This is a genomic window from Natronococcus sp. A-GB7 (assembly GCF_029688865.1).
Taxonomy (GTDB): domain Archaea; phylum Halobacteriota; class Halobacteria; order Halobacteriales; family Natrialbaceae; genus Natronococcus.
Map to the genome: position 1 here is coordinate 1 of NZ_JARUKV010000034.1, position 44,137 is coordinate 44,137.

Annotated in this window: 24 protein-coding genes and 1 pseudogene; 16 read left to right on the forward strand and 9 right to left on the reverse strand. The window is 55.9% G+C overall.

Annotated elements, in window-relative coordinates:
• From QA609_RS21795 to QA609_RS21815, 5 genes are all read left to right on the forward strand, one after another.
• On the forward strand, nt 1-986 hold a 986-nt coding region (locus QA609_RS21795; RefSeq protein WP_278304731.1), incomplete at its 5' end, for a hypothetical protein.
• A 53-nt stretch (nt 987-1,039) separates the two neighbouring features.
• Nucleotides 1,040-1,255: a hypothetical protein gene (locus QA609_RS21800; RefSeq protein ID WP_278304732.1), complete on the forward strand. Its 216-nt coding sequence runs from the start codon at nt 1,040-1,042 to the stop codon at nt 1,253-1,255.
• A 55-nt stretch (nt 1,256-1,310) separates the two neighbouring features.
• On the forward strand, nt 1,311-2,681 hold the full coding sequence (locus tag QA609_RS21805) for an Eco57I restriction-modification methylase domain-containing protein (RefSeq protein WP_278304733.1): 1,371 nt from the start codon (nt 1,311-1,313) through the stop codon (nt 2,679-2,681).
• Nucleotides 2,682-2,909: 228 nt separating this feature from the next.
• Nucleotides 2,910-3,068 (forward strand): hypothetical protein, encoded by a 159-nt coding sequence (locus QA609_RS21810; RefSeq protein WP_278304734.1) that lies wholly within the window; start codon nt 2,910-2,912, stop codon nt 3,066-3,068.
• 95 nt (nt 3,069-3,163) lie between these two features.
• A complete protein-coding gene (locus QA609_RS21815; RefSeq protein WP_278304735.1) occupies nt 3,164-3,328 on the forward strand; it encodes a hypothetical protein in 165 nt (54 codons plus the stop codon).
• Nucleotides 3,329-3,912: 584 nt separating this feature from the next.
• On the opposite strand, the gene QA609_RS21820 is transcribed toward QA609_RS21815, so the two are convergent.
• The 4 genes from QA609_RS21820 to QA609_RS21835 form a co-directional block, all read right to left on the reverse strand.
• Nucleotides 3,913-9,213 (reverse strand): DEAD/DEAH box helicase, encoded by a 5,301-nt coding sequence (locus QA609_RS21820; protein WP_278304736.1) that lies wholly within the window; start codon nt 9,211-9,213, stop codon nt 3,913-3,915.
• Between the two features lie 774 nt (nt 9,214-9,987).
• Nucleotides 9,988-13,974, reverse strand: a complete 3,987-nt coding sequence (locus QA609_RS21825; RefSeq protein ID WP_278304737.1) for an N-6 DNA methylase — start codon at nt 13,972-13,974, stop codon at nt 9,988-9,990.
• Nucleotides 13,971-17,990: an N-6 DNA methylase gene (locus tag QA609_RS21830; protein WP_278304738.1), complete on the reverse strand. Its 4,020-nt coding sequence runs from the start codon at nt 17,988-17,990 to the stop codon at nt 13,971-13,973. The genes QA609_RS21825 and QA609_RS21830 overlap by 4 nt, the downstream gene beginning before the upstream one ends.
• Nucleotides 17,990-20,839 carry a helicase-related protein gene (locus QA609_RS21835; protein ID WP_278304739.1) on the reverse strand — a complete coding sequence of 950 codons (2,850 nt, stop codon included), beginning with the start codon at nt 20,837-20,839 and terminating at the stop codon, nt 17,990-17,992. The genes QA609_RS21830 and QA609_RS21835 overlap by 1 nt, the downstream gene beginning before the upstream one ends.
• Before the next feature lie 254 nt (nt 20,840-21,093).
• On the opposite strand from QA609_RS21835, the gene QA609_RS21840 reads away from it, so the two are divergent.
• Both QA609_RS21840 and QA609_RS21845 read left to right on the forward strand, forming a co-directional pair.
• Nucleotides 21,094-23,619, forward strand: coding sequence for an AAA family ATPase (locus QA609_RS21840; RefSeq protein ID WP_278304740.1), 2,526 nt, complete (start codon nt 21,094-21,096; stop codon nt 23,617-23,619).
• A complete protein-coding gene (locus tag QA609_RS21845) occupies nt 23,619-24,884 on the forward strand; it encodes a hypothetical protein (RefSeq protein ID WP_278304741.1) in 1,266 nt (421 codons plus the stop codon). The genes QA609_RS21840 and QA609_RS21845 overlap by 1 nt, the downstream gene beginning before the upstream one ends.
• Nucleotides 24,885-25,108: 224 nt before the next feature.
• Here QA609_RS21845 and QA609_RS21850 read toward each other — a convergent pair.
• From QA609_RS21850 to QA609_RS21860, 3 genes and pseudogenes are all read right to left on the reverse strand, one after another.
• Nucleotides 25,109-25,288, reverse strand: a pseudogene (locus tag QA609_RS21850) (IS6 family transposase); the annotation flags it as partial.
• A gap of 483 nt (nt 25,289-25,771) precedes the next feature.
• Nucleotides 25,772-30,694, reverse strand: coding sequence for a hypothetical protein (locus QA609_RS21855; protein WP_278304742.1), 4,923 nt, complete (start codon nt 30,692-30,694; stop codon nt 25,772-25,774).
• Between the two features lie 374 nt (nt 30,695-31,068).
• Complete coding sequence (locus QA609_RS21860) at nt 31,069-31,299, reverse strand: winged helix-turn-helix transcriptional regulator (RefSeq protein WP_278304743.1); 231 nt, start codon at nt 31,297-31,299, stop codon at nt 31,069-31,071.
• Nucleotides 31,300-31,513: 214 nt separating this feature from the next.
• Between QA609_RS21860 and QA609_RS21865 the strand changes: the two genes are divergently transcribed.
• The 4 genes from QA609_RS21865 to QA609_RS21880 all read left to right on the forward strand — a co-directional run bounded on the left by QA609_RS21865 (nt 31,514) and on the right by QA609_RS21880 (nt 33,256).
• Nucleotides 31,514-31,774: a hypothetical protein gene (locus QA609_RS21865; protein WP_278304744.1), complete on the forward strand. Its 261-nt coding sequence runs from the start codon at nt 31,514-31,516 to the stop codon at nt 31,772-31,774.
• Nucleotides 31,774-32,223, forward strand: coding sequence for a hypothetical protein (locus tag QA609_RS21870; RefSeq protein WP_278304745.1), 450 nt, complete (start codon nt 31,774-31,776; stop codon nt 32,221-32,223). Before QA609_RS21865 ends, QA609_RS21870 begins: the two co-directional genes overlap by 1 nt.
• Nucleotides 32,224-32,374: 151 nt before the next feature.
• Entirely contained in the window at nt 32,375-32,686 is a 312-nt protein-coding gene (locus tag QA609_RS21875) for a hypothetical protein (protein ID WP_278304746.1), read from the forward strand.
• 42 nt (nt 32,687-32,728) lie between these two features.
• Complete coding sequence (locus QA609_RS21880) at nt 32,729-33,256, forward strand: hypothetical protein (RefSeq protein ID WP_278304747.1); 528 nt, start codon at nt 32,729-32,731, stop codon at nt 33,254-33,256.
• Between the two features lie 156 nt (nt 33,257-33,412).
• Here QA609_RS21880 and QA609_RS21885 read toward each other — a convergent pair whose 3' ends face one another.
• A complete protein-coding gene (locus QA609_RS21885) occupies nt 33,413-35,350 on the reverse strand; it encodes a tetratricopeptide repeat protein (protein ID WP_278304748.1) in 1,938 nt (645 codons plus the stop codon).
• 266 nt (nt 35,351-35,616) lie between these two features.
• Nucleotides 35,617-35,841 carry a hypothetical protein gene (locus QA609_RS21890; protein ID WP_278304754.1) on the reverse strand — a complete coding sequence of 75 codons (225 nt, stop codon included), beginning with the start codon at nt 35,839-35,841 and terminating at the stop codon, nt 35,617-35,619.
• Nucleotides 35,842-36,034: 193 nt separating this feature from the next.
• Between QA609_RS21890 and QA609_RS21895 the strand changes: the two genes are divergently transcribed.
• The 5 genes from QA609_RS21895 to QA609_RS21915 all read left to right on the forward strand — a co-directional run bounded on the left by QA609_RS21895 (nt 36,035) and on the right by QA609_RS21915 (nt 43,535).
• The gene (locus tag QA609_RS21895; RefSeq protein ID WP_278304749.1) at nt 36,035-36,325 is read left to right on the forward strand and encodes a hypothetical protein; all 291 of its coding nucleotides are present in this window, start codon (nt 36,035-36,037) and stop codon (nt 36,323-36,325) included.
• On the forward strand, nt 36,322-36,687 hold the full coding sequence (locus tag QA609_RS21900) for a hypothetical protein (RefSeq protein ID WP_278304750.1): 366 nt from the start codon (nt 36,322-36,324) through the stop codon (nt 36,685-36,687). The genes QA609_RS21895 and QA609_RS21900 overlap by 4 nt, the downstream gene beginning before the upstream one ends.
• A 968-nt stretch (nt 36,688-37,655) precedes the next feature.
• Nucleotides 37,656-39,380, forward strand: coding sequence for a hypothetical protein (locus QA609_RS21905; protein WP_278304751.1), 1,725 nt, complete (start codon nt 37,656-37,658; stop codon nt 39,378-39,380).
• Nucleotides 39,381-39,752: 372 nt separating this feature from the next.
• Nucleotides 39,753-42,701, forward strand: a complete 2,949-nt coding sequence (locus QA609_RS21910; RefSeq protein ID WP_278304752.1) for a GAF domain-containing protein — start codon at nt 39,753-39,755, stop codon at nt 42,699-42,701.
• A gap of 492 nt (nt 42,702-43,193) precedes the next feature.
• Complete coding sequence (locus tag QA609_RS21915; protein WP_278304753.1) at nt 43,194-43,535, forward strand: ArsR family transcriptional regulator; 342 nt, start codon at nt 43,194-43,196, stop codon at nt 43,533-43,535.
• The last annotated feature ends 602 nt before the right edge of the window (nt 43,536-44,137 follow it).

A 44,137-nucleotide genomic window follows, 5' to 3' on the forward strand; every position in this document is an offset into this window, starting at 1 on the left:
GCAATCCACAAACACGGGGTGACGTTCTTAGCGCGCTTAATTCCTTTTTAAAAGCGATGAGTCAACGAGATGATCCACCCGCTGCATCACCCAAGTCCAATAGCAGTGAAGACGAAACAACGGACGTATCGCGTGGTGGACTCCAAATGCGAGACTGGTCCGCTTCGTCGAATCACGACAATCCAGTACGTTCCTATGAAGCCGTCTACAGGGAGTGGTTGAACGATATCGACTGGCTTCTCGACCGATTCGAGCGTGACCCAGTCGCCACTATTTCGGAGATTGGGCAGGTTCTCAAAGCGATTAATCGATCGAATGTTCTAATTCTGATTCTTGAAGACCTCAATCGGTCCCAAGGTGAGTCTGTTGAGAACTTGGCTGTCCAATCACCTCGAAACGTGATCAAGGATCTGTATACACAGCGATCCATCAAGGGCCGACTTGATAGTCGGATTGCGTCCCTATTCGAACTCGTTCAGCTCCAGATGGAGCAAGAGCCGAAGCAGGCTACCGAACTGTATGATGCGATCGCGGACAACATCTATCCGAACACCGTGCTCGCTTCTCTCATAGCCAGCGAACACATCGCCGATTCACCTGCAGAATACTACCAGCAGCAAGATTGGGGGTTCGAGGAACTACTGATTCAGCATTTCTTAGACGAAGACGCGCTGATTGCCGAACTCTCTCCAAGTCGCGTTGAAACGACAGCAGCGGCGATGACCGAGCTTCTGGAGGGTGTTGCCGAAATAATCGACCAGTCCAGGTGCCTCAGACGATATGCCAGTCACGCATATCTGGACAAAACAGCCGCACAACAGGCGGTTCGAAGCCGCCTAGCCAGCTCGCTTCTCTATGCTGGTCCCGAAGCTATCGAAAAGTATCAGGAGGAATACGGTCAAATCAAGCGTATCGAAGCGGAACTCAAAATGAACGAGGAATGGCTCCCATCGGAACAGAGGTCCTGCCTCGATGGTTGGATCTGATTAGGTTGGTACCAGAGTTGTTCCCGTACCATAGCCCAGTACATTTCGTCGGTATGTACGTTGCAGGAAGCGTTCCTCAATTCCCTGGTCTTGGGACTGCTGAAACACTGTTACCATCGAACCTTCGGGAAGGGCCACTGGATGTACCAGTAGTTGTAGGAGACCATATTCAGGACTGGGTCCAAATATTCCTCTTTGGAAACCTCTCCGCTGTTGTGGAGAACAGTCCAAGACAGACAACGCTAGCTGAACAGACAAGTGATGAGTAAGAGTGGCGCACATCTTATATATATTATAAGCCTCGAGGCAGAATAGGGTCATAAGATGAAAGGACACGTTACAACACCATCCGGACTTGCAGACCGAATGGTGGCGAAGTTGTTCGCAGATCACGAACCAGAATCAGGGGATCGTATTCTATTCCCTGGTATTGGCAGTAACGCTCCCTTTATCCACGCAGTGAAGAGGTGGTGTGACAAGCATGATGCACCGATGCCGGAAGCGGTCGCTGTCGAGCTTGATCCAGTCAGGATCGACGATGTTGAAGAAAATCTTGAAGATGTTGATGTGGACGTTCAGGAGCGAGATTTCTTAGAGTCCAGCATTCCGAGAGATCTTGGAGAGTTCGATTACATTATCGGGAATCCACCGTACGTTCCTGTCACGCAATTGAATGACGGAGAGAAAGAGCAGTATGGGGAAGAATTCGATACTGCTTGGCGACGGTTCGATCTCTACATCCTTTTCTTTGAACGTGGACTCGAACTACTAGCCGACAATGGTCGTCTTGTGTATGTCACGCCCGAAAAGTTCGAGTACATTTCTTCGGGAGACGCTCTTCGGGAACTTCTAACTAACTACCACGTCCAGGAGATCAACCACATCGATCAGGACTGGTTCCCTGACCTGAAAGTCTATCCAGCAATTACAGTAATCGACGCCACGGAATCCGATAGAACGCACATTGTCACTCGCACCAATGAAGAACGTACAGTCTCCCTCCCTACGGATGGGAGTTCTTGGGCTGCACCAATTCGAGGCGGAATCGATATTGAAGATACTGGCGTCACCCTCAGTGATATTACCGTCCGCATCTCCGCAGGCCTCGCTACTGGACGAGATTCGCTGTTTGTGAGCGACAAGGACGATGTTGCACCACAGCTGATCGAAGAGGGATGGGCATACCCGACTGTCAGTGGAAAGCAGTTGCGAACGCACGACTGCCCTTATACGGACGATCTGATCCTCTGTCCATACGATGAACGGGGGAATTTGGTTTCGGAAAATGAACTGGGGGCGTACGGTGACTGGGCTGAGATTCATCGGGAAACGCTCGAGGAACGGTCGTGCGTGCAGAAACGCAACCGGCCTTGGTACGATTGGCACAACGCACCACCAATGCCAGAGATGCTGCGCCCCAAGATCGTATGCAAAGACGTCGCTAAGGAACCGGAGTTTTGGGGAGAACCAGAAGGCACTGTAATTCCCCGCCACTCTGTCTATTACATTGTTCCCAAGAGTCACATAGAGCTCGACAATCTGCTTACGTATCTGAATTCGGAAGAGGCGAAGAAATGGATTGAGGCGAACGCACAGAAAGCGTATACGGATCACGTGCGCATCCAATCCGAAATGATCGAAGACCTCCCTATTCCAAAGGAATTTGCGGAAACGATGCAAACATCTCTGGTTTGATGATATAATAGTCCAAAGGACCGTACAGAAATCGAATAACGGATCTGGTTCTGGTGGAGTTCCTGCCTCGCAAGAGTACCGAACCAAAATCGACGACTTCGGAATGGCTCTCACGATTGAGTCCGAACGAGACCGTCTGCGACAGTGTGATGAGACCAACCCTGAAATGAACATCTAGGACGTGACACGCCCGAGACATACGGGGACGCAAAAGGAGACCCCCACGTGATGTCGGCCATCGATAACTTCCTCGTGGAGGTTGGACTCTCCGAGGACGAGAACCCGTTCGACACTGACTGGCCGGGTTTTGACGTGCTGACCATCACAACCACCGAGGATGGCGACCCCGTAATCGATCGGTGTATTGAACTCAAGACATCGGACTGAAGACACGCAAACCCTCTCTCTCGTGGAACGAGCGGAAGGCTGCCGGAAGTGCGCTCACGGACCGTTATTACCTCTATGTGGCTCGAACCAGTCGTATGGGAAAAAGCGGCGATGCAACACTGCTGGAGATCCCGAGACCGTTCCAGACGCTGACTAAACACCGGCGCGAACGCCGCGAGCGCGAAGTCCAACTTGACCTGCGGAGTTTCGATCTCGAGGACGACACGATCATTCAGCGTCCTATTGGGTGGAAAGAGTAGGGTATTGCTGGGTTAACAAACTACTGTATTTAATATAGCGACCAATTCGGAGGGTGCAATTCGAAGATAGGGCACAACACCTTCGCTCTTGAGAGGCCATCGAATCACAATTTTCGCTTGAGGACCTGCGTCAGCTGGTTCTCGAGTTCAGTAGCCTGCTGATTCTTGATCTCGCTCTCGGCTTGCTCTTTGATCGTCGCGCCGAATCGGAAGAGCACGAACAGCTTGAACAGCGAATCCGTATCGTCCGGTGCGAGTGCGGTCTGCTCGAGCCAGACAAAGCACCTATCAACTCATCTGATGAGGCACTCCTCTTGTTTCCAGTAACCCCTATACCCACTCGAGTGCAGCATTATGCTGCGCCACATAACCGGGATCTATGGCCCCGTCCGGTATTGTAACCCGTTCACTCTTGATGGGTATCACAAGCGTATCCCGTCGGGAACGGATACTCGTTCGACTCACAGTAGTCGTAGACTGCTTCGACAAATGGTCCTATTTCAAAGATAAGGCGTATTTACAACGTAGCCCGGGCTGAGTACTCTGAAGGGGTAGAATAGATCCTCTGTGGGTTATGACTCGAGTCAGATCGTCTTCCAGACCTTCGGCACTTCCTCCGGACTAGTGACCGCAACAACGCGGTAGTTCATCCTGAGTAGCTTGTTACGCTTGTCTTCATCACCCCTTTTGACGTGGTCTTTCTCGTGGTCGGGGCCGTCGACGAAGACGGCGATGGGTTGGCTCCGGCCGTTCCCCGTCTCGAAGAAGAAGTCCGCCTCTGCAATGGGAACGTCGCCGTCGTAGATTCGACGCTGGGCATCGTCCGGGAGTGGGAGCGCCTCCTTCTGGACGGCTTCCAGCACCTCACGTTCGAGACTGGACTCACACATCCCGAGCAACTCCTGGTACCGCTCCTTGGACCCTATCGACTCTACACGGGTGAGCGACATGGTCTGGGCGCCGTAGAGCCACGGCATCACGAGGGTCCGGTCGAACATGGAGTGCTCGCGCTGATTGTAAAACGACATCAGACACTCATAACACGCCCGTTCACAGCCATCGGCATCGTTGGCGTGCAGGACGTCGAGTGCTTCAGTAACCGCGCGTCGAAAGCGATCCTTCTTGGGGTCGGTGAGGTCATGGAGCGCACCTGCGCCGCCCTCACTGGTTTCGTGAACCACGACAGTCATCTGGTCAGGCGAAGTCGGCGACGGCTTGAGGAACGTAGAGAGCTCCTGTTCGTCGAGATCGAACTCAACCAGAATGCCCTGGTAGAGCGCCTCTTTGAGCGTGTGGTAGAAGTGGAGCTGTTCTTCGAGTTCGAGCTCTTCCGGGACAGGCGGGGTAATTGTTACTGTGTCGTGGTTGCCCTCAGTATAGAGCTCGATCTCCTCTCGGATATCCTCGCGGTCGGCGCCGGCGTAGCAGCCGTCGTCTTTCACGTGCTTTTCGATCATGTTGTAGCTCGTAAGCCAGCGTTTACACTCGGTACAGAGCGCAAAGCCCTGGAGCTCGTCGTCATCACGCCCACGGATCCCGCTGTTGACGGTTACGATGCGGGCATTCGGCTCGTAGGTGACAGCAGCTGTGACACCGTCACCGGACAGCTCAAACTCCTGGGCCTTCTTTTGCTCGTAGTAGGTGTTGATGTCGTAGCCTTCGCGACGCCGCTCCTCGTCGTCGCTGGTGATGTTCTCTTCAGGGCGAGCCCGCATATCCGGAAGCTCCATCGTGTTTGGGTTGGAGTGGTGCCCGCTGAACGACTCGCTACAGACGGGACAGCCTGCTGCGTTCTCGGCTTCATTACCCATCAAAATCGCCTGACAGTTCGGACAGACGATTTTGTGTTGGGTGATCGGCTCGGCGTCGCGAGTCTTCGGTCGCGCGTACCTGATCCCATGGCGTTCACCCCGATAGTATACGTTATTTCCGGGGGCAAACTCACGGATCGCCTGTGAATCGTCTCGCTGAATGTCGTCCGGGAGTGAGGTGAATCCGAGTGTACAACTCGTCCGTGGGAAACCGTAGTTCGGGAGGAAGCCCTGTGATCGGAGGTACTGATAGGCGTAAAACCGCTTCCCACCGCTGCGCATGTCCCGGAGACGCGCTTCGACAGCAGAGCGCTCCCGTTCTGCCTGCGGATTTCTGTCGTCGTGTTGAAGCTGCTTGTTCAGCCGTCGAAGCTCTCGGGTGAGGCGGGTGTACTCGATCCGCCATGGCTCGAACGCCTTGTCGAGGTAGGCGACAAAGTTGTCGACGCGATCCTCGATGAGTTCGTCAGTGAACCACTCCTGATACTCAGCCTGTTCCCGCTCGTGGGCGAACGCTCCTTTCACGGCATTGATGATCGCCTCGCGTTCGGCCTGAATCGCGTCCTCAAGGTCCTCGCAGAAGCTCTGGATCATCGGGTAGTCGTTCTTTCCATCCTCGATGTCGAGGACGTACTGGAGCTTCGTCTCGAACTTGAATTCGATTACCTCGAGCACGAGCGCGTTGATGTGTGCTTCCAGAAGATCGCGGTTGTTTAGCAGGAAGGTCGGCGGCGAGATCTTCCCGGCGATGATGCGTTCTGGGCGCTGGTAGAAGTACTGATCGTGAGAGACGCCGCCGAAGCCACTGCCACAGAAGGTGGTCACCAGCGATGGCTGGTCCTGCCGGCCGGCACGCCCCGACCGTTGGGCGTAGTTGCTAGGGTTCGGCGGGACATTCCGCATGTAGACGTTCGAGAGGTCACCGATGTCAATGCCCAGTTCCATCGTCGGCGTCGAGACGATGGTGTTGAGGTCGTCTCCCTTGCGGAAACGCGTTTCGAGTTCCTTCCTAATGTCGCCCTCGATCTGGCCGCTGTGTTCGGCAGCGAGAACGTCGACGGCTTCGTCGAACGACATGTCGTAGAGGTCGTGGAAGTAGGACTCTCTGAGATCTGTGTCCTCCGGGGTGACGTTGCCACAGCTGGCGTTGAGACACATCTTCAGCCGCTTTCGGGTGATGACGGTCTTGCATTTCGGGCAGACTGAGACGTCACTTGGGTCGTGTTCTTTCAAGCGGATGTACGAAGGGTTGAGCATGAACGCCTGTCGCCCTCGGTAGACGTCGTTCTCTTCGAGTACCTGCAACACTTCATCATCACTAAGCAGTTCACGGACCGCTTCGATTACCGTCGCGGCTCGATCTGTCTCGACATCGAGAGCGCGGGTGGTCCACTTCACATGGCGTGATCTCCAGTCGGTGAATCGGTGGATCTGTTCGGTGCCTTTCGTCGAGGCAGTGTCGCTGAAGCCTTCTGGAAACCGGAAGAACTGCTGTTTGTGGAACTTAACGCTCTCGTCAAGCTTGCTCAGTACCTCGTTCCGGAAGTTCCCGAAGTTGCTGAACGTCGGGTGGTTGATAGCGGCCGTGCGACGAAAGAGATCAAGGAATGCTTTACAGTACTCGTACCGAACCTCGGGGTCAGCGGTGGCGAGTTCTGGGACGTCCTCCCATTGTTCGTCGATTTCTGCGAGCCGGTCGAGGTTCTTGTACTCGACATCCAGAAGCCCGACGTCCTCCAGGCTCTGTTGACCACGTTGCTGACTCTTCCTCAGTTCCAGTAGCACGTGGAACTGGAGATAATCGCTGAACCGACCCTTTTCATCGTCGAGAACACCGAACATGTCCCGGGCGAGTCCATCCGGGACAGCGCTGTTGTCGTCGAGCACCTCGAACGTCCGATTCCCGATGTCTGTCAGCCCGACATCGCCGTGCTCTTTGAGCGCTCCATAGAGTGCTCGTCGGAACTTGACCCGCTGGTAGAGGTTATTGAGGTGGGCAGCCTGTAACGCGGTGTCCTGCCGGTTGTCGCTAAAGGCGATAGTTTTCTGCTGGTCCTTCGGTAGCTCCTGCATCGTCGAGCCGATGAGCACGTCTGTCGCCGTCGAGCGACCGACCATGCCGAACTTGAACATCTTCGAGAGCTCCATCGCCCGACCCATCCGGGAGTGGCTCACACCGCAGTTGCCACAGAAGAGGAACTCGCCGGAGTGCCACATGACCTGCAAGCCCTGACTCGCGAAACAGCCACACTGGAGCTGGCCGCTGTCGAGGTGACCACCCGTGAGACGGTTGTGGGTGGGGCAGTACGTCGCTGGTTGGGGTACGGCCTCCTCCCACGTGTCTCGGAGCTCGCCGGAGTCATCGAACCACTGCGCGGGAAGTGTGACTTCGTCGCGGTCCCACTCACCTCGCATCACGTAACCGGCGGTCTCGCCGTCGCCGACGCTGAGGTCCGACACTTCACGAGGGGTGAGGTGATCGGCCTCGCCGCGGGCGATGGTGTAGTACTCCTGGCCACAGGCTCGACAGAAGGAGAGCGGGAACGCCTTACGGCTCCGTTCGTGCTCTTTCGCGCAGTGGCGACACTCGAGGTCGCCAGCGTCGCTGAGGTGGGGATCCTCTGAGTTCAGCGTCTCCGGCGTGAGACACGCTACGAGCCCGGAGCCCTGCGAGAAGAACGAGTGGAGCTTGGGGATGAAGATTGGTTGCTGTTCGCCCTGCACCTCCGTGGTGCCTACAGTGCCGGCAAGGAGTGCGGCCTCCAGTTCGCGACGGGCTTCGTCCGGTGTGACCTCTGGTCGAACCTCGTTCTGATACTGTTCGACAAGTGACGGCTCATCAGGATTGGCAGCTTCGCCGGAGGGGTTGATCTGCTGGCTGCGTTCGCTGAGGCGGCCGTCGAGGAAGGCAACTGTCGGATGAGCCAGTAACACCTCGCCGATAGCCTCAGCAGTCTTCGTCTCCTCCGTACTCAGGGCGCGTTTGGTGAGCCGTTCGGCGAGTTTGGTCGCCTCGTCGGCTGTGCCGTCGAAGCGCCGAATGTCGTCGTCGGTTACCTCGACCTCGTCGGGCAGCTCCGTACCATCGGTGAACTGGATCGGGTAGTGGCTCTCGCCGATGACGCTGTCGGGGTCGACGGGCGCGCCGAAGATCCGCTCGGAGAAGTTAGCGATCTCCTCTTCTGCGTCCAGGCCTTCTTCGCTGGCGACCGTCGCTGACGTCCCGATACACGTGAGATCTTCTCCAGCACCTGTGTGCTCTCGCAGGCGGCGGATGAGGGCAGCGACATCGGCTCCTTGGTGGCCGGTGTACGTGTGCACCTCGTCGAGGACGAGATAGTTGAGCGCGCCCTCGTGGGCGGTCGGGAAGAGGTCCTTGTCCTCGTGGCGGGTGAGGATGTAGTCCAGCATGACGTAGTTCGTCATCAGGATGTCCGGTGGGTCACGCTGCATCTCCTCCCGGGAGACCACTTCACAGTCGAGTGCCTCCGTCCGGTCGAACTGCTGGAGGAACTCCGCCGCCCCGTCGGGATTGGGCGGTGTGTCGCCTGTATAGAGGCCCATCCGGAGGCCAGAGTTGTCAAGGCGCTTGGCGAACTCCTCGTACTGTGAGTTCGCCAGCGCGTTCATCGGGTAGATCATAACCGCCTTGATCCCTTCCTCGCCCCGTTCACGGGCGTCGAGGCAGTGGCTCACGATCGGGATCCCGAACGCGAAACTTTTGCCGGACCCCGTCCCCGTTGAGACGATTGTGTTGCCCTGATCGATCGAGCGGATCGCTTCGGCCTGATGTTTGTACGGTTCAATCGGATTGCCATTGCCGTCGTCGAAGACGTCGAGAACTCCAGCGTGTAGGATGCCGTCGTCGACCAGCTCCTCGAGGGGCGTGCCGTACTCGAAGCGCTGGTTCAGCTCGACGAATGGCTCCTTCCAGAGGACCTTCCCGGTGTTGATACGGTCGTCGATCCATTGGCCGATGACGTCGTCATCGACGTTCTGGAACGTCTCAACGTAGTTTCGGTACGAAGATTGCACCTCGTCTAGGGCGTCAAAAGGATTCAGCCGAGTAGACATTGAGACGATAAATGTGAAAGTAGATAGAAAACAGTTGTGCTACCACATGTCTAATATTGGTGTGGGTTGAGAACCAAGCGTATAGAGTAGATAGATTAAATCGGCAATATCTGCACGGGACTTAAACTGTTCTGACGTCCCTATCATTCAACCAGCGCAGAGGTGTTGATTCGAGTGAAAGTTTCGATTTCTCATATATTGATCTCGGCGAGGGATGAGCGACTCACATTGGCACTCTGGCAGCCGGTATATATGTGGACCAGGGCCGATGACTAGATACTGCAACGCGCCTTGGTGCATATATTGTAATTCTATCGTCATTCCCGGCGAGGATGAGATTGAGCATGATGTAGTGGTTAAACGATCTGTCTTGATACCATTCAGGACCGTGGCTGACGATGGGGGATGCCAAATACGAAGCTCCTCATAGACCCAGTCCCAGTTGATACGATGGTGTTATTGCCAGACTGAATCGACCCGATGGCCTTGGTTTGGTGCTTGTACGTTTCGATGGGCTCGCCGCTGCGTCCAGTGAAGACGTCAAGTACTCCCTCGTGTAGTACGCCGTTCTCAACGAGATGGTTGAGCTTCGGCCCCTGCTGGAAACGGTGGTTCAGCTGGACGAACGGCTTCTTGTAAAGGATGATCCCGACTGCATACGATCCTCAACTTAGGCGTCGATAGTATCGTCGGCGACGTTCTGGAACGTCTCAACGTAGGAGCGAGACGAATGCTGGACGCCGCCCAGTGCGTCAAAGGGTTTGATTCAGAAACTCATTGGTCCTCTTCGGATGTATCAGAAACTCTCGTAGATAGCTCTTCAAATCGCTTCTTGATCTCTTCGCGGGTACGGAAGTAACCATGTTCCTTGTTGTCTTTTCTCTGTATCTGCTCGAAGATGCTAAATACCTGGTCAATGTCCCCTACCGAAAGCCCATACATATGGCAAATGAGGGCTTCTAACTCGAAGCGGATTTCTTCTCTTTGGTTCCCTTTCGGTGATGAAAAGGAGTATGGATTTGAAACCCCAACTTCCTCCATATAGCTATCCAAGTTATCCGAATTGCACGCAAGACGAGTGACTAACCCAACAATCCGACGACCTATGGGGTCCCCATCGAACTTGACCTCTTCAAATCGGCTCGGATCGGGTACAGGTAGTTGTTTGATTATGAACTGACTGAGATGGGTTCCTCCTACCTTTTGGCGAGCGACATAATCGAGGGTGTAAGAGTTCATGCAGGCCATCATCAACGCCGCCTCTCTTGCATCCAATCCGAGGATGTGATTCATTGTATGGACGGTGGGAGCGTCTGGCAAGAGAGAACAGATAGCTGTACGCTCATCCGTAGCCCTCGTAATATCTCTCAGTGCCATATGCCATGGCGCACGGAATTTTTCCTCATAGACCTCCTTCTTAAGCCAATAGCGCGGTAGAACCGAGAACGTGGGATCATCTTTCTCCTCAGTAGAGACTTTTCTTGGATCATTACCGTCTATTTCTTGGTCATGCGTTGCAAACCGATGGTCATACTGATGAAAGAATTTTGACTCATATATTGGGAGGTACTCCTCGTCACCACTAACAAATCGATTCCGATCGTCCAACTCCAAGTCCTCTTCGGATAGTTCCTCATATGTATAGAAGAGCCCCGAGTCATTAGATTTGTTAAACATGACACTAAGGTTGACTCCCCAAGGATCACCGCATTTTTTCTCTTCAATCTTGAGTGCGCCCGTGTTTTGATACAGTTTTAGGGTTAGTTCTGCGTCCTCCTCATTATCGAATGTTGGACAGTTTTTGGTGTTTGGATTAATGAGGCTAATATCCCTCTTCGAAAGCTGGTATTTCTTTTCTTGGTCATGTAGTTGGTCAATACTTGTCAAGTTGAATGCGAGATCAAAGTGGTTCTGTGGAAGTTCGCGCCCAGCAATAACAAGCAAGCAGAATTTAAACTGACCGTGAACGTCTTGGAAAATCCGATTCTTGTTATCGAATCCATATAGTGAGTCTAATCGTTGATTTTCAACCAGCTTTCTGAAGAAGTCCTGTGTAGATGAATCTGTAGCAATACCGGTCGGGGATACCAGTCCCGCTTTCCCGCTTGGGGATACGTTATCAGTCGCGAACCCAGCAAAGAGCGCATATGTATTCACATACCCCTTACTTGATTCTGGATACCGTCCACTTTCTTTGAAGAACTTCGTTTGTTGGTCGATTCTCTGTACTTCGTTCTCCCAGTCCTCATGTAATTCTGGGTTCTCTTCTTTCAGCTCCTCTATAAGATTCAAACGCTTGGATTTTGTTTCAGCCTTCGCGATTTTGGGAGCTGTCACTGCAAAGAACTCTACGGCCTCGAGCGAGACTCGATCCCAGGGCGGATTGCCGAGAATACAGTCAAATCCACCATCATTGTAGACGCTCGGATACTCAATTGGCCAATGGAAGAAACTGTTTTTTTCAGCGATCTTCGAAGCCCGATTGATCATTGCCTCCAAATCATCGGAGAGGTCTTCATCACGGCGGACTTGATCGATCGTTTTTGGAGTAGGATGTTCTCCGGGAGTATCCCTATGCATAGGCCAGAAGAAAGCCGATGTCCATAGGTCGTAGACCTGTTTTTGTTGCTGGTAAGTCTCACTCTGCTTGAATTCCTTATAGAGTCTTTCCTTCTTGTGGACGTCTTCCTTAGTATCCTCTTCTATGGAATCAAGCTCTTCAGCGAGACTTCGATACTCCTCCACCCCTTGTCCAAAAGAGGCAAGAGATTGATTACCCTCAGTTCTACGCTGTTTATTTTCTTTTCTGACTCGCTTTCGGAGTTCATTGCCGATATGCCACTTTCGTCCACTAGACGTCTCGTATGCATCGACTGGAATCTCTGCATCAACTAAATCAGGAGTCGTACCGAGGAGGGAGTTACCTTGCTTGATACGATGATCCAAGAAGCTTAATGGCTTATCCTCAACTGCCGAGTTAATCCAAAGGCTAGCTTTTGCCAGTTCGACAGCCATTGGGTTGAGGTCAACACCGTAAATGCAGTGTTGCACTACGGAGCGTCTGGATTGTCGAATTGTTCGTTCGTCAGGATACAAGGAATCAGAACGAATCTCGGCAAGTCGTTGCCCTAGGAAGTTATTTGCCGCAATGAGAAAAGCACCGCTACCACAGGCGGGGTCACAGACCGTAATCTCCAACAACTGTTGTTCTTGGACCTCAGTAGAAGCATCATTGTTCACTCTATCCTCCACTACGGGCTTGAGAGAGCTTTGGATGAGTTCGTCAACAAGACCAGGATCAGTGTAGTAACTCCCAGTCTCTTTACGCTCCATCCCCCGATCATCAAGATAGAATGATCCAGAAGTGATGGTTCGGTCTTCGAGTTCGATGACAGTCTCTGCAAGCTGTGGCGTGAACTCCAGTAGGCTTTCGTACACCGCACCGATCTCTTCGACGCCCAGATCGGCGTACGAGATGCGCTGCTGGTAGCCGCCTTGCTCGATATGGGTTAGGTCATGGACCGCACTCAGAAGCTTCTCATTCGGGCACTTAGCGTCCAGAATAAACTCCAGGTTGTCGTTGTCGAACAGAGCCCCATTGTAGCCGGGAACCCCCAGCGAGTTGTCGCCCTCGCCGACGAGGCGGAAGGTCACTTTCAACCCTTCCCAAAAGTCCACATTCCTGTCGCCACCCTTGCCCTCTTCGGCCCGCTCACGGAGCTTCGTGATACTGTACTCTTCCGTATAGAGACTGTCCCGCTGGGACATCATACCCCTCTGCTCGGTGAACATCAGGAACAGCAGTCGATAGACGACGTAGAGCAGGTCCTGGTAGTAGTCTTCAGCAGCGTCCTGTCCATTTTCTTCCAGTGCTTTCTTGATTTCGGCATCGAGGAACCCGTTCCCGAGCGTCTCTAGGGCACTAACAACGTTCTCCTGAAGATCCTGTCCGACCTTCACACCCGTCGAAAGAGCAATCTGATAGAGTCGTTCAAGCGGGGTCTCGCCTTCGTCGTCTTCGTCTGCAACTACGGGTTCGATGAACCGCGAGGCGTGGCACAAGCGGTAGAGCGTCCGGAAGTCTCCGTAGTTGCGGTTTGTGAATATGTTCTCCAGGTCGAACTCGACGTATCCTCGGGTGTAGGTATGGTAGTAGTCCCGAAGGAGCCGTAGTTTCAGTCCATCAGTAACCACACTCCACTGTAAGTCGCTATTCGCGTTCAGATAGGTCTGCAGCTCGTCATGTGGGCTTTTTCCGTTCGACCCCTTGTGGTCGCCGTCGTCAAGGGGGTTCTCAGGGTCGGGTTGCACCATGTGCAGGACTGGCGGTATCGCGTCCGGCGTGTCGTACGTGGCTTGCACCGGCTCTTTGGATGCCCAACCCAAATAATCAGCCTTCAGCGTCACGCCATCGGCCGTCATGTCAGCCTGATGTGACCCGGGGCTGAAACCCAACTCTTCGAAGAGTCGTCTGCTCCACTTCGAGCGCACCTCTGAGGTGTCCATCTTGAAGACAGCGTTGTCACGGCTGATTTCGTCCCACCGCTCTACAAGTTCGTCCCAGGCGTCGCTCACCCGACTCTCGATAGTAGTATCGGTCGACGGGGTATCAGTTCCGGGGAACGCGAACGTCTCGGGCTTGACCGCGTCTTCACTACACTGTTCATCCCGGAGTTTGTGAAGAAGCTGTTCGGTCATTAAGCCCCCGCTGGGCTCGATGAACGTCGTTTCGTCTCGTCGTCGTTGGGTCTGCTGGCTCATTGTTCGATCACCTCTGTGGTCGTGATGTCGTCCTGCATCTCTTCGAAGCGTTGCTTGATCTCGTCGCGAGTTCGGTAGTAGCCGTATTCGTCGAGCTCTTCATCGCGAATCTGTTCGAACGTCGAGAACAGACGCTCGAAGTCGGCGGCGTCGACGCCGTAGACGTGGGCCATGAGCGCCTCGAGCTCGAAGCGAACCTCTTCACGGGGACGGCCATTGGGCGTCGTGTAGGAGAAGGGCTCGCTGTCGTAGCCTGCCTCACGGGCGAATTCTTCGAGGTCGACGGCGTGGTAGGTGAGCTGGAGAGCCAGCTCCTTGATTCGGTCACCGATAGGGGCGTCGTTGTAGCGTATTTGTTCGAAGCGTTCGGGATCCGGGATGGGGAGTTGCCGGGTTATAAAATTATTCAGGTGAGTACCACCTACTTTCTGCCGAGCGACGAAGTCCTGCGTATAGGAGTTGAAAGCGGCAATGAGCAGGAGCGCCTCATCGGCAGAGGGCCCACTGATATGGTTGAGCGAGTTTCCCGTTGCTGCCTCCGGAAGAATACAAAAGATCGCTGTACGGCGGTCTGTGGCCCGAGCGATTTCTCGGAGAACGACGTGCCAGTCCTGTCCTGACTTAGCGGCGTACTCGTCATAGGGGATCCAGTACCGCGGCGTCGCCAATTTATGCGGGTTATCCAACTCTTCCTTCTCAATCCTCGATGCGTCACCTTTGTCCATCTCATCCTTTGGTGAGGTCTCGAACGTAGAGAAGCGATGGTTATACTGGTGTGTCTGCTTTGACTCATACAGTCCGATAAGGTTCTCTTCGCCACATTCTAACCGCTGCGCAGTTCGGTTGAAATCCCTTCCACGAAGATCTGCGTAACTCTCGAATAGCCCTGAATCATCAGACATATGGAACATCCGATGGATATTGGCTTCCCATGGATTGCCAGCATCATCATTCTCGACTACGAACGCTCCAATTGAATCGTGAATCTTGAGGATTAGCTCCGCGTCTTTTGCACTCTCGAAGGTCGGACAGTTCTTGGTGTTCGGGTTGATCCGCTCAATGTCATTTCGGGTGAGTTTGAAGCGGTTATCATCATCATTGTGGAGTTGCTCAACACGTGTGAGATAGAAGGCGAGTTCGAACTCCTCTTGTGGATTGTCTTTACCTGTCTGGGCGAGTAGGCAGAACTTGTAACTACGATGTACTGCCGGGAAAATGCCTTTACTATTTTCGAAGTCAAACAGAGACTTCAGCTGCTGCTCTTCCACAATCTTCTGGAAATACTCTTGGGTGCTCGCATCGGTCGCGATCCCAGTCGGTACAATCAGCCCGTTATAGCCGCGTGGAGAGGTGTTCTGGAGAGCTAACTCCGAAAAGACCGCATATGTATTCACGTTTCCTTGCCCGGTCAGCTCATATTTCCCAGAACTCCTGATGAATGAAGTTGTCTTCTCCAGTCCTTCAGAGACAGTCAAGTATTCTTCGTAGAGCTCAGGGTCCTCTTCCTCTAGCTCCTCAATCATCGCGTTACGCTTCGACGCCGTCGACGTATTCGCGATATCGGGGCGACTCACCGCAAAGAACTTCGCAGGCTCGAATCTGAGCCGCTCCCACGGTGGATTCGCCAACACACAGTCGAACCCACCTTTCTGATACACCAGTGGGAACTCGAGTTCCCAGTGGAAGAACGAGTGCGTCTCGCTGAACTCTCGAGCCAAGGCACACATCTCTTCGATGTCGCTCTCGGGTTTCTCGAGATCGTGCGGGCCCTCCGTCCGAACTTTCTGAATCGCGCTCGGCGTCGGGTTCTCTGCGACGGAGCCGTCGAGCGGCCAGTAGAACGCCGCCGTCCAGACGTCGTGGGCGAGCCGTTCGGTCTTTAACGCCTGTGACTCCTCGAACTGCTCGTAGAGCTCGGCTTTGCGCTCGACGTCGCTAATCGCGTGCTCGTCAAGCCCCTCCAGCCGCTTCGCGATCTCGAGATGCTCCTGCTCGTCGTAGCCCATGGTGAGCGTCATCTGGGCTTGCGACTTGTCGGTGAACGTCTTGTTCTCCTCTCGAACACGCTTTCGAAGGTCGTTGCCGATATGCCAGTCGCGTCCCTTCGACGTCTCGTAGGCGTCGGCGGGCACTCCATCGGCAATTAGGTCCCTCGTCGCCCCGATGAGCGAGTTTCCCTGCTTGATGCGGTGGTCGAGGAAGCTGAGCGGCTGGTCTTTCACTGCAGAGTTGATCCAGAGACTGACCTTTGCCAGCTCGACGGCCATCGGGTTCAGGTCGACCCCGTACAAACAGTGCTGCACAACTGACCGTCGAGCCTCGCGTACAACCTTCTTCTCGGGGTAGTCCGAGCCACTCCGGATCTTTGCGAGCCGTTTCCCGAGGTAGTTGTTCGCGGCGATAAGGAACGCGCCGCTCCCACAGGCGGGGTCGACGACGTCAATGCTCAAGAGCGCCTCTTCTTGCTCCTCCACCGACGCGTCCTCGTCGACGCGGTCGTCAACGGTGGGCTTCAGCGCGCTCTGAATGAGCTCGTCGACCAGTTCGGGCTTGGTGTAGTAGCTCCCCGTTTCTTTGCGCTCCATCCCTCGGTCGTCGAGGTAGAACGTCCGGGAACTGACCTTCCGCTCTTCGATTTCGACAGCCGTCTCCGCATACTGGGGAGTGAACTCGAGCAGGCTCTCGTAGACGGCACCGATCTCGTCGACACCGAGGTCAGCGTAGGAGATTCGCTGCTGGTAGCCCTGCTGCTCAACGTGCGTTAGCTTGTGAATCGCGTCCAGTAGCGCGTGATTCGGACACACGGCGTCGTCGATGTAGGCCATCTTCGAGTCGTCGAAGAGCCCACCGTTGTACCCGGGAACGGACAGCACGCCGTCGTCGCGCCCCTGGCCGACGAGACGGAATGTAACCTGCAGTCCTTCCCAGAGGTCAACCTGTGTATCCCGTCCTGACGCTCGCTCGGATCGCTCTCGAAGCGTGCTGATGGAGTACTCCTCCGTGTAGAGGTCGCCACGGTCGGTCATCATGCCGCGCTGCTCCGCAAAGAGTAAGAACAGGAGCCGGTAGACGACTCGCAGGAGACCCTGGTAGTACTCGTCAGCAACGTCCTGACCGCCTTCTTCGAGCGCCGTCCGAATCTCCGGCGTCAGGAATCCGTTCCCCAGAACCTCTAGTGCCTCGACGACGTTCGACTGAAGATTCTCGCCGACCTTGACACCGGTCGCGAGCGCTACTTGATACAGCGATTCCAGCGGCGACGTAGCGTCGTCCCCGTCGCCATCGACGATGAAACGCGAGGCGTGGCAGAGCCGGTAGATCGCCCGGAAATCCTCGTAATTGCGGTTGGTGAAGATATTCTCTAGGTCAAACTCCACGTACCCTCGCGTATACGTGTGGAAGTAGTCCCGCAGCAACCGGAGTTTCAACCCGTCCGTGACGATGCTCCACTGGAGATCAGTACTCGCGTTGAGGAAGGTCTGCAATTCGTCGTGCGGGCTTTTCCGGTTCGATCCATGGTGGTCCCCATCGTCCAGCGGGCGCTCCGGATCGGGCTGCACCATGTGGAGCAACGGTGGCGACGTCGCTGGGACATCTGCATCCGCATGTACGGCATCTTTCGGCGTCCAGCCCAGGTAATCGACCTTCGCCGTCACACCGTCGGCGGTCATGTCCGCCTGGTGGTGTTCTGGCGAGAACCCGAGTTCCTCGAAGAGGCGGCGGATCCATTTCGAGCGTGCCTCAGAGACATTCATCGAGAACACCGCATTGTCCCGACTAATCTCGTCCCACCGTTCGACAAGCTCCTCCCAGGCGGCGCTGATCTGCTCTTCAAGCTCGGTCTCAGAGGTCGGTGCTCCGACCGACCCGATTCCGAACGTCGAGGGCTGCACGGCGCTTTCGCTACAGGATTCGCCACGGAGCTTCGAGACCAACTGCTCGGTGAGGATTCCCCCACTGGGTTCGATGAACGTCGCGTCGTCCGGTCGATTGCGTTGTCGCAGTTGCTGGTTCATTAGGTCGGGTAGTAGAGTCCGATAGTCAGCAGGTCTTCACTTGCGACGTCGAGGTTGTCGAAGCCGGCTAGCTGCTCGCCGTAGCCGGCCTCGCGCAACTTCTCGTGCATCTCTTTACGTTCTTGTGAGATCTCTTCACGCCGCTTGTCGGCTCGGTCGTCGATGGCCCGTTCGAGCTTCTCGTGTTCGATCGCCGTTTCGATGTCGCGCTTCCACTCCTGTTCGGAACGGCCGGCATCGGTCGCATCATCGTCGAGTAACGCCCGTACCTTCTCCTCAGTTAGTGGCTCCTCACCGTAGAGTGGGAGCGCCAGCTGGAGTAACTCCTCCATCACGGTCGGCTTCTCCCCCGTGTAGGCGAAGTAGCGGACCTTGAACGTGTAGAGCGCGGTCGGCTCCGACACAAGGGAGGTTCCGCGCATCGACGTCCGACCATACCTATCCTTACTCGTCAGCGCCACCTCCTTGACAGCCTCGATGAGTCGCTGCACAAGCGGGTGAGCGATGTCAAGCATCTCGACCTTCTCGTCCTCGGCGGCACGGTTGGGGTCAAACGTAACGCGTTCGTACTCGTCTTTGATATCCGTCCCGCGGACTTCGTCGGTGGTCAGCTTGATCCTGTACGTCCCGTCCACGTTGACGTCGAAGGTGCAGTTGAACAGCTGGAGTCCGCTCTTGACGAACGACTCGAGTGCATCCTCACCGCCAAGCAGCTTCTGAGTCTTCTCCTGGCGTTCCTTGACTTCGCTCAGATCGACTTCCGTGTGGTTGTAGAACGACTCGTCCTTGATACGCTCGAGTACCTCGTTGTCGAACGCGCTCTCTTCGGTCTCCGCCCCGCTATCGCCGCTTCCGTAGTCCATCAGCGTCTGCTGTGGCATCAGCTCGCTCAGCTCGTGGGAGTCAAGCAACTTCAACAGTCCCTCGTCGTCGCCGAGATACGGCGGCGAAAATCCATACTCCGAACGGATCTCCTGAGCCTTCTCGATAAGCTTCGTCAGCACCATCCGGTCCATCGGGTCGTCGACGACCATCGTCCGGATGAACACTTTGTCACGCTTCTGGCCGTATCGGTCCACCCGACCGTTTCGCTGTTCGAGCCGATTGGGGTTCCACGGTAGTTCATAGTGGATGACCTGGTTCGCGGCGTACTGCAGGTTCATCCCCTCGCTGATCACGTCGGTCGCGATCAACACGCCGCGGTCTGCGTCAGCGAACGCCTGGAACCGCTCGTTCCGCTCGGCCTCTCCCAGTTCGCCGTAGAGGGTGTGGAGGTTGATGCTGTCACCGAATTCGTCATCAATGTGTTTCTTGAGGTACTCCAGTGTATCGACATATTTGGTGAAGATAATCGTCCCACCGCTCCGGAATCGGGCCGGAAGTGTTTGTCCGAGGAGCTGCTGAAGCTTGCTGTCGTGAGTCTTGGTGACCCGCTCTGCCGCCCCAAGCGTCTCCTCAAGCGAGTCTAGTTCCATCCGGATGGCCTTCTCGTCGCCAGTCACGACGCGCTCGACACGTTCACCAAGCTCGGTCTCGGTGTAGTCCTCACCGGGGTCGCTGTCTAGTGCATTCGCCTGGGCCATGTCCTCCGAGACCCCGGCATTTTCGTCGATTTCGCCACCGGACTCTTCGAGCTCTTTCAGTCGATCATTCAGCTTCCCACGGCGGTTCTTGAGTGATTGGCGAAGTGCCTCTGGGCTCGAAAGCGCACGCTTCAGGAAGTGAATGACCGTCCACTGGGCGATGTTGCGGTTGTCGGACTTCTTGGCGGCTTCCACGAGTGTGTCACCGTAGTCCCGAACCGCATCATAGGCAGTCTTCTCGTAGTCCGTTGGTGAGACCTCGACTGTTTTCTGATCTCGTTCCGGGAATGGATTGTCCGCACCCTCACCGAACCACTGTTCGACATCCTTACGGCGACGCTGGACGACGTGACGCTTCGCGATATCACGGTTGATCTGTGGGTTGTTGGCATCACCCGACACGATTTCGGGGTTGACCATCTTCAGCAGGCTGGCGTAGCTGTCGGTGTAGCCGTTGTGAGGCGTCGCGGTGAGCAAGAGCGCGTGCGTCGCTGCGTCGGTAATCTGCTGGGTGAACTCCCAACGTTGTTTCGACGGCGACTGCGATGACGAAGACGTGTGCGGCCGGCAAGCCAAGTGTGCCTCGTCAATGATCACGAGGTCCCAGTCCTGGCTCAGGATCTGACTCCGGATCCGGCTCTGTTTGGCGTAGTCGATCGAAACGATGTGCTTCGAGTAGTACTCCCAGATACTCGTTCCCGGCGGGACGTCCTTCTCCATCACCTTGCGGTTTCGCCGGTTCGTGATCTTCGGTTCGATGTGGAAGAAGTGCTCGAACGCCTCTCGCCACTGCTCACGCAGATTTGCAGGCGTGACAATCAAGATACGGTCGGCGCGATTTCGGGCCATCAGCTCGCTCGTGATCAGGCCCGCCTCGATTGTCTTCCCCAGACCGACGTCATCGGCAAGGAGGAGCCGGACGGCGGGCATGTCGAGACCCATCACGACCGGCGTCAGCTGGTACTCCGTCGGGATGACCCGGGAGCGCTGCAGGCTCATCAGCGGCGCCGTACCGTGAAGCATCGAGAGACGGTTGGCCCGTATCAGTAGGTCCTGAAACTGCGGACTCCCCATCTTCTCCGCCGACGGAGTGGGCAAACTCCCTTCCTCGATCTGCTCGATCGGGGCGTAGAAGCGGTGCGTCGACGTCGCGCCGTCCAACGCCGTCGCCGTCACCTCCTGTCCGTCGATGGCGTCGACGCGCCAGAGACGATTACGGTTCCGGATAACTGTACCTGGTAGAAGTGAGTTAGGGTCGATACTCATAGGGAGCTCTCATTCATGGGTGGTTGAACCTCGGGTCGTGAATAGTTTGACCTATTCCACTAGCCACTTATGCATTTCCTTGATGTGGTTGAATCGGATGAGGTGCCGTCATTCAAGTATTAAATAGCGATCGGTCCAGTTCTGACACTTCTGGCAAACATCGGTACAAAACCCACACCACAATTATTGGTAGACCAAACTGTTCTCTGCATCACCAAGTTGTTAAGTAGGTGGCGCGTCGCGATTTTTACCATATGCCGCCTGGGATCGTGCTGGCGTCTGCGACGAGTCCGACTGAACAAGCTGCGTTCGACGAACTCGTTCACCGTGGCGTCGAGTATGATGCCGTCGCCGACTTCCACCCGCCGTCGAGCGATCGGGTGGTCCACGCCTGGACGGTCCCTGAAAACGACGACGTCGACCCGACACGTATCTCCGCGGGCGATATCGTACTCTTCTACAGAGGGAGCAATCGATACAAGTGGGCAGCACAGATCACTCGTGTTGATCAGGATCCCGATCTAGCCCACGACCTGAATACCCGCGTCGACGACGCCGCACCGGCCGCACATCCACACGACGAACTGAGTAACATAGTCCTGTGGCTCACCATCCCGGTCCCAATTGAGCTCCAGAGTTTCGAGCTGCACGACCTATTTGGTCTCGATCAGAAGGCGCTCACTCGAACTATCATTCCACACACCGATGCCATCGACGAACTCCTCGAGGAGTACGGGTCGCTCGAGTCGATGCTCACCGCTCACCGCGAGCCACCATCGGTCTTCGTCGAAAAGACGTCACTATCTGATAAGCCGTATAAACAGTCAGGCCAGGAACTCGAGCTGGGCTCGGGTGCGTTCTCCTCGAGCGAGAGCATTGATGGACGCGACATTTACGGGACGCTGCGCGAGCCTGAAGTTGGCGATCTGGTGCTCCACATCCTCACAGACACCCGAGAGTTTCGCGGCGTTTCCATCGTTACGTCGACGCTTCGGGACGACTTTCAGGGCCCCTCGGACGGGTCGTGGACACCAAACACCGAGGGCGGTGGCTACTTCCTCCCCTTGGGAGGGTATCGAGCGTTTGAGAACCCCGTCGACTTTGACGACGCCTTGTTGGACAACGACGACTACCATCCGCGACTCAAGGAGATCTATGAGGTCCACGACGGTCACCTGTACGACCAGAACTTCGAGCTCGTCCAGGGAGGGTACTTCACTAAGCTCCCCATCGATCTGCTCTACCTCTTCATCGCGATCGAACCTAGACTTCTAGCGGACATTCGCCGTGTCTACTGGGACCTCCAGCCACCGGAACCAGCAGACCAGTACAAGAAGGTTAGCGAGACGGTCGTCGACATCCGGACACGGCTGCCGTTCACATCGACCGGCCTGGATTGGTTCCAAGAAGCCTTTACACAGACCATTATAGAGACACTCTCCGAGTCACTTGCGGGTGTCGAACCCAACGCCGAGCTCGATCGGACCCAGGCGGTTCACTGCGAGCTGATCACGCAACTCTACTTCGCAAACGAAGAGACGCTCACAGCGATAGCAGAGGAAGTCGGCATTGGTGCAACGAACCGAATCAGCCACGCAGAGACGCTCTTTTTCGTGCTCTTTCGTGAGCTACAGTCTCGTGCAGGCGTGAACCCGAACATGAACCAAGTGAAGATAGATACGCTCGTCAGCGAGACGTACACCGTCGAAGCACCGACGCTCGACGTACCCGTCGACGAAGGTGGACCGCTCAAACCCCGAGAGAAACCCGAAGAGGGTGACGAGATCGCCCGCCAGCTGGTCAACAGCGGGCAGATGGTCTTCTACGGACCGCCGGGGACCGGAAAGACCTACACCGCAAAGCGATTTGCCCACTGGTGGCTCAACGAGCAAGATGGCGTCGACGCGCATACGAGTCAACTGGAGACCGTTACGTTCCACCCGTCATTCACGTACGAAGACTTCGTCGAAGGCCTAAGCGTCGACACCACCGAAGAGGGATCGGTGACCTATGACGAACAACCGGGGGTGTTCCTCGAGTTCGCAAATGAAGCGAAACGCGCCTATCACGCAGCCGGCGACGACGAAGAGGCGCCACGGTATGTCTTGATCATCGACGAGATCAACCGGGGCAACCTCGCCCAAATCTTCGGTGAGATGATTACAGCACTGGAGTCGGACAAGCGCCTCGACGGCGAGAACGAGACCGAAGTCTCCCTTGCTCACTCAGGGAGCGCGTTTCATCTTCCGCCGAATCTCTACCTGATCGGGACGATGAACACCGCCGACCGCTCGATCGCACTCGTCGACGCCGCCCTTCGCCGACGGTTCCGTTTTCTCTCTTTCCCACCGAAGCTCCGACTCCTTCGCGAAGAACACAAGCTCGGCGACTGGACCGATGTCGACCGAATCGCCTCCGCACCCAGCCACTCCGATTCTCTCCTCGCTCAATCACTAATCGCGGTGTACGAACTGAACAAGCGTATCCGCTCTGAGCATGATCTCGGTCGGGGCAAACAGATCGGTCATTCGTTCCTCTTCAACGTTGACACTGACACAGACATCGTCGACACCTGGCGGTTCGAGATTCTGCCGCTGCTCGAGGAGTATTTGTTCGGGCAGTACTCCAGAATCCGTGAGGTGCTGTTCGTCGGCGACGGCGAGATGCTGTTTGACTGGGAGCGTGAGCAGATCAAGTCGTTCGACGATGGCAAGTTGTCCACCGCACTCGAACCGTTTGTCGCCGAGTTCAACTCGTCGGAGGCCACCGACGACGACTGATGGCTGTCTCGACGCACATAGACGAAGTCCAGTTCGCAGCCGACATCGAGCTCTCGGAGTATGAAGAACATGATGAGCCGATTGAGCTGAGCGAAGCGGCGGCACGAATGCTCACCCAGGAGGTGAACGGCGGCGACGATCGCGATGGCGATCGGATCAAGCTGCGCTACAACCGTGACGGGGAGGCGATCCTCACGGCGACCTCATACGTCGGCATCGTCTCACTCCGGGATGGCCCAACAATCCAGATCCAGCCGAAGGCTGCGGGCACGAACCTCCTTTCACTACTCCGTTTCGCCCACAACACGACGGCCACGACGTTCGAGACACAGACGCCCTATCGACAGGGACAGACATTTCTCGACGCGCTCGGGGCACTCTACGAAGCCGAGCTGCGACGAGTCCTGAACAAAGGGCTCCACACGGACTACCAGCGAAAGAGTAGCACCGAACAACACCTGCGTGGACAGCTCAACCTCCAGCGTCAGCTCCAGCGTCATCCACCGACGCCCACGGCGTTCGAGTGCACCTACGACGAACTGACCCACGACATCACCGCGAACAGAGCGATCTTGTACGCAACGTCGATCCTCCTCGGCCTCGTCTCCGATCCTTCTGTCTCTCGGTCGCTGCAACAGCACCAGCAGCTACTGCGCCGGCGGGTCACCCTCGAGCCAGTTACGGTCCAGCAGGTCGAACGCATCCAGCTCACGAGACTCTCGGACTACTACGAGGACGTCCTCCGCCTGGCTCGCCTGGTCATCGGCAACGCATTCATCAGCGAGCTCGAGGCCGGCGCCAGCGCCTCTTTCGCGATGCTCGTGAACATGAATACCGTCTTTGAGAACGCCGTCGAGCGGGCCGCGCGGGCTGCCGTCACTGACCGGGACGGCTGGCGAGTCGTGCCACAAGACCGGAGTCAGTCGTTGCTCACCGGTGGCCGTCATGACGTCACGCTCAAACCTGACGTGACAGTGTTCGACGGCGCGGACTCGGTGCGAATGGTCGGCGACGCCAAGTGGAAGACCAGCCCACCGAAGAATGCTGACTTCTACCAGATGACCTCCTATATGCTCGCACGAGACGCACCGGGCGTTCTCTTCTACCCCAATTGTAACGGAGCGAATGCGTCCCAATCGATCGTCGCCGAGCAGTATCCGCTCGAGCTCGTCGAGCTGCCGACATCGAAAGAGGTCAGTAATCACGAGGAGTTTGTTACGGTGTTCAAGCGGGCAGTGGCAGCATCTCTTTCGATTACTGAATAGCGTGCCATAGAAGACCAGCTGAATGGGTTGAACAAGTCCAAGTAGAGGGTCAATCAGTCCGTGGCCTCTATCGGTTCGTCGATGATTCACGTGAAGAGTAACGAATGGTATTCAACAGGACCTCCGGAGCCTGAACCCCTAAGACCGATTCGTGGTTTAGCTGTCGGATGGCTCAATTTGGTCTGCAGCAAGCTCTCTCGCAAGATACACTCGACCCAGTGCTAAATGGCCTGATGAGAACGCTCAATGCCGCTCAAGCGAAGAATTGCTTGTATCTCTCGGAGCGAACATCCGGTCGCGTGGAGGCGGACGGCAAACACCCTGGCGAGTGTCGTCGTCCGCTCATGCTTCCAAGCTTTCTCAAACTCCTCCGCGTAGTACTCGCTGAGCAGGTCTACGGGCATGTTCCACACTAACTCCACGACCTGCTCGTTCCTCAAACTGGCCTAACTAGACGGTGCCTAGAGATCGATCAAAATATCATGTTGAATGACAGTATAGCTGGCACGTTCTGTTCATTCACACCCAATATTCCGACCCCCGTTATCAGTCATACTGACTTACTGACTGATTTTGGACCTGATGAACACCCTCGATCCGCTAGCCTCCTATAAGACTCACATAGGTCATTAGGGGGAGCACTGTCTATAGTAGCCGCTGAAAGTCAATGCACATCCGATCGCTCGACAACTATACGATCAGTACGTAAATCTCTCAGGTGTTACTATAATTAATGAAATTTGAGGAGTGAGGGGGTCGTATAGTTGGTGTCGACCGTCTCGGTGATCTCGGTCGCGAGCTCCTCAAGGGTCTCGCGCTGACTGTCGTCGACGTCGGGATCCAAATCGACTGATACGGTGGAACGGGTATCAGCGACGCTCAACATCTCAGCCTTGGAAAGTCGATGATCGGTCATCCGAACGTCGATTGATACGGAGGACAATGCCGTCGTGTGTGAACCCCTCGACGTCGAGTTCGTCGAGGAGCGCTGGGAGCTCCTCGAGGTGACCGTTCAGATTGATGGCCGACTCGTCCGGGAGCACCCCGACGAGTCGCCAGTCGCCCCGATACCGCCACGCATCTTCGGGATCGGATTGTAGGCACACACGGCGATAGACCGAGATCTGGTTCGCACTGAGATGGACATTGCTCGCAGGGCCACCGGAGAGCGCCTTCGCCTCATATCTGACCGGTCGGAACTCGCCGTCGTCGTGTACGAGCCCAACGAGATCGAATCCAGCGCCATCCCAGACACGAGAGATGTGCAGGCCCCGGGCCAGTGCTGAGTCATCGTCAGTTGCTCGCCATTCGTTCCATGCCTCACGGACCGACGACCGGGTGGTTCCTTCGGGGAACGGTGAGAGGAGGGCCTCTCGGGCCGCCTCGAAGAACTCTGGGCTATCGTCGTGTTCTAATGCGGAGAGGGTTTCGTCACGGACGCAGTCCAGCAGCGCCACTTCTGCCTCGTCGCCGACTATCTTCTGAGCCTTGTGCTTCCGCGCCATCTCCTGTCGGTCGAACGTCCCGTTATCGTTCGGGTGACTCTCCAGACCCTCTGGCCCATCTCGAGTCCATCCTGCATCGCTCGCGTCTTCGATCTTCGAGATTGATTTGTAGCGTGGCGAGAAACGTCGAATTTCGTCGCTCAAGACCTCCGGATCAGGAATCTTCGAGGCTGGAATCGAAGCGGTGTAATCCGCGTTGGATAGCCAGCGGACGACAGCCCGAGATTGGTCGAACGTGAGTCGATGGACGGCGGAGTCGATGAACTCTTCGAGAGACTGCTCGACGGTCTCTTCGTCTGCATCCTCCACCCCGTTCGACGAGACGAGATTGACCAGATACGACACTAGCCGTGGTTGGTGATCGTCGAACCAGCGCTGCCACCGGAGGCGATGCTCGTGGGAGCATGAGAATCGGGGCCTGAACCGATCTTGTTCCTCGGTGAGGTCAAGCTCCTTGAACCGTTGGTTGATTTCTACGTCGCGCACATCGTCGGAGCACTCGCCCATCCCGATATCCGATGGTCCGAGCGAGGACAGCTGGGTAGGAGATTCGATAGAGTGGTTGAGTGTGAGATCGAACTCCCCCAGCACATCTCTGGTCGCATCGAACAAATTTCGTTTTGCGGCCTCGTCCAGCGGGTAGAGCAGCTGGGCGTACTGGCTCACGAGAGGTCCGGCATCTTTCCGATCGACGAATCGGTCGAGACGGTCGACACCATCATGGTCGTACTCAGTCAGGGCCCGCTCGAAGAGGATACCGACCTGGCGTTGATCTTCGAACAGGAGGTCCGCGAGGGCCTCACCGAACGGTGTCAGGTCGTGTGATGGTTCGCCCAGAGCACCATCGAACACGATGGTGGGGGCGTCTGTGTCCACGAAGAACGCATAGCTGTCCTCGCCTCTGTATCGTTCCTCGGAGTCGAGCTCCCGTCTGTCCGCGGAGAGAGTGTACTCCACCCATGCGTCTTCGACCTGCTGGAACAGACCATTGTGCCATCTGTCGATGATGTCGTCGTCTATATCGAGACGTCTGACGGCCTCGCTCAGCGCCAAGAGACGTGGGAGCAATCGCTCAATCGCCTCCTGTTTCTCGGTGGCCCTATCGTCGGTATCCCCGTCGGTTTCGTCAAATCGGACCTGGCGGTTGACGGTGAGGAGGCGGGATTGCAACGGCGACGAGTCGTTGACGGACTGGCTCGGTAGTACCGCGGTAACGAGGGGGACTGAGTGGAAGATCCGACGCATCTGATCGCGATCGTCGGAGTTCGTGATGATGTAGGCGGGCTCGCCAGAGAGTTGTCGCCATTCAAGGGGACGTTCGTGCAGCCCTGTGGACGTCTCTGCGGGATGATACGTCAACAACGGTGGGGGATCGGTCCTTGATTCAGCCGAATCGTTGGAGACGATGGCCTGAAGGACTCGCTCGTACAGCCCGATGAGTGCATCGCGAGCGGAGGAGTCGACCTCGACACTGGTCAAGTCGAGGTTTTGGAGACGGTCGGCGAGTCTGCGTGCGGGGGCCGCATCATGCTTCTCGAGGGTTCCCTCGGATATTCCATCGAGCGCACCGAGCGTCGTCAGGATCTCTTTGTACTCCGACCCCTGGCCGACACTCCACAGGACGCGCTTTCGCCCGTACGAGCGCGTCGGGAGCACGACCACATCACGGGGAGCGACCCCGGCAGAGGCATCAGAGAGGTATCGTGGAGGTTCAGCGTGTCCGGTCGGGTCCTCCGTCGATTCGGAGTCGCTCTGGACGGGGAACCATGGCCGTTTGGCGAGCGGTGGGACCAGATTCGTCGACGCCCTCGACGAATCTTCCTCATCTCTTCGTTCGTCGATCTCCTGCTCGATGAGGTCAGACAACCAGACGTCCCAGGCGTCTGCAATCGAGACCAACCACGCATCGGACGGGCGGTCATCGTCGAACGACCCGTCCGAGAGCTGTGGCATCGTCGGGGCGCTGGGCCGTGTCTCTGCGGGGACGATGGTCGGCGGGATGGCTCGCGCATCGACGATGGCGTCTTGTCCACCTTCGATGAGGGTCAGTGGGATGCCTCCCTCGGGAGGTTCCGGCCCACAACCTAGGAACAGCAGGAATGATTTGACATCGAGAGATGGCGGGAGGTCGCCGAGTCTGTCGATGTCGACCTGGTCGATGGTGAGTTGACGGGCGGGCGCCCATAGTGTACCATCGACGGGTAAATGGAGTGTCGCAATCGATCGGCCCGCCCGCTGCTCGGTACCGCTTGAGTCTCCGGATAGGAATCGCCACCCCATCCCGTATCCGTCGCTCTCTCCGAACGGGTCGGTCTGGTAGCGTTCGTAGAGGAACAGCTCCGCCGCGTATCCGATCAGTTCGCGTTGGAGGGTCGCTGCTCGGTCGGCATCCTCCGCCAGGGGCTGGTAATTGATGCGGGCAGGGGAGTTCCGAAGCTGGCGAATCTCGGAGAGCAACTGCACAGGATTAAACGACCGTTCTCCGAGCGACGAGCTATCGCCGCCGACGAACAACGAGGGGAACTCGAATGTGGTCACAGAACAACCTGCTTCTCGCAAACTGGTAGGGAGGGGAAGCGGACGGTCGTCTTCGTCGTCTCTGACGAACAACACCCGATCGCTCTTCTCTGTCTCCCAGACCTCACGGCCTGATTGGGTCGTCGGGAGCGGCACCCGAACCGATTCTTCACCCTCGCTCTCGACCGGGATTGTCGGTGTCTCTCGCTCGCGGAGTGCGTCGCACAGGGCATCGGCGTACTTTCCCAGCGTCACCGTCCCGCAGCCCTTTCCGCAGTGATGGTCCAACCACGCCCTGGATACCCGCCAGAATCGATCGCATTCGCCTGTCTGGACGCCGTCCTGGGTCTGGAAGTACCGGTCGGCCAGCTCCGCCCAGAGCTCGTATGACTCCCGGGCCTTCATATCGTCGCCGAAGAGGAGTGCTGCGAGGTGCTCTTCGATTCTCCGAGCAGGGATTCCGCTTGCCCCAGGGTCGAGGAGTGACCAGAAGTCGCGGCGGATGGTGTCATTATCTTGTCCCTCGACGCGCTCGACATCTTCGGGGTCGATTCTCGTCCACTCGACGGTACTCAGTGGGGCCCCAACCTCCTCGAGGAGTTCGAGGAGATGGAGCTCGGCTCCAGCCTCGAGGAGCGCTTGGTTGTACCGACCGACGCTATCGTCCTCGACGGTCAGTCCTTTGCGATCTGGCTGCAGGAGAAAATCGCCATTGAAATCGACTCCGAACGGTGCATCCAGTTCCGTCGGGAGGTAGCCGTAGAGCTGCCCCTCGACATCTCTAGCATCTGACCCAGGCCAGCTGATTGCAGCACCAGGGTTCGAGAGGTCGTAGTCGGCTTCTGCAGCTTCCTCTGCGAGCGATGTCGACGAGTGACGCTCCGATCTCCAGTACGCCATCGACCGCCCGGAATCCTCGCTCCACGTTCCGTCGGTCGGCCAGGTCCGACGCTCGAAACAGCGGTCCGACGTCTCGGCTCTCACGGTTAGTCCGCGGCTGTGTTCGAGTACCCCGGCGAAGTGAAGATGGCTCTCGTTGAGATTCTCCATCATCTTCGAGACCTCGTCCATCCGCTTCGTGGGAATCGGGACCACGACGGCGGTGGTGACCTTTCCGTCGGGTATCGGTGACGGTCGTCCATCGCTCATCAGCGGGAGCGGGAAGTGATAGCTCGGACGTGTACCAATGTCCGAGTAGGTGGGCTCAGTCGTCTCGAGGAACCTCTCGTGACCCCGTCGTACGTCGGCGGAGTCGAGGCGCTCGCTCCAAATCTCGTCGTCCAAGTGCGAGTGGAGTTCCATCCCCCACCAGCCGTCCTCGTGTCGACTCCAGACACGGACCCAGTCGTTCAACCAGAAGACTGATCGGAACCCGACTCCCTTGTTCCCGACGCTCTCGTCGGGTGATTTGTTCGACAGGTGGACCGAGCAGAGTGCATTGAAGTCCGGTCGGTGGGCCTCTTCCGGTGGGTCACGGTAATCGAACTTGGGGTCGATTGAGATGGGAAGTCCATCGTTCGTGACGACGAGTGCGTAGGAGCTGGCCGAGGTCGGCGTCTCGACGACGTTGACGGTGATTTCTGCATCCGCTCTGTCGAGTGCATTCTGGAGCAGTTCGAAGACAACACGGCCAGCGTGTGCACGACGGACGCCCTGTTCGTCGCCACGTTGCTGTAGCGCCGTCTCTCCACGTTGCCTCTCGTAATAATAATGATGCTTCTTGAAGATGGTCTTCAGAGCACTCGATGTGGGGTAGGTATCATCTCGTTCGGACACGTCCAGGCTCATCGGCGAAGCAGCGTGTTCAGTTCCTTCACTGAAGCGGTGAGTTTGGCGTGATCAGCGCTTGATTGTCGTCCCTCGAACAATGTCATAGACTTTGTGACGGTGCACTCTCATTTCATGCTTCGCATCATGGGACATGGGGCACTTGACCAGATTGACTCCGGTACAGCCTCGAACTCGACAGAGGTAGCAGAACAGCCAGGAAGGGATATGGACTAAATTGCCGCTCTGTTGGAGCGAACCGTTGTGTTTGACGACAACTCCAATCGAAATCTCGTACTCACCGACGAAACGGTGGATACCGCGAAGGTTCATGTCGCTCGAATTCTCGCGTTTCACCCCTACAGACAAAGTGTACCCAGCACCATCGATTTGGACTATCTGCTCGGAAGTTCTTCAGGAACAAGTTCGTAGATCCCATGGCCAAGTGGTTCCACGATATTATCCTGTTTCAATCGACCAAGACGCTCACGAACATATTGCGAAGAGTATCCCGTTTCTTCAGCAATCAGCGGCGCATTTGCTCTCCCCTCACGAAGTACGTCTACGATTGCCCAGTCAGCATCCCGCATATCATCCGCGTCCATAAATCGTGCTGATGTACTCATTAGTGTCTGATAAATGGTTGGCAATTGCCAAAAACCTATGGGTGATAACCTACAACCCATAGGTTTAATAGTCGCACTGTGATACTACAGAGTAGAGACCGAGGGTGGCCGGAAAATCTCGGCCGGGTGCTCTAACACCCGACCTCGGTCTGGCTACAGACCAATGACAGCTACAACACAATCCGACTCGAAGGTTTCGGATGCAGTCGACAGTATGGCGGCGAAAGTCGGTTTCGTCGTCGGCATCGATTCAGAGCACTCCGCACACATCTACTACCCAGCTGCAGACACGGTCAAAGTCTACGACGTCGGTACCGACTACGTGGTCGGCGACTACATCGACAACGAGACACGCGAGCACACCGAGGAACTCGAGGGCCGCCCACTGGCACACTGGATGTGCTACGTCCGTGACGCCCGTGGCGAATGGGCCGAAACGACCCACCGAGCGCCAGCGTTCGGAGGGTCCAACTGATGAAGCTCACCACGACTCCAGAGCAACTGCTCGAGGGTCTCTCCATTGGCACCCAGGGCAGTACCCACTGCCAGTGGTGTGACTACGAATTCTACGAGGGCGACACCGCTACCGTTCTCGTATCTCACCCAGCCGATGCCGACTGCTGGACGGTCCACCGCGCCTACTGCGCCGGCTGTGACCCCTCCGCGATCGCCGGTCCGACACTTGGCTGTACGGAGCTACTGGCTCGGTGTCGGCTGGGTACTCGAGCGGATCTCGCAATTCAGCAAACCGAGCTGGTCATTCTCGACCCCAAGCTGATCGACGCGAGTGAACCTGCCGAGAGTCAGTCTGCGCTCGAGACCGACGAGGACCCAACCACAGAGAGCCAGCCGTCGGACACGGAGGGCCTCGAGGTCGAGACGCTGCCACCGCGTCTCCGCACGTCCGACAGCCGCGCCGACTGAGCCCGGCACTCGATGTCGGTCACTTCGCCCCCAGCCCACGAGTGTGGAGACTCCACCGTTTCCGGAGTTCTCCCAGACAGGTCGACCGACGACAGCAGACACAGCAACGCGTATCGTTCGCACAGCGATTTTTCACGATTGCGAAGCCACAATGTCTTCCGACCACACTACTTCCGACAGCGACGCACAGTCGACGACTATCCAGACGCTAACCGAGGAACTGCGAGCACTTCGCTCACGAGTCGACGACCTCGAGACCGAAAATGAGGTGCTCAAACGCCGCGTTGAAACACAGTCCGATCGAATCGAGGGACTCGAGAGCCAGATCAACAAGAACGGCCAAGTCCGAACAGGCCTCGCACAGAACGCTAATGAGGCAAGGTTGGCGGCTGAAGAAGCGAGGGGAATTGCCTACTCTGCCAGCGCGAAAGCGTCCCAGGTCGAAGCCAGCAATGGAAAGTGAGAGCGACAGGCAGCACAGCTACCTAGTAATGTCGATCCTTCAATGAGTCCGCTTGATTTCTTCGTGAATTGTCGCCCATACAAGGTCAGGGAGCGCTTCGCCGATGAGTGGAATGAACAAAACACATACCAAGCGTTACTCGTCACGAAGCGCTGGGACGAATTCGCGACCAAACAAACCACTGGCGGCGGTGTGTTCTTCACTCGTGGCAACGTGCGGCAGGCCCTGACCGCGATCATGGGCGAACAGCCACGCGGGACGACTACTATGCGCGTCTGGGATTCGATAGTAGAACTTGGGGGAGGGAATCTCGAGAAACGAACGCAGAAGGTGAGTCCGAAGCAGCCAGCAAAGGAGATCTTAGCAATGGACTTCGAGACTGCGACTGGATTGCTCGAGGATCGCTACTGTCATTTGGATCTGCTTGAGGAAAGTGCAGCGAGTGCTGGTAGTATCACACCTGTTGTGACCAAGCCAACAGCCAAGCAGCGTGGGAATAACAAGAAGAGCTGCTACAATATAAGATACAGCTACGGCCGGACTGATTATCGAGTTCCCTGGATGAATTAGCGATGGGCCCATGTCCCGAATCTGCTGCAGCAGGTTAGACCGTCACTTCGTGTATATGAGCCTACTCGGTAGCTATAACCTTCTATGATTGGAACGACGAAATTGCTGTCCTACAGACCACTTAGTCCTGTAGTCAGACCCAGATTTTGGATAATATCAATCCTCAGTCCAATCGTCATACTCGGAATCGAGTTCTGCTGCGCGCTTATAATGCTTTTCTGCCCTCTGCTCCTCTCCTTCACTCGAGAGAAATTGAGCATACTCGTAATGAGTTTTCGCGCAATCGGGTTTGATGTCCAACGACTCTTTGAAATGATCTTCCGCCTCTTGTTCTTCATTTAATTTCTCCCATAATAGAGTTGCATATTTTCTGTGAGCTTCGGAGTTTCTTGGGTCACTTTCTAGTGCAGCCTTGTAGTAGTCTTTAGACTCTTCCGGATTATTCAATTCATTCGAGAGCAAATCTGCATAATGAAGGTTACCCGAAACGTCATTCGAATCAATTCTAAGTGCTGTCTGATAATGTTCCTCAGATTTTTCCAAATCTCCTATTTCTTCAGATAATAATTCTGCATACTTAGTGTGTGTAGATACATCATCTGGGTTGAGTTCGAGAGCTCTTTCATAATGCTTCTGCGCTGCTTGCGGCTGGTCTAGCTGGTTTCCAAGCAAATCTGCATAGTTGCTGTGATGAGCATAGTGTTCAGAGTTAAGATCAAGAGCCCTTTGATAATGTTCTTCTGCTTTTTCCGGTTGTTCTAGTTCGTCTCTTAATAACTTCGCATAATTTCCATGTGCAGAATGATTCTCTGGATTGAGCTCTAGAGACTTCTCGAAATGTTTTTGAGATTTCTCTGGCTCCTCAAGTTTATTAAATAATATATGAGCGTAATTATTATGGACAGGGGGGTCCTCAGGATCGATCTCGAGTGCCTTTTTGAAATGATTTTTTGCCCTCTCTGGCTCGTCAAATCCCTCATTCAATATGCGTGCATAAAGAGAGTGCGCTCTTGAAAATATTTGAGGTAAATCTCCATTCGTTTCTTCTTCATCTAGTACATCATCTAAGATATTACTAGCTTCTTCATACTTTTCTGAATTGAAAGCCGAATATGCTTTAGCAATAGAATTAGATATGTCGAATTTTTTCTGTTCTTCCTCGGGAGCGTGTTTCATTGCTTCTTGCCTTTTTTCTGAAAGCGAAATGGCTCGACTGTGAGCTCGTTCCATCAGTTTGTGTTCCTGAGGTGCAGTCAACCCATCTACCCTGGTATATATTTTTGAAAATAGTTCTTCAAATCCTTCAATTTCCACGTGGAATACATTAGGTTGGTGTAGTAGCTTCTCTGTATATTCAGAAACGTCATCAACTGAACGCGTGCACCAAAAAATACCGGCATCAGACCGATTTGCTTCCAAGAGAGGTTTCATTAGAGAGTTGTCTAATCCGCTATAGCCAACAACGACTAGTCCATATTCGCCAATTGTTTGGGTTAAAATATCTGCAATATTCTCTTCTAGATCCTTTGTTTCGCTACCCAGATTTTTGACGTTTTCGTACAGATAATCTCCGTGCACCTTAACGATTGTTGGTGAATCACGCGTCAGAGTGAATTGTGTTGCTATTGCATTATGGTTTATTAGAAGTGGTCTTTGCTCAATATAATGATAGAACGCGTCATACAGAAGGTCGTCAAAGTTAGGTGTTAATGTTACTGGAACGTATTTCTCACCATAATCATTAGTCATCATCGATGCAAGTACAATATGTCCAAATTGAGGGTCAGCCCCGCTTACGACTTGATTCTCTATGTATTTTCGCCGCTGTCTTTTTGTCGTATACACTTCTTCAAACCAAAATCCATACGCATTTTGAGTCTCGTTTATACTTCTTTCTTTCTTTGATACCCATCCCTCAAAATTTTCTTCGGTTTTTTCTCTGCTGTAAGCTTCCTTTTGCCAGTTCTCTATTAGACCACTGGCTGTAGGGATTCCTGCGGATTTCGATGTCCCAGCACCAATCAGAAAAGCATATTCTCCTTTACATTCAGTGATTGTTTTTATGAGGTCGTCTATTGTCTTTTGCTTTATCATAGATCCCCTTGTACCTCTTTTTCCATAATTACCTAACAGGATGTAGTTTCTCTCATAATAAGATTTTCATTGATATTAGATACACATGCACTACCACGTGTATGACTGTATGCAAAGAGACAACATTATTTGGTTGGATTTTTCTAATTGTTTGGTGTGGTTCCAATGATTGTAGAATGTATAGGCTTTTCAGCCCATTTGAGTGTACTTAACTGACTTCTAACGTTCACTCATCCCAGACTTGCTCAACTAAACAACACCCCACATTATCTCTCAGAATTACTATTATAATTCTCACAGACAACTGTTCGGAGTTCTTCGAGAAGTTCCGGATGATGTTCCTCCAACATTCTGATGTCCTGGGGCAATTCATCTCGAATACGTTTCCGAACCCGCGATACTGCTTGGTATCGCTTCGAATCATCCACATCGGCCTCATCACTTATTCGCTCAAATTCTGTATCTGTAATTAGCGCGCGTGATTTCGCCATGTCTGCTGTTTTGACGGTTGGCATAGTAGTATCTTATATTCGCAGTAGCAAAATAGTTGCGTATATTCGCAATGTTCCAAATATTCGCAATCCTTAATACCGGACAGGAGAAATGGTGACTAAGCACGGAATGTCTCGGAAAATCTCCGAGGACGGTGCTGGAACACCGACCCCGTGCTGGAGTCTACCAGCAATGTCAATTCAACCACGCACACCCGAAACCGTTTCGGCTCGCAGTCGCACCGACCACCCGAACTACCTCCTCGTCGGCATTGACACCGAGGACGCACACCACGTCTACCGAACCACCGACGAAACCGTCCACGTCATCCACGGCACCGACCGAACCTGCCGCTACAACCTAGACGCCCACAACCTGTGCATCTACGACTGGATCGAGTACGTCAAAGCCGAACGCGGCTTCACCACACAACACCTCTACTCGAGCCTCTCCACTGCGTTCCCCAACGGTGACGACCAATGAGAGTCGCCACCACCCCCACCCAACTCCTCGAGGGATTCCCAGTCGGGCCCCAACCCACTGCGTGCCAACACTGCGGGGACATCCTCCAGGAAGGCGACCGCGCGACCGTCTTCGCCGCCCGCCCAGCCGACACAGACCAGTGGGCGATCCATCGCCCCTACTGTCTGACCTGCAGTCCCGACACCATCCGCCATCCAACAGTCGGCTGTACGGAACTCCTCGCGCAGTGCCGACTCGGCACTCGCGCTGATCTGGCCACCCAGCAGACCCGACTCGTCGTCCTCGAGCCCGAACTCACTGACTCGAGTCCCCCGACCAACAGGGCCACCGACCCACGGGCGATGCCCGTCCCACCCCGGTGAGCTCCCTGCCACACACTCGCGCCGACAGCCCCTGAGCCACTGCGCTCGGCTGTCTGCACTCTCCACCGTCGCCTCCAGGACTCGATGGCACGCCACCCCACTCGCCAGTCAGCACGCCCCCAGCGCACACTCGGACTCCCACTCGAGGTGAGCCCACCGTGACCGACGCGGGACTCACACCGACACAACAGCCGCCGCTCTCTCCAACGGCCACCCTCGAGATCGATACCGATCCAGTCTCCGAACTCTGGGAACAGCTGTTCGACCACCAGTCGATTCGCGACCGATTCATCCGTGCCGTCCGTCGGTTCGCCGACGGCCGGACTGTCCCAGAGTGTTACAAGCACCTCGAGGACCAACAGATCCCCTACTGGCTGCGCTCTCGAATACTGGACGTTGCCCGCGGCAACCGTCGCGAAGCCTGGCGACTCGCCACCGATCTCGTGCCAAAACTGGGACAGGGTCACGCGAGTCTCGAGGACCTGTTCGCGACTGCCGACTTCTTCACCACTAATGTTGCCGACGAGCAGCCGCCGACGCTCGCGATAACAATCGACCGCGCGTTCGAGGACGCCCCGCGACGGAAACGCGAGTCGGTCTGCCGACTGCTCGCCGTCCTTGCGACCGGCTTCGACATCCGCGTCGTCGCGAGTGGCCGCACTCAGCATTGGCTCGCTCGAGAGCACCGCGAAGAACTGCCCGGCGTGAGCGAGTGGCGGGAGACACACCATCCTACTGGGGACCAAGTTGAGCAAGCACTCGAGGTACTGGATCCCGATGGCCGCAAGGTCGAACTCCTGCGACAACTCGAGAAAGAACCCGCCAAGACGCTCTCGAGGCACGCACTACGAGCGATGCACGACGTCGACCGCAGTCGGATCTCCCAGCTGCTGGTCTCCGAGCAGAACTCGCTCACGGAACTCGGACTCATCGCCGAGTTTGGGCCCGCCGATGATCGGACTGTCGAGTTGCTCGAGGCCGGCCGACAGCTACTCGCCACGCTGGACGCCCAAGTCGGCCGGCAGCAGGAATTGACCGAGGCCGTGAGCGACACCGGAACAACCGGCCAACAGTGCCGTGTAACCCCGCGCACACGAGGGGAGGGAGGTGACAGCAGTACAGACAACAACCCCTACCGGACAGCCTATCTCGACCGTCCAAGCCATGCCGGTGCTGTCGGCTGTGGGGAAGCCGGCGATATCGCCCTCGTAGACGCACCGTTCGAAGGCCAAGCAGACGCTCCGGACCACACTCGGTACGTGAGCTTCGACGGCGATCGGGAGGAAGCCGTGGTCGCGGTTCGGGCGAGTGGGCCCCTGCAGTACGTGGTGAGTCTCGCGACAGCGTTAGCCTCTCCGCGGTTGGTTAACCGAGTGCTCACCGACAGCCGTCTCGAGTCCCTAGAAGATCCGCCGGCGATCCTTCGGGATGCTCGGTGTATCGGTGGACTCTCGGATGAGGCTCTCGCGGATCCGGAAACACTTCGAGAGACGTTCATCGAGTGGGGGACTGAGCTCGAGGATCTCACGGCAAAACTCTCGGCCGGCGAGTACGAGGCCCGCGACCGCTTCCGTGGGTCGATCATGCGATCGGCTCACGGCCTTGCTGGCTCGATTATCCATCTCTTCGACGCTCTCGAGATTGACGTTACCCGCGAACTCCGGGTGCCGGCTGGGCTCGACACGAACTCGCTGAAGGAACTCGCGACGTCGATCAGCATTTCAGCCGCAATTCAGTCGAAATACGGTGCGTTCGCCTGTTATCGGCAGCTGTTCGAAGCTCGAGAGGAGAAGCGTCAGAGTGCGCTCTCGCCGACTGTCGACGCCGACGACCCACTGGGGACGCTCATTGGCTCCCTGGTCGTTCGTGGAAACGACGTCCACCGACTCCGCCCGAAACTCGAGCAATCGCTCGAGACGCCAGCAGCGCTCGCTGAGGACGCTCCCGAATTCGCGGTCCGCGTTTCCCTGTCAACAGTCGACCGGACAGCCTATGCAGCGGCTGTGACGCGAATCCTCCAAGCCAAGAATCTGCGACTAACTCGAGAGATCGTTTCGTTGCTCCACGCACTGGCTGGTTCACCATACGCCGCTGCTCGAGCACTGCAGCAACTCGGCGCCGAAGACGACCGCCGAGAGCTTCGACCGGACGAACTCCGCTATGCGCTGGGAACACTCGAGCCTGCGCAGTTGCTCTCCGATCTCCCACCGACGGTTGGCCGAATCGTTCATACTCTTCTCACAGCTGAAAGACGCCTCTCACAGTGTGAGCTCGCCGACCGGGCGGACCTCTCGACACGGACGGTCCGGAACTATCGCAACCGACTCGAGGCGCTCGATCTCATCCGTGTCGACGAGAACGGGTATCGTCTGGCGTTATCGTTCCAGATAGCCACCGAACGCCGTGACTCAGTTGTTCCGGCTGTGCTTGAGGAGAACCAGACGCTCCTCGATGCAGCCGATGCGCTGCTCGAGACGATTCTCACACCAGACCGGTACGGCGATCCAGATGACCCGCTTGGGAGTGCGTTGTTCTGGCCACCGGATCCGGAACGGTTACTCGACCATCCGACGACTGGCCCATGGATGCGACTAGCCGCTGCACTCACAGCAACAGAACTCACCAAAGACAGCCAGACCGTTCAGATAGGACCAATGCTCGAGCAGCAATCGCTTTCTCACACAACTCCGTAACAACTGAGTCTCGTTCTATCTCCGATCTCCCACTACGCTTAGTTAACCAACGGAAACCCCTCCGCTGTACCCTGTGTTGGTTAAGCAGCCGATCTTGCGATCGGGGCCAATCTGCTATGTACAGGCCAACTAGGTAACGAAACGGTGCTTGATCTCCCTGATAGCTGTCAAAACCCGCCTGCTGAATATAGAGGATTAGTGCAGCACGATAGCATCGTTTATTTCCCGTCTGTAGTGGTGATTCGAAGAGCAGTGAGTTCACATATTGACAGTTACAGTGACGCTCGTTAGAGATATTCAGTCTATCTAGTTTGTTACAATATGGGTGAAAGCCGGACCCTTTACGCTTCTTCCTGCCTTACAGACTTCAGCATGGATTCGACTGTCGGACAGAATAGCGAATTGCAAACCAGAGTCCAGCAGCAGGAAGTTGCCGCCAAACTCGGTCAGCAAGCGCTCGAAACCGACAATCTCGAACAGTTGATGCACGACGCTACTTTTAGTATTGCCGAGACACTTGATAATGTCTATGTCAAAATTCTGGAGGTTACTCCTAGTGGGGACGAAATGTTCCTTCAACAGGGTGTCGGCTGGCGCGATGGCCTCGTCGGCGAAGCAACGGTGTCAGCGGATTTAGACTCTCAAGCGGGCTATACGCTGCTCTCTGAGAAACCGATTATCGTAGACGACCTTCGAACCGATGAACGGTTTTCCGGACCTGAGTTGCTCACCAGCCACGAAGTCGTCAGCGGTATCAGCGTTATCATTGGCGCTGTCGAAGAGCCGTGGGGCGTACTCGGAGTACACACAACTGAGCGCCGCGAGTTCACAGACCACGACGTGAACTTCGTCCAAAGCATCGCTAACGTGCTGGCAGCGGCGATCACGAAAATAAATGCGAAGCAACAGCTCTACGAAAAAGAGAAGAAGCTCAAAGAGACGTTCGACCGCATCACGGACGGCTTCATCGGGATGGATGCTGACTGGACCGTCACATACATCAACGACCGCGGGAAGGAACTGATTGACTTCGACGGTGAGGGACTGGTCAACAGGAACTTCTGGGATGTGTTCGAGCCGGCGCTCGGAACGGCGTTCGAGGAGCAATACCGTGAGGTGGTCGCCACCCAGGAGCCCACCTCATTCGAGGAGTACTACCCGCCGCTCGACGGCTGGTTCAAGGTTCACGTCTATCCGTCCGCGTCGGGTCTATCAATCTACTTCCGCGATATAACCGAGCACCGGAAGCACGAACGTGATCACGCACTGTTTCGCACGCTACTCGATTACTCCACCGATGCCGTCTTCATTGAAGATCCCAGGACCGGCGAGATCATCGACGCCAACGACACCGCTACTCGACAGCTCGGCTACCCTCGTGAGGAACTATTGGATCTAACGATAGCCGACATCGACACCGAACTTCCCACGCAGGAGGACTACCAGGCATTCGTGACGAACCTCAAAGACGATGGGCACACGACCTTTAACGGGACGCACCGGCGGAAAGACGGCTCCACGTTCCCGGTTGAAGTCAACGTTTCGTACATTGAACTGGATCAGCTAGAACGGGGGTACGTCCTCGCGCTCGCGCGCGACGTCACCGAGCGCAAGCACGCCGAAGAACGAATTCGTGAGAACAAGGCGGCGCTCGAACGGCTCAACGTCGCAACCCAGGAACTGATCGACGCTGATCCCGAGGAGATGCGACTCCAGACCGTCGACATCGCCCAGTTGGTCCTTGACATCGAGTACGCTGGGCTTTGGCTCTACGACGAAACGATCGGCGAGCTTGACGAATACGCCAGTCGAACGAGCCCCGAAATCGAACCTGACACAGTTCAGCTACCCACTAACCTTTCCGAGCGGGCCTGGCGGACGTTCGTCAGTGATGATGTGGACGTCGAAAACGACGTCGAGTGTAGTGAGAACGACACGGGGACGTCACCACTTCGGAGTCTTGTGTTAGCCCCATTGGGGAGACATGGCGTCATTTGTGTCGGCTCGACGCAGTCCGACACGTTCGACGATAGGTTAGTTGACCTCGTAGAGACGATCGCCACTACGGTCGAGACCGCGTGGGACCGTGCCGATGGCGAAGCGAAGTTAGAACAGCAGAACTCGGAGTTAGCCCGGGTCGATCGGCTCAACATGTTGATCAGGGAGATTGATCAGGCACTCGTCCGAGCGGAAACGATCGAATCTATCGATGAGGCCGTCTGCGAGCGCCTAGCCGAGTCCGCCCTGTTCGAGTTCGCCTGGATCGGCGAGTTCGACGCCGCCGGCGATACGGTTGCCGCTCGACAGTGGGCGGGGATTGATGGAACCTCTCTGGAACAACTCACTACGAGCGAGGAGTCTGTATGGTCTGAGAGCCAGGTCGTCGCCGCAGTCCGGACAGGCGAAGTTCAAGTCGTCGCTGACACCGCAACAGATCCACGGGCATCGCCGTGGCGCGAAGCCGCGCTGGAATCTGGCGCGCGGTCGTGTATTTGTATTCCACTCGTGTATGACGAGTCTATCTACGGTGTCTTGGTTGTGTACGGCAGGACGCCACAACCCGACGAACGGAACGTGGACGTCCTCTCGGAACTCGGGGAGACAATCGCCCACGCGATTCATGCGGTTGAAACCAGAGTGACTCAGCAAACCGACAGCATCGTCGAACTCACACTCCAAACGACGGCAGAACTGCCACTCGTTCGGCTCTCCCTGGAGACCGACTGTGTGATCGAGTTTGAGGGAGCGGTTCCGAGAGACGACGGGGACGTGACTGTGTTCTTCACTGCGAATGACGTGTCTCCCGACGAGGTTATGGTTGCCAGCGAGCAATCGCTCATCATCAAGGAAGTATTTCCTTTAGCTCAACAGGATACCGCTTCCCAATTCAAAGCACGGTTGGCCGACTCGACGCTAGCCAGCAAATTCCTCGAACAGGGTGCGACGATCCGCTCGCTAAACATCGATGCGGGGACGGCCACTGCCGTCGTAGAGTTGCAGGAGTCAGCCGATGTCCGTGAGTTCGTCGAGGGTATAAAGCGTGACGTTCCCGATCTCGACCTGCTCGCTCGCCAGTCTCGAGCCAGGCCACCCGACACGGAACAGCAGCTCCAAACCACATTCGAGAAGCGCCTCACCCCCCGTCAACAAGAGATCCTCCAACTAGCCTACCGGAGTGGATACTTCGAATCACCCCGCGTCCAAACGGGCAAGGGACTCTCCGACGAGCTGGACCTCTCGCAATCGACGTTCAACTATCACCTCAGAGGGGGCGAACGCAAACTCCTGGCGATGGTGTTCGATCTCGATCCAGAGGAGTAGTTGAATACAAGTCGTTGTTCATCCCATTATTGCGTTCTGTACTCTCTTTTATTCACGTATTATCTCGACGTGTTCCTTGTACATTGGTGATTGAGGGGGACTGAAGGAGCGTTTAGTAGGGAGAGTACGGATTGAGACAGATAGGCGTTCGCAATAGTGCGACGCGATCTCGGGTGCTGGCGCAGTTTTTCGAGACTATTCTTTCCTTGGTGCCCCCCCGATCGAGGGTATGATCTGCAACCAGGAGGAGCGTAGATCTGGCGAACACGAATCAGAGGGGCTGTTTTTCGGTGCGAACGTGCCAGCAGGGGTGGCCGGAGTGCTCAGCGTTTTGAGCCACTGGAACAACCGACGAATATTTTTCCAGTTCCTGAAGCAAGACGAACCGATCTCGGTCGATGTACTCACAGCACGGGTCGCATCCGATAGCTCATTGCTTGCGACCGCCAGTACCGTGAGACCTGAGGAACGTAACAAGGAGGCCTCCAGATAATGATGACTGAAGAGAGACATTCACAGCCGTCGATGGACACCGTTTTAGATGCCTTAGAAAACCAGTATCGTCGCCGCGTGCTCGTCGCGCTGCTGGAACACAATCCGCAGGACGCCGCGGACCCAAAAACGCCTTCGGACAGTGAACTCGCAGATGAGGACTTGGAAACACTTCGGATTTACATGACGCATACGCACCTTCCGAAACTGGAAGTGTCAGGATTCATCGAGTGGGACCGGGACACAAACTCGATACGGAAGGGACCAAACTTCGACGAGATTCAACCACTGCTGGAGTTAATGCAGAACCACGCCGATGAACTACCCGACGGCTGGTTGTGACTGTAGTGGGCTACTGACAGTTGAAAGCTAAGTTTCCCTCCCGTTGCACTCTTCGGTGGTGAACTTGTGAATAACGCCATGTATATTGCACGCCGTTGCTGCGATTTGTCCACCTCTCGGGTGGTTAGCGCAATAAGTGTTACATCACCGTCTAGTTCTGAGCCTTCTCAGCCAACCCCTTCCATCAAACAATTAATACAGTTTCTGCGGTCGTGACATCCTCGCCCGGCGTGAACGCCGGGGCTTCCACCGCAGGTGGAATACCCAGACTGGCTGGGATTGAGGTTTCAAGACGTGTGCGCGTCACCGGTCTCCGGCTCTGTCCCCGCTCCCACTGCTGGTGAGCTAGACGAACCCTTGTCATCGGAAGCCCGCCTCTCGGACGGGAGTCCCTCTCTCGGTGACATGTCTTGGTGGGCCTGCCACTGGCCCCCGCTCTGTGGCGAGTCAGCGCCTGCCGATTTCCAAGGCAAGCTCTCTCCCCGCGGATTTAGCCGATTGGCTATGTTCGCTGCTGCGTTCAGATCCGCTTGGTACTCCCCGAGCACGCCCCGTTCCTACACTTGAACGTGGCTTGATGCGGTCGATACCCCACGTGTTGA

Excerpts from the sequence above, each read along its gene's own strand:
- QA609_RS21865 (WP_278304744.1), top strand. The coding sequence starts at position 31,514 with ATGGCGGCGAAAGTCGGTTTCGTCGTCGGCATCGATTCAGAGCACTCC.
- QA609_RS21870 (WP_278304745.1), top strand. The coding sequence starts at position 31,774 with ATGAAGCTCACCACGACTCCAGAGCAACTGCTCGAGGGTCTCTCCATT.
- QA609_RS21805 (WP_278304733.1), top strand. The coding sequence starts at position 1,311 with ATGAAAGGACACGTTACAACACCATCCGGACTTGCAGACCGAATGGTG.
- QA609_RS21830 (WP_278304738.1), bottom strand. The coding sequence starts at position 17,990 with ATGAACCAGCAACTGCGACAACGCAATCGACCGGACGACGCGACGTTC.
- QA609_RS21880 (WP_278304747.1), top strand. The coding sequence starts at position 32,729 with ATGAGTCCGCTTGATTTCTTCGTGAATTGTCGCCCATACAAGGTCAGG.
- QA609_RS21825 (WP_278304737.1), bottom strand. The coding sequence starts at position 13,974 with ATGAGCCAGCAGACCCAACGACGACGAGACGAAACGACGTTCATCGAG.
- QA609_RS21895 (WP_278304749.1), top strand. The coding sequence starts at position 36,035 with ATGTCAATTCAACCACGCACACCCGAAACCGTTTCGGCTCGCAGTCGC.
- QA609_RS21820 (WP_278304736.1), bottom strand. The coding sequence starts at position 9,213 with ATGTCTACTCGGCTGAATCCTTTTGACGCCCTAGACGAGGTGCAATCT.
- QA609_RS21815 (WP_278304735.1), top strand. The coding sequence starts at position 3,164 with ATGGGAAAAAGCGGCGATGCAACACTGCTGGAGATCCCGAGACCGTTC.
- QA609_RS21855 (WP_278304742.1), bottom strand. The coding sequence starts at position 30,694 with ATGAGCCTGGACGTGTCCGAACGAGATGATACCTACCCCACATCGAGT.
- QA609_RS21810 (WP_278304734.1), top strand. The coding sequence starts at position 2,910 with ATGTCGGCCATCGATAACTTCCTCGTGGAGGTTGGACTCTCCGAGGAC.
- QA609_RS21835 (WP_278304739.1), bottom strand. The coding sequence starts at position 20,839 with ATGAGTATCGACCCTAACTCACTTCTACCAGGTACAGTTATCCGGAAC.
- QA609_RS21845 (WP_278304741.1), top strand. The coding sequence starts at position 23,619 with ATGGCTGTCTCGACGCACATAGACGAAGTCCAGTTCGCAGCCGACATC.
- QA609_RS21875 (WP_278304746.1), top strand. The coding sequence starts at position 32,375 with ATGTCTTCCGACCACACTACTTCCGACAGCGACGCACAGTCGACGACT.
- QA609_RS21840 (WP_278304740.1), top strand. The coding sequence starts at position 21,094 with ATGCCGCCTGGGATCGTGCTGGCGTCTGCGACGAGTCCGACTGAACAA.
- QA609_RS21860 (WP_278304743.1), bottom strand. The coding sequence starts at position 31,299 with ATGAGTACATCAGCACGATTTATGGACGCGGATGATATGCGGGATGCT.
- QA609_RS21800 (WP_278304732.1), top strand. The coding sequence starts at position 1,040 with ATGTACGTTGCAGGAAGCGTTCCTCAATTCCCTGGTCTTGGGACTGCT.
- QA609_RS21890 (WP_278304754.1), bottom strand. The coding sequence starts at position 35,841 with ATGGCGAAATCACGCGCGCTAATTACAGATACAGAATTTGAGCGAATA.
- QA609_RS21885 (WP_278304748.1), bottom strand. The coding sequence starts at position 35,350 with ATGATAAAGCAAAAGACAATAGACGACCTCATAAAAACAATCACTGAA.
- QA609_RS21915 (WP_278304753.1), top strand. The coding sequence starts at position 43,194 with ATGATGACTGAAGAGAGACATTCACAGCCGTCGATGGACACCGTTTTA.
- QA609_RS21900 (WP_278304750.1), top strand. The coding sequence starts at position 36,322 with ATGAGAGTCGCCACCACCCCCACCCAACTCCTCGAGGGATTCCCAGTC.
- QA609_RS21910 (WP_278304752.1), top strand. The coding sequence starts at position 39,753 with ATGGATTCGACTGTCGGACAGAATAGCGAATTGCAAACCAGAGTCCAG.